Source organism: Thiomonas sp. FB-6 (assembly GCF_000377645.1).
Classification (GTDB): Bacteria; Pseudomonadota; Gammaproteobacteria; order Burkholderiales; family Burkholderiaceae_C; genus Thiomonas_A.
Genome location: NZ_KB898484.1, coordinates 1 through 57671, shown reverse-complemented (window position 1 = coordinate 57671; position 57671 = coordinate 1). Strand labels below are relative to the sequence as shown.

General features: G+C 70.2%; 46 protein-coding genes, 1 tRNA gene and 1 pseudogene (1 of these 48 running past the window's edge). 36 read left to right on the top strand and 12 right to left on the bottom strand.

Annotated elements, in window-relative coordinates:
• Nucleotides 1-142, top strand: a pseudogene (locus D466_RS25145) (phytanoyl-CoA dioxygenase family protein); its annotated part reaches 104 nt to the left of the window's first position; the annotation flags it as partial.
• Between the two features lie 64 nt (nt 143-206).
• On the opposite strand, the gene D466_RS0112145 reads toward D466_RS25145, so the two are convergent.
• From D466_RS0112145 to D466_RS0112135, 3 genes are all read right to left on the bottom strand, one after another.
• Nucleotides 207-986: a BPSS1780 family membrane protein gene (locus D466_RS0112145; protein ID WP_018913989.1), complete on the bottom strand. Its 780-nt coding sequence runs from the start codon at nt 984-986 to the stop codon at nt 207-209.
• Between the two features lie 13 nt (nt 987-999).
• Complete coding sequence (locus tag D466_RS0112140; RefSeq protein ID WP_018913988.1) at nt 1000-1962, bottom strand: homoserine kinase; 963 nt, start codon at nt 1960-1962, stop codon at nt 1000-1002.
• 75 nt (nt 1963-2037) lie between these two features.
• Nucleotides 2038-2409, bottom strand: coding sequence for a hypothetical protein (locus D466_RS0112135; protein WP_038166144.1), 372 nt, complete (start codon nt 2407-2409; stop codon nt 2038-2040).
• 60 nt (nt 2410-2469) lie between these two features.
• Here D466_RS0112135 and polA point away from each other — a divergent pair, with 60 nt between their 5' ends.
• Nucleotides 2470-5238, top strand: a complete 2769-nt coding sequence (polA, locus tag D466_RS0112130; RefSeq protein WP_018913986.1) for a DNA polymerase I — start codon at nt 2470-2472, stop codon at nt 5236-5238.
• A gap of 28 nt (nt 5239-5266) precedes the next feature.
• Here the strand turns inward: polA and D466_RS0112125 are convergent, their stop codons facing one another.
• From D466_RS0112125 to D466_RS0112110, 4 genes are all read right to left on the bottom strand, one after another.
• On the bottom strand, nt 5267-5701 hold the full coding sequence (locus D466_RS0112125; RefSeq protein ID WP_018913985.1) for a universal stress protein: 435 nt from the start codon (nt 5699-5701) through the stop codon (nt 5267-5269).
• Nucleotides 5702-5749: 48 nt separating this feature from the next.
• Complete coding sequence (locus D466_RS0112120; RefSeq protein ID WP_018913984.1) at nt 5750-6187, bottom strand: universal stress protein; 438 nt, start codon at nt 6185-6187, stop codon at nt 5750-5752.
• Between the two features lie 158 nt (nt 6188-6345).
• A complete protein-coding gene (locus D466_RS0112115) occupies nt 6346-7233 on the bottom strand; it encodes a sulfurtransferase (protein ID WP_018913983.1) in 888 nt (295 codons plus the stop codon).
• A 22-nt stretch (nt 7234-7255) separates the two neighbouring features.
• Nucleotides 7256-8386: an aromatic ring-hydroxylating dioxygenase subunit alpha gene (locus D466_RS0112110; RefSeq protein WP_018913982.1), complete on the bottom strand. Its 1131-nt coding sequence runs from the start codon at nt 8384-8386 to the stop codon at nt 7256-7258.
• A gap of 186 nt (nt 8387-8572) precedes the next feature.
• Between D466_RS0112110 and D466_RS0112105 the strand changes: the two genes are divergently transcribed.
• From D466_RS0112105 to folE2, 4 genes are all read left to right on the top strand, one after another.
• The gene (locus D466_RS0112105) at nt 8573-8821 is read left to right on the top strand and encodes an exodeoxyribonuclease VII small subunit (protein ID WP_018913981.1); all 249 of its coding nucleotides are present in this window, start codon (nt 8573-8575) and stop codon (nt 8819-8821) included.
• On the top strand, nt 8796-9755 hold the full coding sequence (locus D466_RS0112100; RefSeq protein WP_018913980.1) for a polyprenyl synthetase family protein: 960 nt from the start codon (nt 8796-8798) through the stop codon (nt 9753-9755). Before D466_RS0112105 ends, D466_RS0112100 begins: the two co-directional genes overlap by 26 nt.
• Complete coding sequence (gene dxs, locus D466_RS0112095; protein WP_018913979.1) at nt 9755-11668, top strand: 1-deoxy-D-xylulose-5-phosphate synthase; 1914 nt, start codon at nt 9755-9757, stop codon at nt 11666-11668. The genes D466_RS0112100 and dxs overlap by 1 nt, the downstream gene beginning before the upstream one ends.
• Nucleotides 11669-11805: 137 nt before the next feature.
• The gene (gene folE2 / locus D466_RS0112090; RefSeq protein WP_018913978.1) at nt 11806-12594 is read left to right on the top strand and encodes a GTP cyclohydrolase FolE2; all 789 of its coding nucleotides are present in this window, start codon (nt 11806-11808) and stop codon (nt 12592-12594) included.
• Between the two features lie 40 nt (nt 12595-12634).
• On the opposite strand, the gene D466_RS0112085 is transcribed toward folE2, so the two are convergent.
• Together D466_RS0112085 and rpsU are read right to left on the bottom strand one after the other, a co-directional pair.
• A complete protein-coding gene (locus tag D466_RS0112085; protein ID WP_018913977.1) occupies nt 12635-13087 on the bottom strand; it encodes a GatB/YqeY domain-containing protein in 453 nt (150 codons plus the stop codon).
• 106 nt (nt 13088-13193) lie between these two features.
• Nucleotides 13194-13406: a 30S ribosomal protein S21 gene (rpsU, locus tag D466_RS0112080; RefSeq protein WP_018913976.1), complete on the bottom strand. Its 213-nt coding sequence runs from the start codon at nt 13404-13406 to the stop codon at nt 13194-13196.
• Nucleotides 13407-13643: 237 nt separating this feature from the next.
• Here rpsU and tsaD point away from each other — a divergent pair, with 237 nt between their 5' ends.
• Nucleotides 13644-14723 (top strand): tRNA (adenosine(37)-N6)-threonylcarbamoyltransferase complex transferase subunit TsaD, encoded by a 1080-nt coding sequence (gene tsaD / locus D466_RS0112075; protein ID WP_018913975.1) that lies wholly within the window; start codon nt 13644-13646, stop codon nt 14721-14723.
• Here tsaD and D466_RS0112070 read toward each other — a convergent pair.
• Entirely contained in the window at nt 14720-15487 is a 768-nt protein-coding gene (locus D466_RS0112070) for a metallophosphoesterase (RefSeq protein ID WP_018913974.1), read from the bottom strand. The genes tsaD and D466_RS0112070 overlap by 4 nt on opposite strands.
• 227 nt (nt 15488-15714) lie before the next feature.
• Here D466_RS0112070 and rpsO point away from each other — a divergent pair, with 227 nt between their 5' ends.
• The 23 genes from rpsO to D466_RS0111955 all read left to right on the top strand — a co-directional run bounded on the left by rpsO (nt 15715) and on the right by D466_RS0111955 (nt 39605).
• Nucleotides 15715-15984 carry a 30S ribosomal protein S15 gene (gene rpsO / locus D466_RS0112065; RefSeq protein ID WP_018913973.1) on the top strand — a complete coding sequence of 90 codons (270 nt, stop codon included), beginning with the start codon at nt 15715-15717 and terminating at the stop codon, nt 15982-15984.
• Nucleotides 15985-16249: 265 nt separating this feature from the next.
• Complete coding sequence (gene pnp / locus D466_RS21600) at nt 16250-18367, top strand: polyribonucleotide nucleotidyltransferase (protein WP_018913972.1); 2118 nt, start codon at nt 16250-16252, stop codon at nt 18365-18367.
• A gap of 46 nt (nt 18368-18413) precedes the next feature.
• Nucleotides 18414-19406, top strand: a complete 993-nt coding sequence (locus tag D466_RS0112055; protein ID WP_018913971.1) for a zinc-binding dehydrogenase — start codon at nt 18414-18416, stop codon at nt 19404-19406.
• A 53-nt stretch (nt 19407-19459) separates the two neighbouring features.
• Nucleotides 19460-20206 (top strand): triose-phosphate isomerase, encoded by a 747-nt coding sequence (tpiA, locus tag D466_RS0112050; RefSeq protein ID WP_038166137.1) that lies wholly within the window; start codon nt 19460-19462, stop codon nt 20204-20206.
• 22 nt (nt 20207-20228) lie between these two features.
• The gene (gene secG / locus D466_RS0112045; RefSeq protein ID WP_018913969.1) at nt 20229-20642 is read left to right on the top strand and encodes a preprotein translocase subunit SecG; all 414 of its coding nucleotides are present in this window, start codon (nt 20229-20231) and stop codon (nt 20640-20642) included.
• Between the two features lie 308 nt (nt 20643-20950).
• Nucleotides 20951-21035 (top strand) — tRNA-Leu (locus D466_RS0112040).
• A 136-nt stretch (nt 21036-21171) separates the two neighbouring features.
• Nucleotides 21172-21531: an NADH-quinone oxidoreductase subunit A gene (locus D466_RS0112035; RefSeq protein ID WP_018913968.1), complete on the top strand. Its 360-nt coding sequence runs from the start codon at nt 21172-21174 to the stop codon at nt 21529-21531.
• An 86-nt stretch (nt 21532-21617) separates the two neighbouring features.
• The gene (locus D466_RS0112030) at nt 21618-22094 is read left to right on the top strand and encodes an NADH-quinone oxidoreductase subunit B family protein (protein WP_026285201.1); all 477 of its coding nucleotides are present in this window, start codon (nt 21618-21620) and stop codon (nt 22092-22094) included.
• Nucleotides 22095-22138: 44 nt separating this feature from the next.
• Nucleotides 22139-22762: an NADH-quinone oxidoreductase subunit C gene (locus tag D466_RS0112025; protein WP_018913966.1), complete on the top strand. Its 624-nt coding sequence runs from the start codon at nt 22139-22141 to the stop codon at nt 22760-22762.
• A 15-nt stretch (nt 22763-22777) separates the two neighbouring features.
• Nucleotides 22778-24031, top strand: a complete 1254-nt coding sequence (locus D466_RS0112020) for an NADH-quinone oxidoreductase subunit D (RefSeq protein WP_018913965.1) — start codon at nt 22778-22780, stop codon at nt 24029-24031.
• 6 nt (nt 24032-24037) lie between these two features.
• Nucleotides 24038-24553: an NADH-quinone oxidoreductase subunit NuoE gene (gene nuoE, locus D466_RS0112015; protein ID WP_018913964.1), complete on the top strand. Its 516-nt coding sequence runs from the start codon at nt 24038-24040 to the stop codon at nt 24551-24553.
• A complete protein-coding gene (gene nuoF, locus D466_RS0112010) occupies nt 24550-25881 on the top strand; it encodes an NADH-quinone oxidoreductase subunit NuoF (RefSeq protein ID WP_018913963.1) in 1332 nt (443 codons plus the stop codon). Before nuoE ends, nuoF begins: the two co-directional genes overlap by 4 nt.
• A gap of 47 nt (nt 25882-25928) precedes the next feature.
• Nucleotides 25929-28268 (top strand): NADH-quinone oxidoreductase subunit NuoG, encoded by a 2340-nt coding sequence (nuoG, locus tag D466_RS0112005; protein ID WP_018913962.1) that lies wholly within the window; start codon nt 25929-25931, stop codon nt 28266-28268.
• A gap of 3 nt (nt 28269-28271) precedes the next feature.
• Nucleotides 28272-29333 carry an NADH-quinone oxidoreductase subunit NuoH gene (gene nuoH / locus D466_RS0112000; RefSeq protein ID WP_018913961.1) on the top strand — a complete coding sequence of 354 codons (1062 nt, stop codon included), beginning with the start codon at nt 28272-28274 and terminating at the stop codon, nt 29331-29333.
• Between the two features lie 13 nt (nt 29334-29346).
• Entirely contained in the window at nt 29347-29835 is a 489-nt protein-coding gene (gene nuoI / locus D466_RS0111995) for an NADH-quinone oxidoreductase subunit NuoI (RefSeq protein ID WP_018913960.1), read from the top strand.
• 95 nt (nt 29836-29930) lie between these two features.
• A complete protein-coding gene (locus tag D466_RS0111990) occupies nt 29931-30599 on the top strand; it encodes an NADH-quinone oxidoreductase subunit J (RefSeq protein WP_018913959.1) in 669 nt (222 codons plus the stop codon).
• A gap of 7 nt (nt 30600-30606) precedes the next feature.
• On the top strand, nt 30607-30921 hold the full coding sequence (gene nuoK, locus D466_RS0111985; RefSeq protein WP_018913958.1) for an NADH-quinone oxidoreductase subunit NuoK: 315 nt from the start codon (nt 30607-30609) through the stop codon (nt 30919-30921).
• Between the two features lie 3 nt (nt 30922-30924).
• Entirely contained in the window at nt 30925-32964 is a 2040-nt protein-coding gene (nuoL, locus tag D466_RS0111980) for an NADH-quinone oxidoreductase subunit L (protein WP_018913957.1), read from the top strand.
• A 29-nt stretch (nt 32965-32993) separates the two neighbouring features.
• Nucleotides 32994-34478: an NADH-quinone oxidoreductase subunit M gene (locus D466_RS0111975; protein ID WP_018913956.1), complete on the top strand. Its 1485-nt coding sequence runs from the start codon at nt 32994-32996 to the stop codon at nt 34476-34478.
• 15 nt (nt 34479-34493) lie between these two features.
• Nucleotides 34494-35954, top strand: a complete 1461-nt coding sequence (gene nuoN / locus D466_RS0111970; RefSeq protein ID WP_018913955.1) for an NADH-quinone oxidoreductase subunit NuoN — start codon at nt 34494-34496, stop codon at nt 35952-35954.
• 28 nt (nt 35955-35982) lie between these two features.
• The gene (locus D466_RS0111965; protein ID WP_018913954.1) at nt 35983-36285 is read left to right on the top strand and encodes a DUF2818 family protein; all 303 of its coding nucleotides are present in this window, start codon (nt 35983-35985) and stop codon (nt 36283-36285) included.
• 14 nt (nt 36286-36299) lie between these two features.
• Entirely contained in the window at nt 36300-36887 is a 588-nt protein-coding gene (locus D466_RS0111960; RefSeq protein ID WP_018913953.1) for an NUDIX domain-containing protein, read from the top strand.
• Between the two features lie 177 nt (nt 36888-37064).
• Entirely contained in the window at nt 37065-39605 is a 2541-nt protein-coding gene (locus D466_RS0111955; protein ID WP_018913952.1) for a hypothetical protein, read from the top strand.
• Between the two features lie 212 nt (nt 39606-39817).
• Here D466_RS0111955 and D466_RS23950 read toward each other — a convergent pair whose 3' ends face one another.
• Nucleotides 39818-40201: a hypothetical protein gene (locus D466_RS23950; protein WP_156004250.1), complete on the bottom strand. Its 384-nt coding sequence runs from the start codon at nt 40199-40201 to the stop codon at nt 39818-39820.
• A gap of 47 nt (nt 40202-40248) precedes the next feature.
• Entirely contained in the window at nt 40249-40662 is a 414-nt protein-coding gene (locus tag D466_RS0111945; protein WP_156004248.1) for a hypothetical protein, read from the bottom strand.
• 499 nt (nt 40663-41161) lie between these two features.
• Here D466_RS0111945 and D466_RS21595 point away from each other — a divergent pair, with 499 nt between their 5' ends.
• The 6 genes from D466_RS21595 to D466_RS0111915 form a co-directional block, all read left to right on the top strand.
• On the top strand, nt 41162-42802 hold the full coding sequence (locus tag D466_RS21595) for a methyl-accepting chemotaxis protein (protein ID WP_018913949.1): 1641 nt from the start codon (nt 41162-41164) through the stop codon (nt 42800-42802).
• A gap of 28 nt (nt 42803-42830) precedes the next feature.
• Nucleotides 42831-43412 (top strand): chemotaxis protein CheW, encoded by a 582-nt coding sequence (locus tag D466_RS21590; RefSeq protein ID WP_018913948.1) that lies wholly within the window; start codon nt 42831-42833, stop codon nt 43410-43412.
• Between the two features lie 48 nt (nt 43413-43460).
• Nucleotides 43461-44882, top strand: coding sequence for a bifunctional diguanylate cyclase/phosphodiesterase (locus D466_RS21585; RefSeq protein WP_231385713.1), 1422 nt, complete (start codon nt 43461-43463; stop codon nt 44880-44882).
• Nucleotides 44883-44999: 117 nt separating this feature from the next.
• The gene (locus D466_RS21580; RefSeq protein ID WP_018913946.1) at nt 45000-47471 is read left to right on the top strand and encodes a DNA internalization-related competence protein ComEC/Rec2; all 2472 of its coding nucleotides are present in this window, start codon (nt 45000-45002) and stop codon (nt 47469-47471) included.
• 303 nt (nt 47472-47774) lie between these two features.
• The gene (locus tag D466_RS21575) at nt 47775-49508 is read left to right on the top strand and encodes a ShlB/FhaC/HecB family hemolysin secretion/activation protein (RefSeq protein WP_156004244.1); all 1734 of its coding nucleotides are present in this window, start codon (nt 47775-47777) and stop codon (nt 49506-49508) included.
• Nucleotides 49509-49533: 25 nt separating this feature from the next.
• The coding region (locus D466_RS0111915) for a hemagglutinin repeat-containing protein (RefSeq protein WP_018913944.1) at nt 49534-57671 on the top strand (8138 nt) is incomplete at its 3' end.

Below are 57671 nucleotides of genomic sequence, written 5' to 3'. Positions count from 1 at the left end.
CAATCGCACGGCGGAGGTTTCACGCATGGCGAACCTGCTGCAGGTATCGTCGGCCTTCGGTCGGGCCCTGGAAGTGCTGGACCGCCGGCGCATGTGCGAAGCCGTGTATCCGGCCCTGGGGGCGTTCTCAAGAAAACGCCGGGCCGCCCCAAGTTTTCTTGACCCCCACGGGGGGCGGGCTGGGCGCAGCCCGGCCCTGGGGGCGCTCAGGAGCCGTCGGCGGGCGGCTCGCCCAGCAGGCTGTGCACGCTGGCCTGGAAGGACAGCGCGAAGGGCGCGAACAGCAGCAGCCACAACGGCAGTTCCAGCAGCAGCGAGGAAGTGTCCAGGCGCAAGGCCGCCGCGGCCAGGGAGCCGAGGATCAGCGTGGCGGCGAACAGGCCCCACCATTGCGCCACGTACAGCGCGAAGGCACCGAGATTGCGGCCGACCACGACGAAACTGGTGAACAGCGCCTGCGCCACCCCCATGCCCCACCAGGCCACCAGCGGCGGCGCGAACCAGAAGGCCATGGAAACCGGCAGATAGACCAGCAGCGTGATCAATCCCGCCTGGCCCAGCGCGCCGTTGGCCACGGCACCCTTGGCCGGGTAGGCCGAGAACAGGAACAGGCGCAGCAGCGCGCCGCCGTCGGCCAGCGAGGACAGGCCCAGCGCCAGCATCAGCGCGAGCGCGTAGACCAGGCACAGCAGCAGCATCGAGCGCAGGCGCCGCGGCGGCACGCGCAGCAACTGGGCGAACACCGTCGGCCACGCCGGCTGGCCGCGCGCGATATTGCGCGCGCCCTGCATGAAGCCCAGCGTGGTGACCTGGGTGACGGCGATGGACAGTGGAATGCCCAGCAGGGGCACCAGCTGCAGCGCGGCGACCAGGCCGAAATACACCAGCACAAGCAGCAGGGCCTGCAGGGGGCGGCGCATGAGGCAGGCGAAGCCGAAGCGCACCCACAGCAGGCCCACGCGGGCCGGAACCGATCGAAGGATCATGGGATGAGGCCGTTCAGTCCAGGCCCTCGCGCAGCCGGGTCTCGAGCTGGCGCTGGCGCAGTACGCGTTCGAAGTGGGTGGGGTCGTGGGGTTGCAGCAATTGGGCGTCGCGCGGCAGGTGCAGGTCTCCCAGGCGGGAGACCCAGAAGCGCAGCGCCGCCGCGCGCAGCGCGTCGGGCAGCAACTCGCGTTCCAGCGGCTGCAGCGGGCGCACGCGCTGGTAAGCGTCGAGCAGCGCGGCGCGCCGCTCGGCGTCGAACACCCCGGTGTCGAGCTCGATGCACCAGTCGTTGAGCGCCACGGCGAGGTCGAACACCCAGGTGTCGACGCCGGCGAAGTACCAGTCGAACACGCCACTGAGCTGGTCCTGGTCGAACAGCGCGTTGTCGCGGAACAGGTCCGCGTGCACGGCGCCGCGCGGCAGCGACGCATGTTCGGGGCTGGCCGCCAGCAGCGACTGGTGGGCGAGTTCCGTCTCCAGCAGCAGGCGCTGGGCCGGCTCGATCCGCGGCGCCAGCCGCGGGGCGATGCCGCGCTGCCAGTCCAGCCCGCGCAGGTTGGGCTGCCGGGGCGCGAAATCGCGCGTGGCCAGGTGCATGCGCGCCATGCATTCGCCGATCTGCGCGCAATGCAGGGGCCGCGGGCGCAGCACGCTGCGGCCGCGCAGGCGCGTGACCAACGCCGCGGGTTTGTCCTTCAGGCGCCGCAGCGCCTGGCCGTCGCGCCCTGGCATCGGGTCGGGCACCGCGATGCCGTGCGCGGCCAGGTGGTGCATCAGCGCCAGGTAGAAGGGAAGTTGCTCGGCACCCAGGCGCTCGAACAGGGTCAGCACGTAGCGCCCGCGGGTGGTGCCGACGAAGTAGTTGGTGTTCTCGATGCCGCTGCCGATGCCTTCCAGTTCGGTCAGTTCACCGAGGTCGAATTCGCGCAGGAAGGCTTGGACCTCGGCAGGGTCAACAGGGGTGAATACGGCCATCGGCGTCGCGGGCGCGAGGTTCGGGGTTGCAGGCGGGGTGGCGGGTGCAGTGGCAATAGGGCCGCGGTTGCGGCCCTACTTGAAGGTGCCGATGTGCCATTGCATGCGCCCCTGCATGCTGCCGGGGCCCTGCGGCTGGTCGGCCTTCGGCGGCACGATGCTGTAGGGAGCGCCGCCGTGCAGCGGCTTGACCTCGATCCTGGTGGTGGCTCCGCGTACCTGCTCTTCCTCGATGCGCACCGCGCGGTCCTGCGTGACCAGGTGGCGCACCAGGGGTTCCGGGTAGCGCGACGCCGGCTGCGAGGCCGCCAGGCGCGGGGCCTGCGGCACGGCCGGCGCGGCCCCGGCGGCCAGGCAGCTTAGCGGCAGCGCGGCCAGCAGGGTGCCGGCGCCCAGCGCGCAGGCAACACGCAGGCAGCGCAAGGGAGCTTGCGGAAAGGTTCTCATGCTCTGCATTTTAGCCGCCCTGCCTGCCTGCGCCGTCGGGCTGGGACCGATAATCCGGCCATGACCCAAGATCTCGAAGCCGAGCGCATGCTGTTGCTGGTCGACGGCTCCAGCTACCTGTACCGCGCCTACCACGCGATGCCCGACCTGCGGGGCCCCAACGGAGAACCCACGGGCGCGCTGTACGGCATCACCTCGATGCTGCGCCGGCTGCGCCAGCAGTACCCTCCCGACAAGGGCTACGTGCACGCGGCCTGCGTGTTCGACGCCAAGGGCCCCACCTTCCGCAACGCCCTGTACGACCAGTACAAGGCGCACCGCCCGCCCATGCCGGAGGATCTGGCCGCGCAGGTGGAGCCCATCCGCGAGGTCGTGCGCCTGATGGGCTGGCCGCTGCTGGTGGTGCCCGGCGTGGAGGCCGACGACGTGATTGCCACGCTGGCCGCGCGCGCCAGCGCCCGTGGCATGCGCACCCTGGTGTCCACCGGAGACAAGGACCTGGCGCAACTGGTGGACGCCCACGTCACGCTGGTCAACACCATGACCAACGAAACCCTGGACGAAGCCGGCGTGCTGGCCAAGTTCGGCGTGCCGCCGCAGCGCATCGTGGACTATCTGTGCCTGATCGGAGACACCGCCGACAACGTGCCGGGGGTGCCCAAGGTCGGACCCAAGACGGCGGTGAAATGGCTGCAGCAGTACGGCAGCCTGCAGGGAATCGTCGAACACGCGGCCGACATCGGCGGCGCGGTGGGCCAGAACCTGCGCGACACCGTGGAGTGGCTGCCGCGCGCGCGCGACCTCATCACGGTGCGCGCCGACTGCGACCTGGACGGCCACGCCGGCGACCTCGACCGCGATCTGCACGCGGCCCCCGAGGACCAGCAGGCGCTGGCGCCGTTGTTCGGGCGTTATGGGCTCAAGCGCTTCCTGCATGAACTGCCCGCGCAGGCCGCGGGCGCCGCGCCCACCGCGGGGCTGGAGGCGCCGGGCGAGGCGGATCCGCCCCCGCAGCCGCTGCCGCCCGGCGAATACGAGACCGTGCTCACGCTGGAGCGCCTGCAGCACTGGATCGGGCTGATCGGGCAGGCCGAGCTGACCGCCCTGGACACCGAGACCGATTCCCTGGACCCCATGCATGCGCGCCTGGTAGGGATTTCGCTGGCGGTGAGGCCGGGGCAGGCCGCCTACATCCCGCTGGCCCACGCCTACCCGGCTTGTCCTCAGCAGTTGCCGGTCTCGCAGGTGCTGGAGCTGCTGCGCCCCTGGCTGGTGGACCCGGCGCGCCCGAAGCTGGGGCAGAACAGCAAGTACGACCGCCATGTGCTTCAGAACGCCGGCATCGTCGTGCAGGGCTACGTGCACGACACGCTGTTGCAGAGCTACGTGCTGGAGGCGCACAAGCCGCATGCGCTGGACAGCCTGATCTCGCGCCATCTCGGGCGCAGCGACACGCTGAGCTACGAGCAGGTGTGCGGCAAGGGCGCGAAGGCCATCGGCTTCGACCAGGTGGACCTGGAAACGGCCACGCGCTACAGCGGCGAGGATTCGGACCTGTGCCTGCAGGTGCACCAGCGCCTGTGGCCGCGGATCGAGGCCGACGAGGGCCTGGCGCGCATCTACGCGCTGGAACTGCGGGTCAGCGAGGTGCTGCAACGCATGGAGCGCGTGGGCGTGCTCATCGACGCGGCCGCGCTGCGCGCGCAAAGCGGGCAGATCGGCGCCCGCATGGTGGAGCTGGAGCAGCGCGCCTACGAACTGGCCGGCGGACCCTTCAACCTGGGCAGCCCGCGCCAGATCGGCGAGGTGCTGTTCGGGCGCCTGCAACTGCCGGTGCAGAAAAAGACCAGCGGCGGCGCCGCCTCCACCGACGAGGAGGTGCTGGAAAAACTCGCCGAGGACTATCCGCTTCCGCGTGTGATCCTCGACCACCGCGGGCTGTCCAAGCTGCGCAGCACCTACACCGAGAAGCTGCCGCTGATGGTGGACTCCGGCACCGGGCGCGTGCACACCAACTACGCGCAGGCGGTGGCGGTGACCGGGCGCCTGGCCTCCAACGATCCCAACCTGCAGAACATCCCGGTGCGCACCGCCGAGGGTCGGCGCATCCGCGAGGCCTTCGTGGCCCCGCCGGGCTGGCGCATCGCCTCCAGCGACTACTCGCAGATCGAGTTGCGCATCATGGCCCATCTGTCGCAGGACGAGGGCTTGCTGCGTGCCTTCGCCGCCGGCGAGGACATCCACCGCGCCACCGCCGCGGAGATCTTCGGCGTGCTCCCGGCGGAGGTGAGCAGCGACCAGCGGCGCATGGCCAAGGTGATCAACTTCGGTTTGATCTACGGCATGAGCGCCTTCGGGCTGGCGCGCAACCTGGGCCTGGAGCGCGACGCCGCGCAGGTCTACATCGGGCGCTATTTCGCGCGCTACCCGGGCGTGGCGGTGTACATGGAACGCACGCGCGAGCAGGCGACCAGCCAGGGCTACGTGAGCACGGTGTTCGGGCGGCGGCTGTGGTTGCCCGAGATCAATTCGCCCAACGGCCCGCGCCGCGCGGCCGCCCAGCGCGCGGCGATCAACGCGCCGATGCAGGGCACCGCGGCGGACCTGATCAAGATGGCCATGATCGACGTCGAGCAGGCGCTGCTGCGCGAGGGCCTGCGCGCGCGCATGGTCATGCAGGTGCACGACGAACTGGTGCTCGAGGTGCCCGACGAGGAACTCGACTGGGTGCGCGAGCAGGTGCCGGCGCTGATGGCCGGCGTGGCCCAGCTCAGCGTGCCGCTGGTCGCCGAACTCGGCACCGGCCCCAACTGGGAGGCCGCGCATTGAGGGCAAGCCGCCTTCAGGCGGCTTGCCCTCACCTCACCACGAGGACGGGGATCTTGCTGTGGGAGAGCACGCGGGCGGTCTGGCTGCCCAGCAGCGCGGAGCTGATGCCCCCGCGGCCGTGGGAGGACATGACGATCAGGTCGGCCTTCTCGCGCTCGGCCACGCTCAGCGCGCCGCGCCAGGCCAGGGTGTCTTCCTGCACCGCGGTGTTGCATTCGACGCCGGCCGCGCGGGCCGCGTCGGCCACGGCCTGCACGGCCGCCTCGGCCTGGGCCCGGATGGCCTCCTGCCAGCCCTCGATGCCGGTGGGCATGACCTCGATGGCGCCGATGTAGGGGTACAGGTCGATCACCGACACGGCGGTGATGCGCGCGCCCTGCAGCTTGGCCTGCTCGATGGCCACCGGAATCGCCCGCTGGGCGATGTCGGAGCCGTCGGTGGGAATCAGGATGTGCTTGAACATGGTTCGTCTCTCCGTTTGCGAGGCGTCAAGGCCCGGGCCGGCCGGGGATCAGCGCACCACCAGCACCGGCAGGCGCGAATGGGTCAGCAGCTTCTGGGTTTCGCTGCCCAGCAGCACGGCCTGCATGCCGCGGCGCCCGTGCGAGGCCATGACCACCAGGTCGCAGCCGCGGGACTCCGCGGCGTCGAGCAGGGCCTTCCAGGGGTGCGGATCCTCGGAGACCACGCATTCGCAGGCCAACCCGGCGGCCTTGCAGGCGTCCACCAGCGGTTGCAGCGCGGCGTCGGCCGCGCGCAGCGTGCTCGCGCGGTATTCGTCGGCGGTGATGGGCACCGCGTCGGCCAGGCCGGCGTAGGGGTAGGGGTCGGTGACGGTGGCGCCCACCAGCGGCAGGTTGCCGCACTGGCGCGCGAATTCGACGGCGGGGCCGATGGCCTTGGCCGCGGTGGCCGAGCCGTCCAGCGGGACGAGGATCTTCTTGTACATGATGGCTCCTGGCTCTTGCGCCCGACTGGGCGCCTGACCATTATGCTGCCTGCGCCGCGCGGGGCGGGCCTTGATCTGAGGCAACCTCGGCCACGCCGTTGACAAGCGGGCGCGCCCACGGGCGCTTCAGAGCTTCAAGGCTTCAGGAGTCCAGGACTTCAGGGCGTCGCGCCGCGCGCGACGGGGCGCCGCGGATCGGAGCACCACTGGCTCCACGAACCCGGGTACAGGTGCGCGCCGCCGAGCCCCGCCAGTTCCATCGCCAGCAGGTTGTGGCAGGCCGTCACGCCCGAGCCGCACTGGCTGACCACCCGGCCCGGATCGCTGCCCGCGAGCACCCGGCTCCATTGCTCGCGCAATTCCCCGGCGGGCAGGAACCGGCCGTCGGGCTGCAGGTTGTCACGGAAAAAGCGGCACACGGCGCCGGGAATGTGCCCGCCCACCGGGTCCAGGGTCTCGCCTTCGCCGGCGTAGCGTTCGGGCGAGCGTGCGTCCACCACCAGCAGGGAGGGTGCCCGCGCGTCCCGGGCCAGGACCTGGGCGAGCAGTTCGTCGACTCCGATGCTGGGCATCGCCGCCGGCGCGGCGCCGGTAAAGTCCCCGGGCGGGCGGGAGACGGCCGGGCCGGATTCGCTCGCGCCGCCGTCGGCCAGCCAGGCCTGCCAGCCCCCGTCGAGCACCGCCACCTGCGCGTGGCCGAGCCAGCGCAGCAGCCACCACAGGCGCGCGGCGTAGGGCGAGAAATTGCGGTCGTAGGCCACCACCGGCTGGCCGCGCCGCAGGCCGAGTGCGGCCAGGCGCGCCGCCAGCGCCTCGCGCGCGGGCAGCGGGTGGCGCCCGCTTCCCGGCTCCACCGGGCCGGACAGCTCGCGGTCGAGATGCATGTGCACGGCGCCCGGCACGTGGCCTTGCGCGAAGGCCGCCGCGCCGGCCTCGGGCGCGGCCAGGTCGTGGCTGCAATCGACCACGAAGGCCTCCGGCAGGCACTGGCGCAGTTGCTCCGCGCGGATCAGCGGGCTGGGGAAGGCAGGGCTGGCAGCGTTCATGGCGGGGCAGGGGGCGGAGGCTTCAGACCAGCGGCTCGGACTCGGGAAGGCCCATGCGCCCGCGCCACCACTGGTGGAAGTGGCGCATGCCGTCTTCCATGGGCGACTGGTAGGGGCCGAACTCGTCGTCGCCGCGTTGCAGCAGGGCCAGCCGTCCGGCGTCCATGCGCAGCGCGATTTCGTCGTCCTCCACGCAGGTTTCCATGTACGCGGCGCGTTCGGCCTCGATGAACTCGCGCTCGAAGGCGGCGATTTCCTCGGGGTAGTAGAACTCGACCACGTTGACGGTGCGTTGCGGGCCCTGCGGGTACAGCGCCGAGACCACCAGCACATGCGGGTACCACTCGACCATCAGGTTCGGGTACAGCGTGAGCCAGATCGCGCCATGCTCGGGCGGCACCCCCTGGCGGAACTTGAGCAACTCGTCGTGCCAGCGGGCGTAGACCTTGCTGCCGGCGCGCTTGAGGGCGTTGTTCACGCCCACGGTCTGCACGCTGAAGTGGGTGCCGAACTGCCAGCGCAGGTCGTCGCAGCTGACGAACTGGCCCAGGCCGGGGTGGAAGGGCACGACGTGGTAGTCCTCGAGGTACACCTCGATGAAGGTCTTCCAGTTGTACTCGCACTGGTGGTGCTCGACGTGGTCGAGCACGTAGCCGCTGAAATCGAGCTGCGGCGCGTTGACCATGCCGGCCAGCGCCTGGCCCACGTCGAAGCCGTTGCGCTCGAACAGCAGCCCGTTCCACGACTGCGGCGCCTCGAAGCGCTGCAGGTGCAGGCAGGGGTCGTGGTCGAAGTGCGGGGCGCCGATCAGGCGGCCCTGCAGGTCGTAGGTCCAGCGGTGCAGCGGACAGACGATGTTGCGGCCCGTCTTGCCGCGGCCGCGGAGCATCACCGCCTGCCGGTGACGGCACACGTTGGACACCAGCTCCACGCCGGAGGCCGAGCGCACCAGGGCGCGGCCTTCTCCCTCCTGGGGCAGCGCGTAGTAGTCGCCCACCTCGGGCATGGACAGTTCGTGCCCGAGATAGCGGGGGCCGGCATCGAAGATGAGCTGCTTCTCCATGGCATACAGATCGGGGTCGAAGTAAGACACCACGGAAAGCTGGGTCTTGCTCGGGGCCAGATGTACGCTGGGCAGGCTCAAATCCGACATGATGGGATCGAAATCTCCTGGAAAATCAAACGGCTGCGGGAGGGGGGATTGTAGACCGCCCGGGATTTCCAGGGGGCGGGCCGACCCGCTTCCTTCCATGGGGATAAAATCAACGCTTTCCCCAGCTGCCGCCGGCCGCGCCGCGGAACGCCCGCGGGGACGTGCCGGCGCGCCGGAACTTCCTCGATGAACGCAACCACGCGCAAGCAGCAGCCGGCCAGCTACGAACAGGCCTGCGCCGAGCTCGAGCAGCTCGTGCAGCAGCTGGAATCCGGGCAGATGAGCCTGGACGACACGCTCAAGGCCTACGCCCGCGGCTCGCAGTTGCTGCGCTACTGCCGCGAACAGCTGCAGGCGGTGGAGCAGCAGGTGCAGATTCTCGAGGGTGGCGAACTCAAGCCCTTTGCCGATGAGCGCGCACGCGAAGACGATTGAAGCCGCCTCGCCGCCGGATGCCGGAGCGGATTTCGAGGCGTGGGCGGCGCGGCGCGCCGAACGGGCACGCGCGCTGGTCGAGCGCCACACCGGCGCCTGGCTCACGCCCGGTTCTCCGCTGGGCGAGGCCATGCATTACGCGGCGGCGCTGGGCGGCAAGCGCATGCGCCCGCTGCTGGTGTGGGCCGCCGGCGAATGCCTGGGCGCCGACGAGGCCGCGCTGGACGCGGCCGCCTGCGCCACCGAGCTGGTGCACGCGTACTCGCTGGTGCACGACGACCTTCCCTGCATGGACAACGACGTGCTGCGCCGCGGCCAGCCCACCGTGCACGTGCGCTTCGGCGAGGCCATGGCCTTGCTCGCCGGCGATGCGCTGCAGACCCGTGCCTTCGAGGTGCTGACCGCGGATGCGGCGCTGGCGCCTGCGCTGCAGGCGCGCCTGTGCGGCCTGCTGGCCGGGGCTGCCGGCGCGCTGGGCATGGCGGGCGGCCAGGCGCTGGACCTGGGCGCCACCGGGCGCCGGGTCGACCTGCAGGTGCTGCGCGACATGCACGCGCGCAAGACCGGCGCGCTGCTGCGCGCCAGCGTGATGATGGGCGTGGCCTGCGCCGCCGAGCGCGAGCCGGCGCTGGCGGCCGCCTGCGAGGGCGCGCTGCGGCGCTACGCGGACGACGTCGGCCTGGCCTTCCAGGTGGTCGACGACGTGCTCGACGCCAGCATGGATTCGGCCACGCTGGGCAAGACCGCCGGCAAGGACGCCGAGCAGGGCAAGGCCACCTTCGTGGGCCTGCTCGGCGTGGAGCCGGCACGCGACTATGCGCAGCGCCTGCTGGAGCAGGCGCTGCAGGCGCTGCGCGAGCTGCCGCAGCCGGCGAGGGAGCGCTCGGCGCGCCTGGCCGAGCTGGCGCAGCGCGTCGTGGCCAGGAGCCATTGATGAACCTGTTGGACGGCATCGACGACCCGCGCGATCTGCGCCGGCTCCCGCCGGAGCAGCTTCCCGCGCTGGCGCGCGAACTGCGCCAGTTCCTGCTGGAGACCGTCGCGCGCACCGGCGGGCACCTGTCGTCCAACCTGGGCACGGTGGAACTCACGCTGGCGCTGCACTACGTGTTCGACACGCCGCACGACCGCCTGGTGTGGGACGTGGGCCACCAGACCTACGCCCACAAGATCCTCACCGGCCGCCGCGAGCGCATGGGCACGTTGCGCCAGTGGGGCGGCCTTTCCGGATTCCCGCGGCGCGACGAGTCGCCCTACGACACCTTCGGCACCGCGCATTCGTCCACGTCGATCTCGGCCGCGCTGGGTCAGGCGCTCGCGGCGCGGGCCAAGGGCGAGCGGCGCAAGGTGGTGGCGGTGATCGGCGACGGCGCGATGACCGGCGGCATGGCCTTCGAGGCCCTGAACAACGCCGGGGTCCACCCCGAGGCCGACCTGCTGATCGTGCTGAACGACAACGACATGTCGATCTCGGCGCCGGTGGGCGCGCTCAACCGCTACCTGGCGCGGCTGCTGTCCGGGCGTTTCTACGCCAGCGCGCGCGATGCCGCCAAGCAGGTGCTCAAGGCGGCGCCGCCGCCGCTGCTGGCGCTGGCGCGGCGCCTGGAGGAGCAGGCCAAGGGCCTGGTGGCGCCGGGCACGCTGTTCGAGGAATTCGGCGTCGAGTACTTCGGCCCCATCGACGGCCACGACCTGCATGCGCTGGTGCCCACGCTGCAGAACCTGCGCGAGCGCGGCGGCCCCAGGCTGCTGCACGTGGTCACGCGCAAGGGCTACGGCTACAAGCTGGCCGAGGCCGATCCCATCAAGTACCACGGCCCGGGACGCTTCGATCCCGCCGTGGGCATCAAGCCGCCGGCGGAGGCGCCGCGCCCCACCTTCGCGCAGGTGTTCGGCCACTGGCTGTGCGACATGGCGCAGGCGGATTCGCGCCTGATGGCGGTGACCCCGGCGATGTGCGAGGGCTCGGGCATGGTGGAATACGCCGCGCGCTTCGCGCAGCGCTATTTCGACGTGGGCATCGCCGAGCAGCACGCGGTGACCTTCGCCGCCGGGCTGGCCTGCGAGGGCATGCGCCCGGTCGTGGCCATCTATTCGACCTTCCTGCAGCGCGCCTACGACCAGGTCATCCACGACGTGGCGCTGCAGAAGCTGCCGGTGGTGTTCGCCATCGACCGCGCGGGCATCGTCGGCGCCGACGGCGCGACCCACACCGGCGCCTACGACATCGCGGCGCTGCGCTGCCTGCCCGGCATGGTGCTGATGGCTCCCAGCGACGAGCTGGAGTGCAGGCGCATGCTCAGCACCGCCTTCGCGCTCGACGGCCCCAGCGCGGTGCGCTACCCGCGCGGCGCCGGCATCGGCGCCGAGGTGGACCGCTCCGACCTGTCGACCCTGCCGGTGGGGCGTGCGCAGCTGCGTCGCCAGGGGCGCGCGCCGGCCGGGCGCCGGCTGGCGCTGCTGGCCTTCGGCCCGGTTCTGCACACGGCGCTGAAGGCGGCCGAGGAACTCGACGCCACGGTGGTGGACATGCGATTCATCAAGCCGCTGGACCTGGACATGCTGCAGCGCATCGCCGCCGCGCACGATGCCGTCGTGACGGTGGAGGAGGGGGCGGTGCTCGGCGGCGCCGGCTCGGCCTGCCTGGAGGAGCTCCAGCGTCTGGGCTGGCAGCTGCCGGTGCTCAACCTGGGGCTGCCCGACACCTGGCTGGAACATGGCGATCCGGCGCACGTGACGGCGGCGGCCGGCCTGGATGCCGCGGGGCTGCTGCGCAGCATCCGCGAGCGTTTCGGCCCGCTGCTGGGGCAGGCCGACGCGCCGCGCCGCGAAGCGGCGAATTCCTGAGCCGCGGCCGCTTCGGCCCGCGCCGTGCAGCTTCGGCGCGGCGCCGCGATAATCCTGAGTATTTCCACGGGTCTTCGGGGGCGTTGCTGCCTCCAGCGGCCCTCGACACAGGCCGGCGGCCGGCTGCCGGCTCGACCATGAATCAGCCCTACGAACCGATCCCCGACGTCCAGAGTTCCTTCGACCACCGCCGCCTGGCGATCCAGCGGGTGGGCATCAAGGATCTGCGCTACCCGGTGACGCTGCGCACCGCCGGCGGCGGGGTGCAGCACTCCGTGGCCTGGGTCGACGCCGACGTGGCGCTGCCGGCCGAGCGCAAGGGCACCCACATGTCGCGCTTCGTGGAGTTGCTGGAGGCCTCGGCGGATACGCCGCTGGACCACGCCAGCCTGGGCGAGATGGCGCGCGCCATGGTGCAGCGCCTGGATGCCCAGACCGGACGCCTGGCCTTTCGCTTCGTGCTGTTCATGCGCAAGCAGGCCCCGGTCAGCCGGGTGGCCAGCCGCATGGACTACGAGGCGCAGTGGATCGTGCGCGTCGACGGCGGGCACACGCAGGTCACCGCGGTGGTGCAGGTGCCGGTGAAGGCGCTGTGCCCCTGCTCGAAGGAGATCTCCGAGTACGGTGCGCACAACCAGCGCTCGCACATCACCATCCGCGCCGAGTTGCGCGAGGCGATGGCGCTGGAGGAACTGATCCGCATCGCCGAGGAAGAGGCGTCCTGCGAGATCTGGGGTCTGCTCAAGCGCCCGGACGAGAAATACGTGACCGAGCGCGCCTACGACAATCCCAAGTTCGTCGAAGACCTGGTGCGCGACGTGGCGGCGCGCGTGGGCGCGCAGCCGCGCATCGCGTCCTTCGTGGTGGAGGCGGAGAACTTCGAATCCATCCACAACCACTCGGCCTACGCCCGCATCGAGGGCTGAGCCGGGCGGGGCCTGCGGGGCCTGGGGCCCCGCGGCACGCTCACTGGCCGGACAGCAGCGCCTTCGCGCGCGCCGAGACCTGCGCCATGTCGGCGCGGCCGGCCAGCCGGGGCTTGAGCACGGGCATGAGCTTGCCCAGGTCCTGCGGGGCGCCCAGGCCGAGCTCGGCGATCGCGGCGCGGATCTCGGCGTCCAGTTCCTCGCCGCCCAGGCGGGCCGGCAGGTAGGGTTCGAGCACGGCGATTTCCGCGGTCTCGGCGGCCGCCAGGTCGGCGCGGCCGCCGGCCTCGAACTGGGTGATGGCGTCGCGGCGCTGCTTGATCATGCGCTCGATCACCGCCAGCACGGCGGCGTCGTCGAGTTCGATGCGCTCGTCCACCTCGCGCTGCTTGACGGCGGCCAGCAGCATGCGCACGGTGCCCAGGCGCGCAGTGTCCTTCGCGCGCATCGCGGCCTTCATGTCGTCCTGGATGCGGGTCTTGAGCTGGGACATGGGATCCACCAATGGAAACCGGCGCTGCCTCGCGGCGCGCCGGTTGTTTCACGTCGTGCGTCGGAGGGCGCCAGCACGGCTGCGCGCCCTGCCGGGAGAAGCTTCTTCAGTACAGGCGCTTGGGCAGCATGTGGCTGCGGATGCGCTTGTAGTGACGCTTGACCGCGGCGGCCTTCTTGCGCTTGCGCTCGGCGGTGGGCTTCTCGTAGAACTGGCGCGCGCGCAGGTCGGTCAGCAGACCGAGCTTTTCGATCGTGCGCTTGAAACGGCGCAGCGCGACGTCGAAGGGTTCGTTCTCTTTAATGCGAATCGTTGTCATTGCAGACGGGTACCTTTATTCGGGAAATGCGCCCCGCCACGGCTGGAGCCGCCAAGGGCCTTTGCGTCGCAGGCAGATCGCTCCGGGCATCGAGGCTGCTGAGGCGTACGCTTCATGCGCTTCTTCAGGCCCGGTGCGTGAGTGCAATGCGACGAAAAAACCTTTAAAGTATAACCCATCCTCCGCGTCGTGCCCAGGTGGGGGACACATTTTCCCGGGATTGCCTCCTCCGCCGCCTTGACCGACGCCGTTCTCCCCCGCGCCGCAGCGCCGCGCCTGCGCGTGCTGGGCATCGAAACCTCCTGCGACGAAACCGGCCTGGCCGTGTACGACAGCCGCGACGGGCTGCTCGGCCAGGCGCTGCATTCGCAGATCGCGTTGCACCGGGACTACGGCGGCGTGGTGCCGGAGCTGGCCTCGCGCGACCACATCGCGCGCGTGCTGCCGCTGCTCGACGACGTGCTGGACCAGGCGCGCCTGGAACTGCGCGACCTGGACGCCGTGGCCTACACGCGTGGTCCCGGCCTGGCCGGCGCGTTGCTGGTGGGCGCCGGGGTGGCCGCCGCGCTGGCCATGTCGGCCGGTCTGCCGCTGCTGGGCGTGCATCACCTGGAAGGCCACCTGTTGTCGCCCCTGCTGGCGCAGCCTGGACTGGACTTCCCCTTTGTCGCGCTGCTGGTCTCCGGCGGGCACACCATGCTGCTGCAGGCCAACGCGCTAGGCTGCTACGAACTGCTGGGCGAGACCGTCGACGACGCCGCCGGCGAGGCTTTCGACAAGTCGGCCAAGCTGCTCGGCCTGGGGTACCCGGGCGGGCCCGAGTTGGCGCGCCTGGCCGCCGGCGGGCACGCGGGGGCTTTCGATCTGCCGCGCCCGAAGCTGCATTCCGAGGATCTGGACTTTTCCTTCGCCGGCTTGAAGACGGCCGTGCTGACGCGCGTGCGCCAGCTCGGCGAGGACGCGCCGGCGCAGGCGCGCGCCGACCTGGCGGCGGCCACGCAGGAGGCGATCACCGAGGTGCTGGCGGCCAAGGCGGCCGCCGCGCTGCGGCGCAGCGGCATGCGCACGCTGGTGGTAGCCGGGGGCGTGGGCGCCAATCTGCGCCTGCGTGAAAAGCTCGACGCGGCCTGCGCCGCGCTGGGAGCCCGCGTGCACTACCCGCCGCTGCAGTGGTGTACCGACAACGGACCCATGATCGCCTACGCGGCCTGCCGGCGCCTGCAGGCCGGGCTGGCGCGCGCCAGCCGCGACTACGCCTTCGACATCCAGCCGCGCTGGGATCTTGCGGAGCTGAGCGCGGCGGACGGCGCGTCCTAGACTTCCCACACCCCCAGGGGCTGGAAGTCCTCCGCCTCGCCCTTGCTGGCGTGGCCGCGCGCATTGCACACCACGCGGGAATGTTCCGCGCGGTAGTCGTGCCGGCAGTGCAGGTGACCGTGCAGCCACAGGTCGCTGCCGCCGATCATGTCGTCGTAGGCGTTGCAGAAACTGGCCGTGGCGCCGTTGACCGGGTAGCGCGGGTCGGTACTGCGCAGGCTGGGGGCGAAATGCGTGACCACCACGGTGGCGTCCCAACGGCCCGGGTCGCTGCGCGGCAGGCGCAGCTGCTCGCGCAGCCAGTCGCGGCTGCGCAGGCCTTCCTGGCGCAGCGCATGGGCGTCCATGGGCTTGCCATGGCGCACCGAGCGCTGCACCTGCTCGATGAAATAGCGCGCGGCGCGCATGCACTGCTCGCGCCGGGCCTGGCCGAACAGGTCGAAATCGTTCCACAAGGTGGTGCCGACGAAGCGCACCTTGCGCCCGGCGGCCTCCAGCACCACGCTCTCGCGTTCGAGCATGCGGATGCCGGCGCGATCGCAGCGCAGGCGTAGCGCCGCGGTGGCGGCGTCGAAGTCGCGCTCGTCGTACTCGTGGTTGCCCGCCACGAACAGCACGGGCACCGGCCAGTCGCGGAAGCGCTCCAGGCCCTCGTGGCCGGCGTCGATGTCGCCGGCCAGCACCAGCAGGTCGGCGCCGGGGGCGGGTTGGGGGTCGAAGGCTTCGGCTTCGAGGTGCAGGTCGGAAAGCAGTTGCAGGCGCATGTGCGGCGTGGAACACCTCGGCGCGGCGCGAGGCGACGCGGGCCGGGTGAGAATGTCGGGGTCGATGTCGGCGGGCAAGACACAGTTTCGGGCTTTGCTTGCGCAGGCGCAAGGCCTGGGGAGGCACGCGGACGGGGTGCCCGCTACAAATGCGCTAAACTGTGTTTTTTTTCACGGCGCGGAATGGTTTCTTCTGCGTTCGCGAGTTCTTCTCAGGAAACTGCACCATGAGTCTGGATCAAGCCACGACGGCCAAGGTCGTCGCCGAAAACGCCCGCGCTCCCAAGGACACCGGATCCCCCGAAGTCCAGGTCGCGCTGCTCACCGCCCGCATCAACGAACTGACCGGGCACTTCAAGACCCACGCCAAGGATCACCATGGCCGCCGCGGTCTGCTGCGCATGGTCAGCCGCCGCCGCAAGCTGCTCGACTACCTGAAGGGCAAGGACGCGGACCGCTATCGCGCGCTGATCGCGAAGCTGAACCTGCGCAAGTAGTTCTGCATGAAACGAGGGGCGCCTGCTTCGCTGAGTCGAGCCAGGCGCCCTGTTGTCGTGCGCGGCGCGCGTGGCGTGCCGTGTACCCCGAGCCGGGAGGTGCTGCTGTGTCATTCCTGGGCCGCTCTGGCCGCCGCGCGCAAGGCGGCGGCACCGGGCAGAGCCGCGCAGGAATGGCATTGTGCTTCCCGACCTGCCCGCTGACGCGGGCGCAGGCGCTGGCGGCCCGAAGGGGCGCGGCGCCCGTCCAACCGGAGTGAAATCAATGTTCAACAAAGTCACCAAGAGTTTCCAGTGGGGTTCGCACACGGTCACCCTGGAAACGGGCGAGATCGCCCGGCAGGCCGGCGGCGCCGTGCTGCTGAACATGGACGATACCGTCGTGCTCGCCTCCGTGGTGGCGGCGAAGTCGGCCAAGCCGGGCCAGGACTTCTTTCCGCTGACCGTCGACTACATCGAGAAGACCTACGCCGCGGGCAAGATCCCCGGCGGTTTCTTCAAGCGTGAAGGGCGCCTGAGCGAGCACGAGACCCTGACCTCGCGGCTCATCGACCGTCCCATCCGCCCGCTGTTCCCCGAGGGCTTCTACAACGAGGTCCAGGTGGTGGCGCAGGTGCTGTCGCTCAACCCCGAGGTCGAGTCCGACATCGCCGCGCTGATTGCCGTCAGCGCCGCGCTGGCCGTCTCGGGCATTCCCTTCGACGGCCCCATCGGCGCCGCGCGCGTGGGCTACGTGGGCGGCGAGTACGTGCTCAACCCGAGCCGCGCGCAGCTGGCCGATTCGCGCCTGAACCTGGTGGTCGCCGGCACCGACGCGGCCGTGCTGATGGTCGAGTCCGAGGCCGACCAGCTGACCGAGGAAGTGATGCTGGAGGCCGTGATGTTCGGCCACCGCCAGCTGCAGACCGCCATCGACGCCATCCACGAACTGGTGCGCGAGGGCGGCAAGCCGGCCTGGGAATGGCAGGCCGCGCCGCGCGACGAGGCGCTGATCGCGCGCATCGACTCGCTGGCCGGCGAGGCGCTGCGCGCCGCCTACAAGATCACCAGCAAGCAACTGCGCACCGACGCGCTGCGCAAGGCCTACGCCGCCGTGCACGAGGCGCTGGGCGCCGACGGCGCCGAGGTCGACTCGACCAAGGTCGAGCAGATCCTGTTCGACATGGAAGCGCGCATCGTGCGCAGCCAGATCCTGGCCGGCGACCCGCGCATCGACGGGCGCGACACGCGCACCGTGCGTCCCATCGCGATCCGTACCGGGGTGCTGCCGCGCGCCCACGGCAGCGCGCTGTTCACGCGCGGCGAGACGCAGGCCATGGTCGCGGCCACGCTGGGCACCGACCAGGATTCGCAGATCATCGACGCCCTCGGCGGCGAGTACCGCGACCGCTTCCTGCTGCACTACAACATGCCTCCCTACGCCACCGGCGAGACCGGCCGCATGGGCACGCCCAAGCGCCGCGAGATCGGCCACGGCCGCCTGGCGCGCCGCGCGCTGCAGGCGGTGCTGCCGAAGAAGGAGGATTTCGCCTACACCATGCGCGTGGTCTCGGAGATCACCGAGTCCAACGGCTCCTCCTCGATGGCCTCGGTGTGCGGCGGCTGCCTCAGCCTGCTCGACGCCGGTGTGCCGTTGAAGGCCCACGTGGCCGGCATCGCCATGGGCCTGATCAAGGACGGCAACCGATTCGCCGTGCTCACCGACATCCTGGGCGACGAGGATCACCTCGGCGACATGGACTTCAAGGTGGCGGGCAGCTCCACCGGCGTGACGGCGCTGCAGATGGACATCAAGATCCAGGGCATCACCCGCGAGATCATGCAGGTGGCGCTGGCGCAGGCGCGCGAGGCGCGGCTGCACATCCTGGGCCTGATGCAGCAGGCGGTGGGCGGCGCGCGCGCCGAGGTGTCGCAGTACGCGCCGCGCCTGTACACCATGAAGATCAACCCCGAGCGCATCCGCGACGTCATCGGCAAGGGCGGCGCCGTCATTCGCGCCCTGACCGAGGAAACCGGCACGCAGATCGACATCGCCGACGACGGCATGATCACCGTGGCCTCCACCGACGCCGACCGCGCCAAGGAAGCCATGCGCCGCATCGGCGAGCTGACCGCCGAGGTCGAGATCGGCCAGATCTACGACGGCACCGTGGTCAAGCTGCTGGACTTCGGCGCGCTGGTCAACGTGCTGCCGGGGCGCGACGGGCTGCTGCACATCTCGCAGATCGCCAACGAGCGCATCGCCAAGGTCTCCGACCACCTGCAGGAAGGCCAGAAGGTGCGCGTGAAGGTCATCGAGACCGACGACAAGGGGCGCTTCCGCCTGTCGATCAAGGCGCTGCTGGGCGACGGCGGGGCGGCCCCGTCCGAGCCGCAGGCCTGAGCGGGCCCGCGCGCGCCGACCTCCCCGAGCGAAGGAGCCTGAAGCCATGAGCCAGACCATGCGGGTGGCCGAGATCACGGCACCGGGCGGGCCCGAGGTGCTGCGTTGGGCCGAGCGCCCGATGCCGCGCCCCGGCGCCGGCGAGGTGCTGTTGCGCGTGCGCGCCTTCGGCGTCAACCGTCCGGACCTGCTGCAGCGCCAGGGCTCGTACCCGCCGCCGCCGGGGGCCTCGGACATCCCGGGCCTGGAGGTCTGCGGCGAGGTGCTCGAGGGCGACTACGCGGGCACTTCGCTGCGCACCGGCCAGCGCGTGGTGGCGCTGGTCAACGGCGGCGGCTACGCGGATTACTGCGTGGTGCCGGCCGGCCAGTGCATCGAGGCGCCCGGTTCGCTGAGCGACGTCGAGGCGGCGGCGATTCCGGAAACCTTCTTCACGGTCTGGCATAACCTGTTCCAGCGCGGTGCGCTGAAGGCGGGTGAACACGTGCTGGTGCAGGGCGGTGCCAGCGGCATCGGCAGCACCGCGGTGCAACTGGCCCACGCGCTGGGTGCGCGGGTGTGGGCCACCGCGGGCAGCGCGGCCAAGTGCCAGGCCTGCGTGGAACTGGGCGCCGAGCGCGCCATCAACTACCGCGAGCAGGATTTCGCGGAAGTGGTGCGCGAGGGCACGGACAAGCGCGGCGTCGACGTGATCCTGGACATGGTGGCGGGCGACTACGTGGCCCGCGAAGTACGCAGCCTGGCCGAGGACGGGCGCCTGGTGATCGTGGCGGTGCAGGGCGGCACGGCCGCCGGCTTCGATGCTTCGCTGCTCATGCGCAGGCGCCTGCACATCACCGGCTCGACGCTGCGCCCGCGCGACGCGGCCTTCAAGAGCGCGCTGGCGCGCTCGCTGGAGCAGCAGGTGTGGCCGCTGATCGAGTCCGGGCGCGTGCGTCCGCGCATGCACGCGGTGCTGCCCGCGCAGGACATCGTGCGCGCGCACCAGATGCTCGAGGCCGGCGAACACGTGGGCAAGATCGCCCTGAGCTGGAACTGATGCACCCGGGCGGCGAGGGCCGCCTGAAGCCTTTGAACCGAGGAGACGAACGCATGCGCCGAACGATGGTCGCCGGGAACTGGAAAATGCACGGGAGCCTGCAGGCCAACCGCGAACTGCTCGACGCGCTCGTCGCCGCGCCGCGGCCGGCCTGCGAGCTGGCGGTGTGCGTGCCCTTTCCGTACCTGGCGCAGGCGCAGGCCCTGCTCGACGGCTCGGGCATCGCGCTGGGCGCGCAGGACTGCTCGATGCACGAGCAGGGCGCCTACACCGGCGAGGTGGCCGCGGGCATGTTGCGCGAGTTCGGCTGCGGCCATGTGATCGTGGGGCATTCCGAGCGCCGCGGCCTGCACGGCGAGAACGACGCCGTGGTGGCGGCGAAGGCGCAACGCGCGCTGGCCTGCGGGCTCACGCCCATCGTGTGCGTGGGGGAGACGCTGGAGCAGCGCGAGCAGGCCCAGACCGAAGCGGTGGTGGGGCTGCAGCTCGACGCCGTGCTGCACCTGCTGGGCGCGCAGGCCGAAGGCATCGTGCTGGCCTACGAGCCTGTGTGGGCCATCGGCACCGGGCGCAGCGCCAGTGCGGCGCAGGCGCAGCAGGTGCACGCCTTCCTGCGCGAGCGGGCGCGGCACCACAAGATCGACGCCGATGCGCTGCCGATGCTGTACGGCGGCAGCGTCAAGCCCGACAACGCGCGCGAACTGTTCGCGCAACCCGACATCGACGGCGGCCTGATCGGCGGCGCGTCGCTCAAGGCGGCGGATTTCCTGGCCATCGCGGCGGCCGCCGGCAGTCACTGACAAACGGTTTTCCCTGTTCACCATGACCCTCGTCCTCAACCTGATTCTCGTCGTGCAGATCCTCTCCGCCATGTCCATGGTCGGGCTGATCCTGCTGCAGCATGGCAAGGGCGCCGACATGGGCGCGTCCTTCGGCTCCGGAGCCTCGGGCAGCCTGTTCGGCGCCACCGGCTCGGCCAACTTCCTCAGCCGCAGCACCGCGGCGGCGGCGAGCATCTTTTTCGTCTGCACCCTCGCGCTGGCCTATTTCGGCACGCGCCCGGCCGACAGCGGCGGCGGCGTGATGGGCGAGTTGGCCGGCAAGACCCTGGCGCCGCAGGGCGCCCCGGCGGCCTCCAAGCCGGCGCCCGCGGGTTCGCAAGGCGGCGTGGCGCAGATTCCGGGCAGCGTGCAGGCGCCGGCGGCGGGCTCCGCTCCGGCCAAGGCCAAGCCCTGATCGGGCGCTGGATCCTGTAGCGTTTTGTTGCAATGCACAACACGCGCCTTGCCTCTTGTCAAGGGGCTCGCGTGGCGTGCTTTGCCGCAGCGCAAGCAAGGCGCTGCAAACGTTGCGTCGCAACAGCGCAGGCCTTAAGATTGACGGGTTGCGCGAATCCGGAACACGGTTTTCGCGCCGCATGCTTGGCCCATGAATACGGCGGGTGAATCCCCCTTCCTCCGGGGTGTGAAAAAACCCGCCAGCCGCGACCGGATTCGAGGGAGCGGGCAAGGTAGAAAACCCGTGGTGCTCGTTCGAGCGTCATGGCCGACGTGGTGAAATTGGTAGACACGCTATCTTGAGGGGGTAGTGGCGAAAGCTGTGCGAGTTCGAGTCTCGCCGTCGGCACCACACAGGAAGGACCCGCGTGCAGCACGCGGGCTGGCAGCCGCCGCGATGCGGCGGCGCTGATTTGCGCGAATCTGCCGGGGGGAACGCTGCGAACGCGGCCCGCCCTCGCGGCGTCAGACATGACGAGGAGGGCGTGATGTTCGTCGAGCAGTACCTGCCAGTCTTGCTGTTCATCCTGATCGGCATCGCCGTCAGCGTCGCCCCGATGGCGCTGGGGCGCTTGCTCGGGCCCTCGCGCCCCGACAGCGCCAAGAACTCCCCCTATGAATGCGGCTTCGAGGCTTTCGAGGACGCGCGCATGAAGTTCGACGTCCGCTACTACCTGGTGGCGATCCTGTTCATTCTGTTCGACCTCGAGATTGCCTTCCTGTTCCCGTGGGCCGTGGCGCTGAAGAAGATCGGTGCCGTGGGGTTCTGGGCGATGATGATCTTCCTGTCCATTCTGGTCGTGGGCTTCATCTACGAGTGGAAGAAGGGCGCGCTCGACTGGGAGTGAGCGCTCGGGTGTCTGCTCGAGCGGACCGGGGCCACGGCCCCGGGCATGCCCGGGAATGTCGGTGATGCGAGGTTTGGGGATCTGCGATGAGTATCGAAGGTGTTCTGAGCGAAGGTTTCATTACCACCACAGCTGACAAGCTGATCAACTGGACGCGCACGGGGTCGCTCTGGCCGATGACCTTCGGTCTGGCCTGTTGCGCGGTGGAGATGATGCATGCGGGGGCCGCGCGCTACGACCTGGACCGTTTCGGCATCGTGTTCCGCCCCAGCCCGCGCCAGTCGGACCTGATGATCGTGGCCGGCACGCTGTGCAACAAGATGGCCCCGGCGCTGCGCCGCGTGTACGACCAGATGCCCGAGCCGCGCTGGGTGGTCTCCATGGGCTCCTGCGCCAACGGCGGCGGCTACTACCACTACTCCTACTCGGTGGTGCGCGGCTGCGACCGCATCGTGCCGGTGGACGTCTACGTGCCGGGCTGCCCGCCCACCGCGGAGGCGCTGCTGTACGGCCTCGTGCAACTGCAGAACAAGATCCGCCGCACCAACACCATCGCCCGCTGAACGGCGTTCCCGGCGAAGGCTCCTCCTTTCAGGCCCGTTTCCCGATGTCCAGCAAACTCGAACGGCTTCAAGAAGAAATCCGGCAGCAACTGGGCGAAGCCCTGCTCGGCATGCGCGCGGATCTGGGTGAACTCACCATCGACCTGGCTGCGGCCTCCTACGTGCAGGCCTGCACGCAGCTGCGCGATGCGCCGGCGCTGCGCTTCGAGCAGCTGATGGACCTCTGCGTGGTGGACTACCAGGGCTACGGCGACGGCCTGCGCGAAGGCGCGCGTTTCGTGGTCGTTCTGCACCTGCTGTCGGTGAGCCTGAACCAGCGCGTGCGCGTGCGCGTGGGCTGCGCCGACGACGAACTGCCGGTGGTGGCGTCCATCAACCCCGTGTGGAACGCCGCCAGCTGGTACGAGCGCGAGGCCTTCGACCTGTATGGCGTGGTGTTCGAGGGGCACGAGGACCTGCGCCGCCTGCTCACCGACTACGGCTTCATCGGCCACCCCTTCCGCAAGGATTTCCCCGTCAGCGGCACGGTGGAGATGCGCTACGACCCCGAGGCCCGGCGCGTGGTGTACCAGCCGGTGAGCATCGAGCCGCGCGAGATCGTGCCGCGCGTGGTACGCGAGGCCGGCTACGGCGACCTTCCGCGCGAGCGCAACCAACCCGGCGCCTGAAATCCTGGATCCGACATGGCCGAGATCAAGAACTACACCCTGAACTTCGGGCCGCAGCACCCGTCCGCGCACGGCGTGCTGCGCCTGGTGCTCGAACTCGACGGCGAGGTCATCCAGCGCGCCGATCCGCACATCGGGCTGCTGCACCGCGCCACCGAGAAGCTGGCCGAGACCCGCACCTACATCCAGGCGCTGCCCTACATGGACCGCCTGGACTACGTCTCCATGATGTGCAACGAGCACGCCTACGTGCTGGCCATCGAGAAGCTGCTGGGCGTCGACGTGCCCATCCGCGCGCAATACATCCGCGTGATGTTCGCGGAGATCACGCGCCTGCTCAACCACCTGCTGTGGCTGGGCGCGCACGCGCTGGACTGCGGCGCCATGACCGTGTTCCTCTACGCCTTCCGCGAGCGCGAGGACCTGTTCGACGTGTACGAGGCGGCCTCCGGCGCGCGCATGCATGCCGCCTACTTCCGTCCGGGGGGCGTGTACCGCGACCTGCCGGATCGCATGCCGCAGTACCGCGAGTCCAGCGTGCGCGGCCCGCGCGAGCTCGAGGCGCGCAACGCCAACCGGAAGGGCTCGGTGCTGGACTTCATCGACGAGTTCACGCAGCGCTTCCCGAAGTACGTCGACGAGTACGAAACCCTGCTGACCGACAATCGCATCTGGAAGCAGCGCACCGTGGGCATCGGCGTGGTGTCGCCCGAGCGCGCGCTGCAGCTGGGCTTTTCCGGCCCCATGCTGCGCGGCTCCGGCTTCGCCTGGGACCTGCGCAAGCAGCAGCCCTATGACGTCTACGACCGCATGGAGTTCGACATCCCGGTCGGCAAGACGGGCGACTGCTACGACCGCTATCTGGTGCGTGTCGAGGAGATGCGCCAGTCCAACCGCATCATCCAGCAGTGCGTGAAGTGGCTGCGCGCCAACCCCGGGCCGGTGATCACCGACAACCACAAGGTGGCGCCGCCGTCGCGGGTGCAGATGAAGACCAGCATGGAGGACCTGATCCACCACTTCAAGCTGTTCTCCGAAGGCTTCCACGTGCCCGAGGGCGAGGCCTATGCCGCCGTGGAGCACCCGAAGGGCGAATTCGGCATCTACCTGGTCTCCGACGGCGCGAACAAGCCCTTCCGCCTGAAGATCCGCGCTCCCGGCTTCCCGCACCTGGCCGCGATGGACGAAATGTCCCGCGGCCACATGATCGCGGATGCCGTGGCCATCATCGGCACGATGGACATCGTGTTCGGCGAAATCGATCGGTAAACCCCCATGCTGTCAGAAACCACCCGCCAGCGCATCGACCGCGAGCTGGCCAAGTACCCGGCCGACCAGAAGCAGTCGGCGGTGATCGCGGCCTTGTCCGTCGTGCAGGCCGAACGCGGCTGGATCTCCCCTGAATCCGAGCTCGAGGTGGCCGAGTACATCGGCATGCCGCCGATCGCGGTGCACGAGGTGGTGACCTTCTACAACATGTTCAACACCCGGCCCGTGGGGCGCTTCAAGCTCAACGTGTGCACCAACCTGCCGTGCCAGCTGAGCGGTGGCGCGCAGGCCGCGCAGTACCTGAGCGAAAAGCTCGGCGTGGCGCTGGGCGAGACCACCGCCGACGGCCTGTTCACGCTGCAGGAGTGCGAATGCCTGGGCGCCTGCGGCGACGCGCCGGTGGCGCTGGTCAATGACCGCCGCATGTGCAGCTTCCTCGACCGCGAGCGCATCGACGCGCTCCTCGAGTCGCTGCGCTCGCAGGCGCGTTCGGAAGGACAAACCGGAGGACAAGCGTCATGACCTTCGCTTCGAGCGGGGCCGAAACCTGTTTCCACGGCCGCCACATCCGGCCGCAGATCCTCGCCGGCCTGGACGGCGCCAACTGGCGCCTGCAGGACTACCTCAAGCGCGACGGCTACCAGGCGCTGCGCCGCATCCTCGGCGCCGACGGCCAGCCCGGCATGAGCCCGGAGCAGGTTATCGCCGAGGTCAAGGCCTCGGCGCTGCGCGGGCGCGGCGGCGCGGGCTTCCCCACCGGGCTGAAGTGGAGCTTCATGCCGCGCCAGTTCCCGGGGGCGAAGTACCTGGTGTGCAATTCCGACGAGGGCGAGCCCGGGACCTTCAAGGACCGTGACATCCTGCGCTTCAACCCCCACATCGTGATCGAGGGCATGGCCATCGCCGCCTACGCGATGGGCATCGGCGTGGGCTACAACTACATTCACGGCGAGATCTTCGCCGACTACGAGCGCTTCGAGGAGGCGCTCGACGAGGCGCGTGCCGCCGGCTTCCTCGGCGACAACATCCTGGGCAGCGGCTTCAACTTCCAGTTGCACGCCTCGCACGGCTTCGGCGCCTACATCTGCGGCGAGGAGACGGCGCTGCTGGAGTCGCTGGAAGGCAAGAAGGGCCAGCCGCGCTTCAAGCCGCCGTTCCCGGCCAGCTTCGGCCTGTACGGCAAGCCCACGACCATCAACAACACCGAGACCTTCGCCGCGGTGCCCTGGATCATCCGCAACGGCGCCGCCGCCTACGTGGAGACCGGCAAGCCCAACAACGGCGGCACCAAGATCTACTCGGTCTCGGGCGACGTCGCGCGCCCGGGCAACTACGAGATCCCGATGGGCACGCCCTTCGCCGAACTGCTGGCCCTGGCCGGCGGGGTGCGCGGCGGGCGCGGCCTCAAGGCGGTGATCCCGGGCGGCTCCTCCGCCCCGGTGCTGCCGGCCTCGGTGATCATGGACTGCACGATGGACTACGACTCCATCTCCAAGGCCGGCTCCATGCTGGGCTCGGGCGCGGTGATCGTGCTCGACGAGTCGCGCTGCATGGTCAGGTCCCTGCAGCGCCTGTCCTACTTCTACCAGCACGAATCCTGCGGCCAGTGCACGCCCTGCCGCGAGGGCACGGGCTGGCTGTGGCGCGTGGTGCATCGCATCGAGCACGGCCAGGGCCGTCCCGAGGACCTGGACCTGCTCAATTCGGTGTCGGACAACATCGCCGGGCGCACCATCTGCGCGCTGGGCGACGCGGCGGCCATGCCGGTGAAATCCTTCGTGCGCCATTTCCACGCCGAGTTCGAGCACCACATCGAACACAAGACCTGCCTGGTTCCGGCCTACGTCTGAAGCCGCAGCCCGCCCAAGCAACGCACGCCCCGAGAGACTCTGACGTCATGGTTGAACTCGAAATCGACGGTCACAAGGTCGAAGTGCCCGAAGGCTCCATGGTGATGGACGCCACGCGCAAGCTCGACCTGTACGTGCCGCACTTCTGCTATCACCCCAAGCTGTCCATCGCGGCCAACTGCCGCATGTGCCTGGTCGACGTGGAAAAGGCGCCCAAGCCGCTGCCGGCCTGCGCCACGCCGGTCGCCCAGGGCATGATCGTGCGCACCCGCTCGGAGCGCGCGATCCAGGCGCAGAAGGGGGTGATGGAGTTCCTGCTGATCAACCATCCGCTGGACTGCCCCATCTGCGACCAGGGCGGCGAGTGCCAGCTGCAGGACCTGGCCGTGGGCTACGGGGCCTCCACCTCGCGCTATCAGGAAGAAAAGCGCGTGGTGTTCCACAAGAACGCCGGGCCGCTGGTGGGCATGGAGGAAATGACCCGCTGCATCCACTGCACCCGTTGCGTGCGATTCGGGCAGGAAGTGGGCGGCCTGATGGAACTGGGCATGGCCAACCGCGGCGAGCATTCCGAGATCACCACCTTCCTCGAGGGCTCGATCGAATCCGAGCTGTCGGGCAACATGATCGACCTGTGCCCGGTGGGCGCGCTGACCAGCAAGCCCTTCCGCTTCGAGGCCCGCCCCTGGGAACTGTCGCGCCGCGCCTCGGTGAGCCCGCACGATAGCGTGGGCGCCAACCTGATCATGCAGGTCAAGGCCAACCGCGTGGTGCGCGTGGTGCCGCAGACCAACGAGGCCGTCAACGAGTGCTGGCTGTCCGACCGCGACCGCTTCAGCTACGAGGGCCTGGCCAGCGCCGACCGCCTCACGGCGCCGATGGTGCGCGACGAGGGCGCGTGGCGCGAGGTGGACTGGCCGACCGCGCTGAGCTTCGTGGCCAACGGGCTCAAGCGCGTGGTCGAGGTCGAGGGCCCGCAGGCGCTGGGCGCGCTGGCCTCGCCGCTGTCGACCAACGAGGAGCTGTACCTGCTCGGGCGCGTGCTGCGCGGGCTGGGCAGCGAGAACATCGACACCCGGCTGCGCCGCAGCGACACGTCGCCTCAGCAGGCCGTGCCCTCGCTGGGCCTGGCGCTGGCCGAGGTGGGGCAGTTGCAGGCGGCCTTCGTGGTCGGCTCCTTCCTGCGCAAGGATCATCCGCTGCTGGCTGCGCGCCTGCGCCGCGCCGCGCGCGCCGGCACCCAGGTCAGCGTGCTGCACGCCAGCCGCGACGACGCGCTGATGTCCTTGCATGCCGCGCTGGCCGCCGCTCCCGGCGCCTGGGTGGCCGAGCTGGCCGGCGTGGCCGCCGCCGTGGCCGATGCCGCGGGCGTGCAGCGTCCGGCGGCGCTGGCCTCGATCGAGCCGGCACAGGCCGCGCGCGACGTGGCCGCCAGCCTGGTGGGCAAGCAGCGTGCCGTGGTGTGGCTGGGCAACGCCGCCGCGCAGCATCCCCAGGCTTCCACGCTGGAGACGCTGGCGCGCTGGATCGCCCAGACCGCCGGCGTGCGCTTCGGCTATACCGTGGAAGCCGGCAACACCGTCGGGGCCCACCTGATGGGCGCCGTGCCGCGCGGCGCGGGGCAGGGCGCGGCGCAGATGCTGGCCAGGACCCCCAGCGCCATGCTGCTGCTGGGCCTGGAGCCCGAGCTCGACCTGTTCGACGGCGCGGCCGCGGCCGCGGCGCTTCGGCGCAGCGCCTTCGTCGTGGCCATGAGCGCCTACCGCAACGCCGACCTGGAGCAGTACGCCCAGGTCCTGCTGCCGGTGGCGCCGTTCAGCGAGACCGCCGGCAGCCTGATCAATTGCGAAGGCCGCGTGCAGTCCTTCCAGCAGGTGGCGCCCTCGGTGGGCAGCTCGCGTCCGGCCTGGAAGGTGCTGCGCGTGCTGGCCAACCAGCTCGGCCTGCCGGGCTTCGAATTCGACACCACCGAGCAGGTACGCGAAGCCGCGCTGAAGGGCGTGGACGTGGTCGCCGCGCTGGCGCTGCCGCAGGTGCAGGTGCCGCAGGCGCTGGAACTGGGCGCGGCCGAGGCCGGCGAGGGATTCGAGCGCGTGTCCGACGTGCCGATCTACAGCAGCGACGCCATCGTGCGCCGCTCGCCGTCGCTGCAACGCACCGTGGACGGCCAGCGCGCCGCGCAGGTGGCGCTGCCGCGCGACGCCTGGGAGCGCCTGGGTCTGCAGCCCGGCGCCACCGTGCGCGTGCAGCAGGGCCAGGCCAGCGCCGAGCTGCCGGCCCGCCTGGACCCCCTGCTGGCCAGCGGCGTCGTGCGCATCGCCGCGGCCCATCCCGCGACGCAGCCGCTGGGGCCGATGTTCGGCCGCGTTTCCGTGCACAAGGTCTGAACCATGCTCGACGCCTTCACTTCCAGCGGACTCAAGCTGCTCGGCCCCTTCGCCTGGCCCCTGGTCTGGGACATCCTGCGCATCGTCCTGATCGTGCTGCCCGTGTTCATCGGGGTGGCCTACCTGACCCTGTGGGAACGCAAGGTCATCGGCTGGATCCAGGTGCGCATCGGGCCCAACCGGGTGGGACCCTTCGGGCTGCTGCAGCCCATCGCCGACGGCCTGAAGTTCATCTTCAAGGAAATCGTCATTCCCACGCGGTCCAGCCACTTCCTGTTCGTGCTCGGGCCCATCATGACCCTGACGCCGGCGCTGGTCGCGTGGTCGGTGATTCCCTTCGGACCCGAGGTCGCGCTGGTCAACGTCAACGCCGGCCTGCTGCTGCTGCTGGCGGTGACCTCCGTCGAGGTCTACGGCGTCATCATCGCCGGATGGGCCTCGAACTCCAAGTACGCCTTCCTCGGCGCGCTGCGCGCTTCGGCGCAGATGGTCAGCTACGAAATCGCCATGGGCTTCTGCATGGTGGTGGTGCTGATGGTCTCCGGCAGCCTGAACCTGACCCAGATCGTCGCCGGGCAGCAGCACGGGCGTTTCGCCTCCATGGGGCTGAACCTGCTGTCGTGGAACTGGCTGCCGCTGCTGCCGATCTTCGTGGTCTACATGATCTCGGGCATCGCCGAGACCAACCGCCACCCCTTCGACGTGGTCGAAGGCGAGTCCGAGATCGTCGCCGGGCACATGGTCGAGTACTCGGGCATGTCCTTCGCGCTGTTCTTCCTCGCCGAGTACGCGAACATGATCCTGGTGTCCTTCCTGGCCGCCGTGATGTTCCTGGGCGGCTGGGACGCGCCCTTCGCCTTCCTCGGCTTCATCCCGGGCTGGATCTGGCTGGGCCTCAAGGCCTTCGTGCTGGTCACCATGTTCCTGTGGGTGCGCGCCAGCTTCCCGCGCTACCGCTATGACCAGATCATGCGCCTGGGCTGGAAGATCTTCATTCCCGTCACGCTGGTCTGGCTGGTCCTGATCGGCGCCTGGATGCAGACCCCGTGGTCCATCTGGAACTGAACCGGAGCCAGGAATGTCCGCAGTACTCGATACCGTCAACAGTTTCTTCCTGGTCGAGCTGATCAAGGGCCTGGCCCTGACCGGCAAGTACGCGCTGCGCCGCAAGATCACGGTGCAGTACCCGGAGGAGAAGACCCCGATGTCGCCGCGTTTCCGCGGCCTGCACGCGCTGCGCCGCTACCCCAACGGGGAAGAGCGCTGCATTGCCTGCAAGCTGTGCGAGGCCGTTTGTCCGGCGCTGGCCATCACCATCGAAAGCGCGCAGCGCGAGGACGGCACCCGCCGCACCACGCGCTACGACATCGACCTGACCAAGTGCATCTTCTGCGGCTTCTGCGAGGAAAGCTGCCCGGTGGACTCGATCGTCGAAACCCACATCTTCGAATACCACGGCGAACAGCGCGGCGACCTGTACTTCACCAAGCCCATGCTGCTGGCCGTCGGCGATCGCTACGAACACGAAATCGCGCCCAACAAGGAGGCCGACGCACCCTACCGCTGAGCCGGCCGCGCCGGGCTTCGCCGCCGGCGCCGCCGCGGGGGAGTCACCGTGCCGCCCCGCGCAGCAGACCTTGCGTCGCAAACCGCTGACAAGCCATGACCATTGCCACCGCGTTGTTCTATCTGTTCTCGGCCGTGCTGCTGTTCGCGGCGTTTCGCGTGATCACCGCGCGCAACACCGTGCACGCCGCGCTGTTCCTGGTGCTGGCCTTTTTCCAGGCCTCGACCATCTGGATGATGCTGGAAGCCGAATTCCTGTCCATCGTGCTGGTGCTGGTGTACGTGGGCGCGGTGATGGTGCTGTTCCTGTTCGTCGTCATGATGCTCGACGTCAACGTGGATCAGTTGCGCCAGGGTTTCTGGCGCTTCTTCCCGGTGGCCGCGCTGTTCGGCGTGTTCATCGTGCTGGAGATGTCCGCGGTGTTCATGCAGGCCTTCCAGATCGGCGGCCAGACCGCGGCGGCACAGGTGGGAGGGCAGGTGCTCAGCCCGGCCGCGCGCGCGGCAGCGCAGATCCCGAACACCGAATTGCTGGGCCGGGTGCTGTACGGCGCCTACCTGTATCCGCTGGAGATCGCGGCGGTCATCCTGCTGGTGGCCATCATCGCCGCCATCGCGCTGACCCTGCGCAAGCGCAAGGACTCGAAGAGCCAACGCGTGTCCGAGCAGCTGCGCGTGCGCCGCGCCGACCGCGTGCGCCTGGTGCAGATCCCGGCGCATGCGCCGGCGCAGGCGGCTGCCGCCGCAACCGACAAGGGGGAGTGACAAGATCATGCTGGGATCTCTCGGTCTGGCCCATTACCTGGTGCTCAGCGCCATCCTGTTCGCGATGGCCGTCGTCGGCATCTTCCTGAACCGCCGCAACCTGATCGTGCTGCTCATGGCCATCGAGCTGATGCTCCTGGCCGTGAACATGAACTTCATCGCCTTCTCGCATTACCTGCAGGACATGGCTGGCCAGGTGTTCGTGTTCTTCATCCTGACCGTCGCGGCCGCCGAATCGGCGATCGGGCTGGCCATCCTGGTCGTCCTGTTCCGCAACCTGTCGACCATCAACGTCGACGAACTCGATTCACTCAAGGGCTGAGGCATGGCTGCCACCATCAATCCCACGCTGTTGCTCGTCATCGCGCTGGCGCCGCTGGTCGGGGCCATCGTCGCCGGGCTGTTCGGCAAGACCCTGGGGCGCGTGGTCTCGCACAGCGTGACCACGGGCTCGGTCGCGCTGTCGTGCCTGCTGTCGCTGGTCGTGCTGTGGCAGGTGCTCGGCGGCGCGCATTACAACGGCACCGTCTACACCTGGATGCAGGTCGGCTCGCTGCAGATGCAGGTGGGCTTCCTGATCGACAGCCTGACGGCGCTGATGATGGTCGTTGTCACCTTCGTGTCGATGTGCGTGCACATCTACACCATCGGCTACATGGCCGAGGACCCCGGCTACGAGCGCTTCTTCTCCTACATCAGCCTGTTCACCTTCAGCATGCTGATGCTGGTGATGAGCAACAACTTCCTGCAGTTGTTCTTCGGCTGGGAAGCGGTGGGCCTGGTCTCCTACCTGCTGATCGGTTTCTGGTACACCCGCGAGTCGGCGGTGTTCGCGAACCTCAAGGCCTTCGTGGTCAACCGCGTGGGCGACTTCGGCTTCATCCTGGGCATCGGTCTGGTGGCGGCCTACACCGGCAGCCTGAACTACACCGACGTGTTCGCCAAGGCGCCCGAGCTGGCCAAGCTGGTGTTTCCCGGCACCGACTGGATGCTGCTGACGGTGCTGTGCATCTGCCTGTTCATCGGCGCCATGGGCAAGAGCGCGCAGTTCCCGCTGCACGTCTGGCTGCCCGATTCGATGGAAGGCCCGACCCCGATCTCCGCCCTGATCCACGCGGCCACCATGGTGACGGCGGGCATCTTCATGGTCTCGCGCATGTCGCCGCTGTTCGAGCTGTCGGACACCGCGCTGTCGGTGGTCATGGTGCTGGGGGCGATCACCGCGCTGTTCATGGGTTTCCTGGGGGTGATCCAGAACGACATCAAGCGGGTCATCGCCTACTCGACCCTGTCGCAGTTGGGCTACATGACCACCGCGCTGGGTGCCTCGGCCTATCCGGTGGCCATGTTCCACCTGATGACCCACGCCTTCTTCAAGGCCCTGCTGTTCCTGGCGGCCGGCTCGGTGATCATGGGCATGCACCACGACCAGGACATCCGCCACATGGGTGGGCTGCGCAAGTACATGCCCATCACCTGGTTCACCTTCCTGATCGGCTCGCTGGCGCTGTGCGGGACCCCGCTGTTCTCGGGCTTCTACTCCAAGGACAGCATCATCGACGCCGTCTCGGCCAGCCACCTGCCGGGTGCCGGCTTCGCCAGCTTCGCGGTGACCGCGAGTGTGTTCGTCACCGCGCTGTACTCCTTCCGCCTGTATTTCCTGGTGTTCCACGGCGAGGAGCGCTTCCGCACCGCCGTGTCGCAGCACGGGCATGACGACCACGGCCACGACGATCACGCCGCGCACGGCCACGGCAGCTTCGAGCCCAAGGAGTCTCCCTGGGTCGTGACCCTGCCGCTGGTGCTGCTGGCCATTCCGTCCGCGGTGGTGGGGTGGTTCACCATCCGTCCGCTGCTGTTCGGCGGCTTTTTCCAGGGCGCCATCGTCACCGACACGGCCGCGCATCCGGCCATGGCCGACCTGGCCGAGCATTTCCACGGCCCGCTGGCCATGGCGCTGGACTCCTTCGTGCACCTTCCGCTGTGGCTGGCCATCGCCGGGGGCGTGGTCGCCTACTACGCGTACATGGTGAACCCGAAGTTCCCGGTGGCGATGGAGCGCATGTTCAAGCCGGTGTACGTGCTGCTGGACCACAAGTACTACATGGACTGGATCAACGAGCACGTGATCGCCGCTGGCGCGCGCCTGCTCGGCCGCGGCCTGTGGCAGGGCGGGGACGCCGGGATCATCGACGGCCTCCTGGTCGACGGCACGGCGCGTCTGGTCGGCATGGGGGCGGCGCTGATGCGCCGGCTGCAGACCGGTTTCATCTATTACTACGCGCTGGCGATGATCGCGGGCGTGGTCGTGTTCATGTGGATGTTCGTGCCGGGCAAGCTGCTCTCCGGCTGGTTCATCCGATAAACCCAGGGCCTGCGGCTAATCGATAACCTATGCACTCGCTACCCTTGCTGAGCCTGTCCATCTGGACGCCCATCGCCTTCGGCATCCTGATCCTGCTGATCGGGCGCGACGCCAACGCCCCGGCCATGCGCTGGCTGGCGCTGGTCGGCGCCGTCGTGTCCTTCCTCGTCACGCTGCCGGTGGTCGGCGGCTTCGACGTGGCCAAGGCGGGCATGCAGTTCGCCGAACAGGCGCGCTGGATCGAGCCCTTCAACATTCAGTATCAGCTGGGCGTGGACGGCATCTCGCTGTGGTTCGTGCCGCTGACCGCCTTCATCACGGTGATCACCGTGATCGCCGGCTGGGAGGTGATCACCGAACGCGTGGCGCTGTACATGGCCTCCTTCCTGATCCTGTCGGGGCTGATGGTCGGCGTGTTCTGCGCGGTCGACGCCATGCTGTTCTACGTGTTCTTCGAGGCCACGCTGATCCCGATGTACCTGATCATCGGCATCTGGGGCGGACAGCGCAGGGTGTACGCGGCCTTCAAGTTCTTCCTCTACACGCTGCTGGGCTCGCTGCTCATGCTGGTCGCGCTGCTGTACCTGTACAGCCAGTCCGGCGGCAGCTTCAACATCCTCGACTGGTACACGGTGCCGCTGACCCGCACCGCGCAGATCCTGCTGTTCGTGGCCTTCTTCGCCGCCTTCGCGGTGAAGATCCCGATGTGGCCGGTGCACACCTGGCTGCCCGACGCGCACGTGGAGGCGCCCACGGGCGGTTCCATCGTGCTGGCGGCCATCATGCTCAAGCTGGGCGCCTACGGTTTCGTGCGATTCGTGCTGCCCATCGTGCCCGACGCCAGCCGCGAGCTGGCGCCGCTGGTCATCACCCTGTCGGTGATCGCGGTGATCTACATCGGCCTGGTGGCGATGGTGCAGACCGACATGAAAAAGCTGGTGGCCTACTCGTCGATCGCCCACATGGGCTTCGTCACCCTGGGCTTTTTCCTGTTCTCCAACCTGGGCGTCGAAGGCGGCCTGGTGCAGATGATCTCCCACGGCTTCGTGTCGGGGGCCATGTTCATGGGCATCGGCGTGCTCTACGACCGCATGCACACCCGGGCCATCGCCGACTACGGCGGAGTGACCACCAAGATGCCGCATTTCGCCGCCTTCGCCGTGCTGTTCGCCATGGCCAACGCCGGCCTGCCGGGCACCAGCGGCTTCGTCGGAGAGTGGATGGTGATCCTGGCCGCCGTGCGCGAGAACTTCTGGCTGGGCCTGCTGGCGGCCACCACGCTGGTGCTGGCCGCCGGCTACACGCTTTGGATGGTCAAGCGCGTGTTCTTCGGCCCGGTGCGCAACGAGCACGTGGAGGCGCTGCGCGACATCGGCGCGCGCGAATTCCTGATCCTGGCGCTGCTGGCCGCGGGGACCCTGTGGTTCGGCCTGTATCCCAAGTTCTTCACCGATCCGATGCAAAGCAGCGTCGCCCAGCTGCTTCAGCACGTGGCGGCCTCGAAACTGCAGTAAGGCGCGAAGCACATCATGAACTGGATTGCGGTCTATCCCGAGATTTTCCTGCTGGTCATGGCCTGCCTGGTCATGCTCGCCGACGTGTTCTTCCGCGACCCCCAGCACCGCGCCGCCTACGCGCTGAGCGTGCTCTGCCTGGTGCTGCTGGTGGTGCTGTGCGGCGCACTGTACGCCGACGGCGGGCGCATGCTGGCCATGCAGCGCATGGTCTGGTACGACCCCATGGCCAACCTGCTCAAGATGTTCGCCGCAGTGGCCACGCTGTTCTCGCTGGTCTACGGCCAGCGCTACGCACTGGACCGCGGCATGTGGGGCGGCGAGCTCATGTCCCTGGCGCTGTTCTCGCTGCTCGGCCAGTTCATCATGATCTCGGCCAGCAACCTGCTGATGGTGTACCTGGGCCTGGAACTGATGTCGCTGTCGCTGTACGCGCTGGTGGCCCTGCGCCGTGATTCGGCGGTGGCCACCGAGGCGGCCATGAAGTACTTCGTGCTGGGCGCGCTGGCCTCGGGCTTCCTGCTCTACGGCATGAGCATGATCTACGGCGCCACCGGCTCGCTGGACCTGAGCGTGATCTTCCAGTCCACCAGCCTGGAACCGCTGAACCGCGCCGCGCTGGTCCTGGGCGTGGTGTTCATCGTCGCCGGCGTGGCCTTCAAGTTCGGCGCCGCGCCCTTCCACATGTGGCTGCCCGACGTCTACCAGGGCGCGCCCACCGTGGTCGTGCTGCTGGTGGCCGCCGCGCCGAAGCTGGCCGCTTTCGCGATGGCCATCCGCCTGCTGGTGCTGGGCCTGTTCCCGCTGGCCGTGGACTGGCAGCAGATGCTCATGGTGCTGGCCGTGCTCTCGCTGGTGGTGGGCAATTTCGCCGCCATCGCGCAGACCAACCTCAAGCGCATGCTGGCCTACTCGACCATCTCGCAGATCGGCTTCGTGCTGCTGGGCCTGATGTCGGGCATGGTCAACGGCAACGGCATGTCCTCGTCGCAGGCCTACGGCGCCGCGGTGTTCTACATGCTGGTGTACGTGCTCAGCACCCTGGGCACCTTCGGCATCATCATGTTCCTGGCCCACGAGGGTTTCGAGGCCGAGGAACTGCGCGACTTCGCCGGCCTGGGCAAGACCCACCCCTGGCTGGCCGGCATCATGGCCTTCCTGATGTTCTCGCTGGCCGGCATTCCGCCTTTCGCCGGTTTCTACGCCAAGTTCGTGGTGCTGCAGTCCCTGCTGGCCACCGGCAGGGTGTGGCTGGTCGTGCTGGCCGTGCTGCTGTCGGTGATTGGCGCCTTCTACTACCTGCGCCTGGTGAAGCTCATGTATTTCGACGCGCCGACTCGCGAGCACAAGGTGCGCGCCTCCGGCTCGGCCTGGGCGCTGATGTCGCTCAACGGGCTGGCCGTGCTGGCCCTGGGCATCGTGCCGGGCGGCCTGATGACCCTGTGCTACCAGGCCATCACCAACACCCTGCGCTGAAGTCTCGCGCCGCAACCGGAGAGTCCGCATGCAAACGTCCGCCGTCTGGCTGGTGCTGGTGATGGCGCTGTTCGGCGCCAACGCCCCCTTCATGTCCGACCGCATGTTCCTGGTCGTGCCGCTGAAGGCGCACAAGACCTGGTGGCAGCGCGTGGCCGAGATCCTGATGCTGTACTTCGCGGTCGGCGGGCTTTCGCTGGCGCTGGAGCAGCGCCTGGGCCAGATCTACCCGCAGCACTGGCAGTTCTACGCGGTGTCGCTCGCCATGTTCGTGGTGCTGGCCTTCCCCGGCTTCGTGATGCGCTACCTGGTGCGCCGCGCGCCCGCTTGAAGCAACCCGCGGCAATGGCCCCGAGCGAGCCTCCCGAGCACGACGGCCTGCGCGAGACGCCGGTGGCCACCCAGCCGGTGTTCGAGGGGCGCTTCCTGCGCATCTGGCGCGACACCGTGCGCCTGCCCGACGGCGCGGTGGCCGAGCGCGAGTACATCAAGCACTCCGGCGCGGTCATGGTGATCCCGCTGCTGGACAACGGCCGTGTGCTCATGGAGCGCCAGTGGCGCACGCCGATGCGCCGGGTGATGACCGAATTCCCGGCCGGCAAGCTCGACGCCGGCGAGGCCTGGCAGGCCTGCGCAGCGCGCGAATTACGCGAGGAGACCGGCTACAGCGCGCGCGAATGGGCCTACATCGGCACCATCAACAACGCCATTTCCTACTCCGACGAGGCCATCCACCTGGCCTTCGCGCGCGGGCTCAGCCCTGGCCCGCGCCAGCTCGACCAGCACGAGTTCCTCGAGGTCTTCGAGGCCGCGCCCGAACAGTTGCTGGACTGGGTGCACTCCGGCGCGATCACCGACGTGAAGACCGTGATCGGCGTGTTCTGGCTCGAAAAGCTGCTCAGCGGAAGCTGGGATCTCGACTGGCGTTCCTGAGCACCCTCGCGCCGCGCGTGAAGCCTCCGGCAAGGCCCCGATAGTCCTTCGTCAAAGCCGCGCAGCCCCGTTCCGCGCGGCCCCGTGGCGCCCTTAGCATGCGGCACCACGAGCGCGGCGAACGCGCCATCCATCCTGGGGGATTCGGTTCCGTGCACGCACGGAAGGGAGTTCACCATGACGTTCAGCACAAGGCTCGGCGCGAGCCTGTCGAAGCTGGCGCGCGCCGTGACCGCGGGCGTGGCGCTGGCCTGCTCCAAGCTGGCCGCGGCCGGCGTGTTCCTGATCCCCGTGCTGCCACTGGTGGGCGCCGGGATCCTGGTGGTCGCGGGCGCGGTCTTCGTGTACCGTGTGATCGAGCCCAGGATCCCCGGACTGGATCCGGCGATCGAGTTCGCGCCGCGCCGACCCGACGGCAGCATCGGCCCCGGGACCCATGTGACCCTGGGCAAGCAGGGCGAGAACGATCCTCGCCTGGCACCCTTCGAGGGCCTGCCGCCGCCCGGATCCTCGCAGCCCGCTCCCGGCGTCGCCTCCGCGCCGCTGCGCGCGACCCCGGCGGCCTCCGGGCCCGCGGGCGGCTCCAAGGCTTCCCTGGGCACCTTCGGCACCCCCTATGAGCAGGCGGCGGCGCTGGGCTCGATGATGCACTGGGACCGCAGGACCTACGCGAACGAAGGCTGGCCGGTGCTGAACTTCTGCCGGGCCGGCGTGACCTCGCTGAGCTGCCAGCACAACGACTTCTGGTTGCGCAACGACGCGCCGGTGGCGCTGCACGACGTCAGCCTGTGCATCGGCCAGCCGATGCAAGGCGTGTACCGCCTGGCCGGAGCCGCCGCGGACGGATGCCTGCACACCGACATCGCCGCCGGCGGCGACCTGCACCTGGACATCATCCAGGAGCAATTCCCGCCCGACTATCCCGATCCGGCGAAGCTCAGGCTGGAGTGGTTCCTGCCTTCGTGGAAACCGCGGACCCTGCTGGGTTGGCTGAGGATTCCCCTGCTGCGCCCGCAGACCTTTTTCCCCTTGCCGTCGCCGACCGAGGACGACGAACGGCATGACATCGCGGTGCAGGCGCGGCGCGTGAACCTGCTGGCCAAGCTGGTGGTCTTCACATACCACGGATCGGCGAACTCCTCGCTGCAGGTGCACGACATCCAGCTCAAGGATCCGCAAAAAGCTCTGCGCATCATCCCGGCCAAGAAAGCGCCGGCGGCCTTCGCCAAGTACAAGTTGCGCGAATGCAGCGCGTCCGGCGGGGATTCGACCAGGCAGGTAGGGGTGCTGTACTCGGGGCAGTCCTGCGCGGTGCTGGTCTCGGGCAAGGACACCCGCGATCCCGCGTACCGCCAGGCGGCGGGCAACCGGATCGACGGCCAGCTCGACGCCAGCTTTCTCCAAAGAACGTCCAAGAGCGCCGTGGCCATCCCGGAGATCAAGACCGCGGAGATCGTCATTCAGCACCTGACGGTCGTCGGCGGAGACTTCACCCGCGCGGGGCCGTCCCCGGCTTTTCCGACCGCGGCCACGCACCTGGTACTGCTCGCGGGCGACGCGATGCACCCGGCTCCGGGCCTGCTGCTCGCGCAAGACAGTACGGTGGATTCAATCTCCGCATCCCCGGACGGCACGCGCCTGTGGATCGGCGGAACGCTCACGCCCATCGCGGGCGCGCTGCCGGGACAGGTGGCGCCGACGGCCTACCTCGCGACCTCGAACGGAGAGAACTGGAACTACTGGTTCCCGGAGGTGGGGCCGGACGGCCCGGTACTGGCCCTGGCCCCCAGCGGCGGTCGCCTGTTCGTCGGAGGCCAATTCCAGCACGTGGACGGCCAATTGGCGCCGGGGATCGACTCCATCGCCCATCCCGACGATGAGCCCTTCCTGCCCGGCGCGCATTCCGACTGGGCGCCCCTGGGCTCGGGCCTCGTGTCCAGCGACGCCCAGGGTCAGCAGCAGCCGGGCGTCGTGCGCAGCCTGTACGCCGCGCCCGGCGGCTTCATCGTCGCGGGCGGGCATTTCCGGTTCGCGCCGCCCCCCGTGGATGGTCCAGGGGCGGGGAACCCGCTGCTGGCAGCGCACGTGGAGAACGTCGCGGTCTGGAACGCCAACGCCCAGGCGTGGCAAAGCGTCGGCGGGGTGATCCCGAGCCTCGGCCAGGAAGCGCAAACTGCTCGGGTCAACGCCGTCGCCGGCTACGACGGCTGCCTGATGGTCGGTGGCCGCTTCGCGCAGGCCGGGCGCTTCGAATTTCCTGGCTCCTACGCAGTGCACGCCAGTACCTGGGCCCGGCTCGATCCGCAGGCCTTGCAGCAGGGCCTTCACGCTTGGCGCGCGGAGGTCGAGGGACTGCACGGCCAGGTGGACAGCTTTTTCATGACCGCCAACGGGATCTACGCTGGGGGAAGCTTCGTGGGGCCGGACGGCCAGCGCCGCGCGCTGCTGCTCGAGCACGACGGCGTGCTCTCTGGGCTGGATCAGGATCTATTCATCCAGGGAACGAACCAGGCGACAGGGGCGGGCTCCGAGGTCCTGGCCATGAGCCAGGATGGCATCGACCTGTGCGTGGGCGGAAGTTTCACGGAAACCGCCGATGGCCTGCTCGCGGAGAACCTGGCCTGCAGATCGCTGCTCGACGATCAGGACCGCTTTCCGGCCCAGGGGGTCGATGCCACGGTGCGCAGCCTGGCCACCTTCTGGGAAATCGAGCTGTGATGCCGCTCAGACCGGGCCGCGATGGCGATGGGCAGCGGCGGCCCATTGGAGTATGTTCCACCGCCATGCCTCGCAACATGTCATGCATTGTTACGATCTTGCGAGTGACAAGGCGCGTTCCGCCCCGCTGAATCGGCAGCCGGGCTGCGCGCTCGTGGCGTTTCGCTTTCCGGCTGGTCAAACGAAGGTGCCGGACGGTCATTGATGGCGATTCAACCGGTCCATACGATGTGAAAATGGAGGATGTTCGCCGTATCCGCAGGCAGCGCCTCAGGCGCATACTCGACGAGCAATTTCCGGGGCGAGGCGGACAGGCTTTGCTCGCGCAGGTTCTCGACCGCCAGACCGGCTACGTTTCCCGCTGCCTGAACGGGGAGAAACCCATCGGCGAGGTTTTCGCCCGGCATGTCGAACAGGCGCTGCATCTGCCGCGCTACTGGCTCGACGGAGATTTGCCCGAGGCGCGTCCGGTCCATCCGCGCCACGCCGCGTTGCTGGAGCGCTTCGACGCGCTTACCCCGGGCCAGCAACTCGAGTTCCTGGACCTGCTCGAGCGAGTGCGCAGGCGCAACGAGGAAATCTTCCAGCACCTGCAACTCAGATCCCCGCCGGCGGGCGGAGAGGGCGAAGCGGCCGCTTGAGTTCAAGGCCGCGGCGCATGGGCGCGGTCCGCGCGCGCCGTGGCGCCAGGCTCCGCGGCCTGCCGTAGCCGTTGTTCCAACTGCCAGCAAAAGCCCGAGAACAAAGCCCTCTGGATTCGCGTCTGCGCATGCACCGGCGGCAGTCCGAGCATGTGCTCGATGAGCATCGCGAGTCCGTAGGGACCGTCGCTTTGCGAACAGCGTTTCCAGAACCGGCGTCCGAGGGCTTCGCCGACGGGAAATGCCCGTGAATACGTGGTGCTTCCCTCCGGATCCGCCACGGGATCGTTTTCCAGGTATTCGAGGGTGCGGTCCACCATCGCCCGCAGGGATTCGTCGCCATCCAGGGGTAGCGCATGGCCTGAGGACCCGGAATACAGGGTTTCCGGCGATTCCTGTCGTGACTTGCCCGACATGCTGACCTCCCACTCAAGAGCGCCGCTGCACGCGAAGGCAAGAGTTCTTCGGCGTGTGCCGCATGCAGGGTCCAAGAATAATCCAGCGGCCCATGATTCGCTCGGTGCGTCATGGCTTGTTGCGGTTGCCGCGGGCCAGCACGGGCGCGGTTTGCGGCGCGCCCGAACCCGCCGCACCCGTTTCGCGCCTCCGTTTTGTAACACATTGCGCACATTCCCCTGGCAAAGGCCCCCTGGAACCTGAGAAAGCGTTCCGAACGGTCATGATTTGCGGTGCCTGGGGCGCTGCGGAAGACTCCATTTTCGGATCCTGGAATTCCAGAAAAATCCCCCGCGACGGGTTCCGTCAAGTCATGATTCGGCAGTATCAACGGGTTACGAATTTTCTGTTTGTGATAACCCGTGACATGCAAAATCATTGCGGTCATCGGTGGCTGCGAAGCCGTCCTGCCGCGCTCGCGGCCTTTCCTGCCTTGTTCTCTTTCCCGGGATCCTGAGCATGTTCAAGAATTTGCGTATCGGCGTCCGGCTGGGCCTGGGCTTCGGCCTGCTCGTGGCGCTGCTGGTCGTGCTCGCGGCGGTGTCGCTGGCGAGCATGAACTCCATGAAAAAGGCCACCGACGAGGCCACCAAGGTCGCGTGGCCCGAGGCGCACAAGGTCAGCGAGGTCAAGACCGACATCACCCAGATGGCCGTGGACTGCCGTGACCTGCTGCTGAGCAAGGACCCGGCCGAGGAGCAGCGCATCGCCACCCAGTTGCGCGACACCGAGCAGGCCAGCCACGAGGTGCTTCGCAAGCTCGCCGCCGAGGTGCGCAGCAGCAAGAGCAAGGACCTGCTGGGGCGCACCGACGAGGGGCTGAGCAGCTTCGGCCGCGCGCTTTCGGTGTGCGCGAACGCGCAGACAAGCGGCGGCGGCGACGCGCTGGGCATTTTTCGCAAGCAGGTGCGCCCGACCGAGCGCGCGGTGCAGGGGGACCTGCATGACCTGGACCAGGATTTCGTCGGCCACTTCGGCCAGGCCACCCAGGACGCCGATGATTCCTATGCCGCGGCGCGCGGCGCGGCGGCGGCCACCGGAGCGGTGGCGCTGGTGCTGGCGCTGGTGCTGGGCATCTGGATCACCCGTTCCATCACCGGTCCGCTGCGCCAGGCGGTGGGCGTGGCCCAGCGCGTGGCCGAGGGCGACCTGACGGTCAGCGTGCAGGCCGCCTCGCGCGACGAGACCGGCCAGTTGCTGGCCGCGCTGGCCGACATGGTGCAGCGCCTGACCTCCACGCTGAGCATGGTGCGCTCGGCCGCGGACAATCTCTCCGCCGCATCCACGCAGGTCTCGTCCACCTCGCAGAGCCTGTCCCAGGCCACCACCGAACAGGCGGCCTCGGTGGAGGAGACCTCGGCCACGCTGGAGCAGGCGGCAGCCTCGATCAAGCAGAACTCGGAGAACGCCAAGGTCACCGACTCCATCGCCCAGCAGGCCGCGGCGCAGGCCGGCGAGGGCGGCCAGGCGGTGGAGCGCACGGTGCAGGCCATGCGCGACATTGCCGAGCGCATCTCCCTGGTCGACGACATCGCCTACCAGACCAACATGCTGGCGCTCAACGCCGCCATCGAGGCGGCCCGCGCGGCCGAGCACGGCAAGGGCTTCGCGGTGGTGGCCGCCGAGGTGCGCAAGCTGGCCGAGCGCAGCCAGGTGGCCGCGAAGGAAATCGGCGACCTCGCCTCCGGCTCGCTCCAGCAGGCCGAGCGCGCGGGCCAGGTGCTGGGTGAAATGGTGCCGTCCATCGCCCGTACCTCTTCGCTGGTACAGGAGATCGCGGCGGCCTCGGACGAACAGTCCAGCGGCATGCAGCAGATCAACGTGGCGGTCAGCCAGCTCAACGGCGTGACCCAGCAGAACGCCTCGGCTTCCGAGGAACTCGCCGCCACCGCCGAGGAGATGAACGCACAGGCCCAGCAATTGCTGGAGAGCGTCAGCCGCTTCAAGCTGGCCGGCGAGCGCGGCGAGTCCACCGCCGCGCATCGGGTGCCTCCGGCACGGGACCGCACGCAGCGCGCCCAGCCGCGCCAGGCGGCTTTCGCGGGGCAGTCCCCCCAGGCCGCGCCGGCCGGATCGGGCGAGTCCTTCGTCAAGTTCTGAGGCACCCGCACGCCACCCGGAGACCCTCATGGCCCAAGACCTCACCGTCCACGCCGGCGCGGCGCGAGCCGCCGCCGACGGCCAGTACCTGACCTTCAGCCTCGGCGCGGCGCAGCCTTCCGAATCCGCGCCGACGCAGGCGCAGGCCGATCGCGGCGAGTACGGCCTGCCCATCCTGAGCGTGCGGGAGATCATTTCCTACGTGCGCCCCACGGCCCTGCCGGGCAGCGCGCCGGACCTGCGCGGCACCATCAACCTGCGTGGCAGCGCGGTGCCGGTGATCGACCTGGGCCAGCGCCTGGGCCTGGGCGTCACGCAGGTGCGCGCGCGCACCTGCATCGTCGTGGTCGAGGTGCCCGGCGGGGAGGGCACGCAATGCGTGGGCTTTCTCGCCGATGCGGTCAACGAGGTCATCGACGTGGAAGCCGCCCAGCTGCGCCCGGTGCCCACGCTGCAACGCGCGGCGACGGCATCCGGCATCGTCTCCAGCCTGGCCCAGCGCGGTGACGGCGGCTTCGTGGCCCTGCTCGCGGCTCGCGCGCTGCTCGCGCCGGACGAGGCCTGCGCACCGGCCGGCTCGCCCGCGCTGGCCCTGCAGGTCGACGCCTGAGATCCGGAGCCGGCGCGTTCGACCAGCGGGACGGAACTCTTGACCGTCGTGCTGCTACCGTCGCTGCTGGCACGGCTCGGCCTGACCGCGCTGGCGGCGGTGCTGGCGCTGGGCTGGCTGCTGTACCCCGGCTTCGCCGAACTGCGCAGCAGCCGCAGCAAGCTGCGCTGGCTGGCACGCCATGATGCGCTCACCGGCCTGCCCAACCGCCAGCAGTTGGTGGAACTGCTGCGCGCAGCCTTGCAGCGCGCGCGCGCCGGCGGGGGCATGCTGGCCGTGCTGTTTCTGGACCTGGACCGTTTCAAGACGGTCAACGAGTCCCTCGGCCACGAAGCCGGCGACCGGCTGCTGATGGACGTGTCCGCGCGCCTGCGCTCGGCGCTGGGCCCGGGCGACACCCTGGCCCGCCTGGGGGGCGACGATTTCGTGGTGCTGCTCGACCTGCTGGCCGACGCCGCCGCGGCCTCGCGCGTGGCCGAGCGCCTGCTGCATGCGTTGCGCGCGCCCTTCCCGATGGGAGAGCATGTCGTCTACACCGGCGCGACCGTGGGCATCGCGCTTTCCCCTGGCGACGGCAGCGACGTCGATCGCCTGCTGGGACGCGCCGATGCGGCGCTGTTCCAGGCCAAGCAGGCGTCGCCCGGAAGCTGGCGCTTTTTCAGCGACGGCGACCCCCGCCTGCTGGATGAGCGCCTGGAGCTGGAAAGCGCGCTGCGCGGCGCGCTGCAGGCCGGGCAGTTCGAACTCCACTACCAGCCCAAGGTGGACGTGCGCAGCGGGCACCTGAGCGGCGCCGAGGCGCTGTTGCGCTGGCACCGTCCCGGACAGGGGACGGTGCCGCCCGGGGTGTTCGTTCCCCTGCTGGAGGACATGGGCCTGATCGCCGCGGTGGGCGAGTGGGTGATCGGCGCCGTGTGCGCCCAGCAGGCGCGCTGGCGCGCGCAGGGCCTGGAGCCGGTCTCCGTGGCCGTGAACTGCTCGGCGCGGCAATTCCAGGGATGCTCGCTGGCCGAGCAGGTGGCGCGCGCGCTGCGCGCCCATGGCCTGCCGGGGCGGCTGCTGGAGATCGAGGTCACCGAGAGCGTGCTCATGCAAAAGCCCGACAGCGTCGGCGAGGTCATGCGCTCCCTGCAGGACATGGGCGTGGAATCGTCCATCGACGACTTCGGCACCGGCTACTCCTCGCTGGCCTACCTCAAGCGCCTGCCCGTGCGCACCCTGAAAATCGACCGCGCCTTTCTTCTCAGCCTGCCCGACGACGCCGAGGACGCCGCCATCGTGCAGGCCGTGCTCGCGCTGGCGCGCGCGCTGGGGCGCAAGGTGGTGGCCGAGGGCGTCGAGCGCGCCGGGCAACTGGACTTCCTGCGCCGGCACGGCTGCGACGAATACCAGGGCTACCTGTGCGCGCCGGCGCTGGCTCCCGCCGAATTCGCCCGCATGCTGCAGGCCCGGCGCACGGCCGGCGCGTAGCCGGCCGCACCGGCCGCCTCCTGCCCGGCCGCGGCCTCACTGCCGCGGCCCGATTCCCCCGCGCACGCGCGGGCGCCCGCCGCGCAGCACAATCGCCCCGCGCCGTGGATGCCCTCGATGCCCCTGCTGGCCCTTGCGATGCTCGTCGGATGCTGGCTGCACCTGCGCCAGGCCGGCCTGTGGCCGCAAGCTGCCTACGGCGCGATGGTGCTGGCTGCCTCGGCCTCGCTGGCGGGGCTGGCGTGGCTGCGACTGCAGTTTCCCGCCGGCGCCACCAGGCTGCGCGCCACGCGCGCCGTGCTCACGGCCTGCGCCGCGGCCGAACTGGTGTTCGGCCTCGCCGGCTGGCGCGCGGTGCCGCGCCTGCACGAGCGCCTGGCGCCCGCGCTGTGGGGCGCCAGCCTGCAGGTGGAGGGCGTGGTGCAGGGCCTGCCCAGCCGCGACGCTTCCGGCGCGCGCTTCGAGTTCGCGCCGCTGCCGGGGCAGCCTGGGCTGCCGCCGCGCCTGCAGGTGTCGTGGAGCGCCGCCGGCGGCCAGGCGCCGCCGCGCCTGCGCGCCGGCCAGGCCTGGAGCCTGCCGCTGCGCCTGCGCCCGGCGCAGGGCCTGGCCAACCCCGGCGGCGCCGACGCCGAGTTGCGCTGGCTGCGCCAGGGCGTGGGCGGCCTGGCCAGCCTGCGCCACGCCCGCGACGCCGAGCCCGCGCGGCGTCGCCCCGAACTCGACCGCGCCTCGCCATGGCAGCGCCTGCAGGCGCTGCGCGAGGGCCTGCGCGCGCGCCTGGAGCGCGCGCTGGCCGGCCACCCCCGCGCGGGCACGCTGGCCGCGCTGGCGCTGGGCGACCAGAGCGCCATCGGCGAGCAGGAATGGCAGCTGTACCGCGCCACCGGCGTGGCCCACCTGATGGCCATCTCCGGCCTGCACGTGACCATGCAGGCCTGGCTGGCGGGGGCCCTGGCCGGTGCACTCTGGCGCCGCCTGCGCTGGCGCGGGCTGCCCTTGCCGCTGTGGCTGGCCGCGCCCTGGCCGGTCGGTGCGGCACGCGCGCTGGCCGCGCTGGCCTATGCCGCGCTCGCCGGCCTCGGGGTGCCGGCGCAGCGCGCGCTGCTGATGCTGGCGGTGGCGCTGGGGCTGCGCCTGTGCGCGCGGCGCCTGGCCTGGTCGCAGGTGCTGGCCGCGGCGCTGTGTGCGGTGCTGCTGTGGGACCCCTGGGCGGTGGCGCAGCCGGGGGCCTGGCTGTCCTTCGGCGCCGTCGCCGCGCTGCTGCTGGCCGAGCCGCGGGCTGCGGCGAGGCCACACGCGCAGGCGGGCCCGCGCTGGCGCCGGGCCTGGCAGCGCCTGCGCGCCGCCGCGCGTGCCCAGTGGGCCGTGAGCCTGGCGCTGGCGCCGCTGAGCCTGGTGTTTTTCCAGCAGGTCTCGCTGGTGGCGCCGCTGGCCAACGCGCTGGCCATTCCCGCCGTCACGCTGGGCGTGCTGCCGCTGGCGGTCGGCGGCTTCGTGCTGCCCCCGCCCCTCGACGCGCTGGCCTGGCGCCTGGCCGCGGCGCTGCAGGACGCGGTGCTGGTCCCGCTGGGACGCATGGCATCGTGGCCGCTGGCGCAGTGGCAAGGCGCAGCGCCCGCGGCGCCCGCGCTGGCGCTGGCCTTGCCCGCGGTGCTGGCGCTGGTGCTGCCCTGGCCCTGGCGCCTGCGCCTGCCGGGGCTGGCCGTGCTGGCCCTGCTGCTGCTGGCGCCGGCGCCGCGCCCGCCTTCCGGGCATCTGCAGGCCTGGATGGCCGACGTGGGGCAGGGCAGCGCCATCGTGCTGCGCACCCGGCGCCACACCCTGGTGTTCGACACCGGTCCCCCGCTGGGCCGGGGCCGGGACGCCGGCTCGGCCGTGCTGCTGCCGCTGTTGCGTCAACTGGGTGAGCGCCAGCTCGACCTGGTCGTGCTCAGCCACGCCGATGCCGACCACATCGGCGGCGCCGGCTCGCTGGCCCGCGCCTACCCCGGCACGGCGGCCGCCGGCTCGGTCGCGCCCGAGCGTCTGCGTGCGCTGGGCTTCGGCTCCGCCAGCCGCTGCCTGGCCGGCCGGGCCTGGAGCTGGGACGGCGTGCGTTTCGAGTGGCTGCACCCCGGGCCGGGCAGCCTGCTGCGCGAGGACAACGCCGGTTCCTGCGTGCTGCGCGCCGCGTCCGCCCACGGTTCCGTGCTGCTCGCGGGGGACCTGGAACGGCCCCAGGAGCTCGCCCTGCTGCGCCAGCCGCGGGAATCCGGCCCGCGTGCCGAACTGCGTGCCGACCTGCTGGTGGCCGGCCACCACGGCAGCCGAGGCTCCAGCAGCGAGGCGTTCCTGCGCGCCGTGGCGCCGCGCGCGGTCGCGGTGCAGGCGGGCCTGCTCAACCGCTATGGCCACCCGCATCCCGAGTTCCTGGCCCGCCTGCGCGCCCAGGGCCTGTGCCCCGGACGCACCGACCTGCAGGGTGCGCTGCTCTGGGACGATCGCCAGCCCTGGCGCCTGCTCGGGTGGCGCGCGCAGCCACCACGATACTGGCGCTCGCCGGCCGAATCCTGCACGACCTCTCAGCAGGAAAGCCCGATTGTTCCATGATTTCGAATCGATTCCTAAGTACATAATCAGCTGCGAATAACACACGCGGCATCCGACCCGCCTCGATAATCCTCGTGGGCGCGGTCGCATGGGTACAACACCCTGCATGTTCGCAAAAACAACTACCGCACGAACTCCTGCAGAATTCGTGGCTTCCGTCACGCCTGTCGGATCTGCTTGCAAATCCGTATCGATTCCGCGCATTCGGAAAACCGGCATTGCCTAGCATGGGCGCTGCGCCGGCAGTGCGTAATCCCGGCGGGATCCTTGCCGCATGGATTTCGTTTCCCCCAGAGCCCATCCTTGTTCCCCGCATCCCGACGCGCCGCGTGGCTCCTCACGGTCACCGCCCTGTATCCCCTCGTGGCCCACGCCCAGACCCCGCCAGCCGATGCCGCCGCGCAGGGGCTGCTGCGCCAGCAGCAGCGCCAGCGCCAGGCACAGGCCCTGCTGGGCTCCGGGCCGGACCAGTTGCGCGCCGGTGCCGCAGCGCCACCGGACCTGCGCCACCTTCCTCGCGAAGCACCCTGTTTCGTGCTGTCCTCGATTCGCCTGCGTGGCGCCCGCGCCCGGCGCCTGTCATGGCTGACGCAGGACCTGCGCCCGGTGCTCGGGCAATGCGTGGGCGTGCAGGGCCTGGACCGCATCGCCACCGCGCTGGACGCCCATCTCGTGGCGCTGGGCTACGCCACCAGCCGCGTGAGCTTCGCGCCCCAGAACCTGCGCCGCGGAGTGCTGCGCATCCACCTCGACGTGGGCACCATCGCGGCCATCCACATGGAGGATGCCCAGGGCCGCCCGGACACCGCCTGGGGCACCTGGCGCAACGCCTTTCCCACCGGCGCCGGCGACATCCTGAACCTCCGCGACCTGGAGCAGGGCATCGAGCAGATGGACCGCCTGCAAAGCCAGGCCGTGCACACCAATCTCGTGCCAGGGCCGGCTCCGAACACCAGCGTGGTGGTGATCCAGCGCCTAAGTCCACACGCGGCCCCGCCGCTCGGGCGCCTGCACGGAGGCGTCACGCTGGACAACTCCGGCAGCCGCTTGCTGGGCCGCCCGGAGCTGTCCATGGCGCTGTCCTACGACAACCCGCTGGGCCTCAACGACATCGTCTCGGCCAGCGTCAACACCAACGTCGAGAACCCCGACCCCGCGCACCGCTCGCAAAGCGCCGCTCTGAGCTACAGCATTCCCTGGGGCTACACCCTGCTCAGCCTGAGCGCGCAGTACCTGCGCTTCGCGCAAATGGTGCAGGGCACCAGCGTGCAGTTCCTCTCCAGCGGCGTGACCCGCACCCAGCAAGCGCGCCTGGACGCGACCGTCTGGCGCACCGCCTCCACCAAGATTGGAGTTTTCGGCGCGCTGCTGGCGCGCCAGAGCAAGGCCTGGCTCGACGACGTGGAACTCGTCGTGCAGCGCCGCCGCACCGTCGACCTCGACGCCGGCGTGGACTTCACCACCGCGCTGCCCGGCGCCGGCAGGGTCTCCGGCTCGCTGGACTACCGCCAGGGCCTGGCCGGCCTGGGCGCCCAGGCCGAGCTGCCCACCGCCGCGCAAGGGGGCTTGACCGTGCGCCCGCGCATCACCTCGGCCAGCCTGTCCTGGACCCAGCCCTTCGAGGCCGCCGGCGGGCGTTGGCAGTACGCGCTGAGCCTGCGCGGCCAGACCACGCCCGACACCCTGGTCACCGAGGACCTGTTCGTCATCGGCGACCGCAGCACCGTGCGCGGCTTCGACGGCAACGCCGTGCTCGAGGCCGAGAACGGCTACGTGCTGCGCAACGACCTGGCGCGCCAGGTGCAGCTGCTGCCGGGCTGGAGCACGGCGGCCTACCTGGGGCTCGATCTCGGGCGGGTGTGGGGCCCGAGCGCCGCGAACCTCGCCGGCACGCGCCTGGCCGGAGCCGCGCTGGGCCTGAAGGGCCAGCACGGGCACCTGCAGTTCGACCTGGCGCTGGCCACCCCGCTGGAGCAGCCCGCGGCGCTGCACAGCCAGGCGCTCAACCTGTATGCCTCGGCCACCGTGGCCTTCTGAAACCCCAAGCCGCGCCGAGCCTGCCATGACGCCCTGTTTCGCCACCCTCAAGCGCCGAATTCTCACGGTCACGTTGGCGCTGTTCCTCGGGCAGCAGTGGCTGGGCAGCGCCGAGGCCGTGGCCGCGGGCATCGTGCCGGCGGCGAATGCCCCGGCCGCCAATCATCCGCTGACCGACACCGCGCGCAACGGCGTGCCCATCGTCGACATCGCCCCGCCCAGCGCCGCGGGGGTGTCGAACAACCAGTACAGCCAGTTCAACGCCGCCAGCAACGGCGCCATCCTCAACAACAGTGCCGGCAACGTGCAGACCCAGCTCGGGGGCTGGATCTCCGGCAACCCGCTGCTGGGCTCCACCCCGGCCAAGGTGATCCTCAACCAGGTCACCTCGGGCAAGCCCTCGCAGCTGCTGGGCGCGCTGGAAGTGGCGGGCCAGGCCGCCGACGTGGTGGTCGCCAACCCCGCCGGCATCGCCTGCAACGGCTGCAGTTTCATCAACACCCCCCATGCCACCCTCACCACCGGCACCCCCGAGTTCGACGCCGGCGGGAACCTGCGCGGATTCCACGTCACCCAGGGCGTGATCGACGTGGGCGCGGCCGGCCTGGACGCCCAGCAAGCCGAGAGGCTGGACCTGGACGCGCGCGGCCTGACGGCCGAAGGCGGCATCTGGGCGCACCAGCTGGGGGTGGTCGCCGGCGCGGCCGACGTGCCCTACGGCAGCACCCAGGCCAGCGCCCAGGCCGGCGCGGGCAACGCGCCCGAGTTCGCGGTCGACGTCGCGGCGCTGGGCGGCATGTACGCCGACACCATCGACCTGGTCGCCACCGACGCCGGGCTCGGGGTCAACAGCCAGGGGCGCCTGGCCGCGCTGCAGGGCAACCTGCGCCTGGCCGCCAACGGCAAGCTCAGCCTGGCCGACACCTCGGCCGCGGGCCCGCTGCAGCTGTCGGGTACCCACGTGGACCTGAGCGGCATCACGGCCAGCACCGGCGCTTCGGTGCAGGTGGACGCCACGGGAGCCCTGGACAACAGCGGCCAGGTGGATGCGGCCAGCGGCCTGAGCCTGCAGGCCGCAAGCGTGACCAACACCGGCACCCTGGTCCAACGCGATACGGCGCAGCCGCTGTCCCTCGCAACGCCCGGATCCCTCGACAACTCCGGCACCCTCGCCAGCGCGGGAGGCCTCAGCGCCCAGGCCGGCTCCATCGCCGACACCGGCGGCGCCTGGAGCGCCCAGGGCGATCTGAGCCTGCAGGCGGCGGGGAGCCAGAGCCTCTCGGACACGATCCTGCAGGCCGGCGGGAACATCACCCTGGCCGCCACCGCGGGCGACCTGCGGACCACGGGCGCGCAAATCACCGGCAATGGCAACCTGAGCGCCAGCGCAAGCGGCCTGCTCGCCAACGCCGGCGGCACCTGGCAGAGCGCGGGCAACGCCGCGCTGCAAGGCGCCTCCATCACCAACAGCGGTACCGTGCAGGCCGGCGGCACGTTGCAGGCCACGGCTGCCAACGCGCTGAACAACGCCGGCGGCACGCTCGAATCCACCGGCGACCTCGGCGCCTCGGGCGCCAGCCTCACCAACGACGGCGGGACCCTGGCCAGCGGCGCGGCCACGACGCTGAGCGCCCTGCAAGGCCTGAGCAACCAGGGCGGCACGATCTCCGGAGCGTCTTCACTGAGCGTCGACGCCGCAGCGGCTGCGCTCAAAAACGCCTCCGGCACCCTGGTGTCGGGCGGCGCGGCCACGATCAGCGCCGGCGCCCTGACCAACGACGGCGGCAGCCTCGTCGCGGCCACGACCCTGCAGGCCACCACCGGCGCGCTCGGCAACGCGGCCGGCCTGATCGAGTCCGGCGGCAACCTGTCGCTGGACACCCAGGGCGCAGCGCTGTCCAACACCGCAAGCGGCACCACCGGGAGCAACACGGGCGGCATCCTCTCGGGCGGCACCCTCAGCCTGCGCTCGGGCGCCCTCAGCAACACCACCGGCGTGATCGCAAGCCAGGGCGACCAGAGCCTGAGCGTCGCCGGCGACCTGGACAACGCCGGCGGCAGCATCGCCACCCAGGGCACGCTTGCCGTCACCACCCCCGGCACGCTCACCAACACGGGCGGCACCCTCGCCGCGCTCGGGACGGCAAGCCTGAACGCCGGCACCCTGGACAACAGTGCCGGCGGGCAGATCTCCGCCCAGGACCTCACGCTCACCGCGGGCTCCATCGGCAACCGCGCCGGCACGCTGCAGGCGGGGCAGGACGCAACCCTCACTACCTCCAGCCTGGACAACACCTCGGGCACGCTCAGCGCCCAGCGCCAACTGGCCGCGAGTGCCACGACCCTGGCCAACAGCGGGGGCACCCTGGTGGGCAATGCCGGGGTGAACCTGACGACCAGCAGCTCCAGCTTCGGGGGCACGATCAACTCCGCCGGCGCCGTGAACCTCACGGTGAACGGCGCCTACGTCAACACCGGCACGGTCTCCACCCAGGGCGACCTGAACGTGCAGGCGCAAAGCCTGAGCAACGCCGCGGGCGCCACGCTGGCCTCCGGCGGCAACCTCGGTGTCACCACGAGCGCAGACCTCAGCAACGCCGGTACCTTGGATGCCGCGGGCTCGGCCACCCTGGCCGCGGGCGGCACCCTGAGCAACTCCGGGCTGATCGACAGCGGCGCCACAACCTCACTCACGGCCCCGACCCTGGACAACACCGGGCGCATCTACGGCGGCACCGTGGGCATCACCGCCGCCAGCCTGAGCAACTCCGGCGGTGCGGTGATCGCCTCCCGCGCGGACATGACCATCGCGGCGGACAGCGTGTCCAACACGGGCGGCTCCACGCTTCTGGCGCTGGGCAGCCTGCGCATCGCAGGCGCCTTCGACCCCGGCACCGGCGCCGCCACGCGCGCCACCGCCAGCCTGCTCAACGCTTCCTCCACGATCCAGGCCGGCGGCAACCTGGCCATCGACGCGGCCTCCGTCACCAACCGCAACGACCACCTGGTGCTGGGCGCGAGCACGAGCACGCAGGCCTTGACCGACACCGTGGTGAAGGTGCAGGGCACGTCTCCGGCCACCGCGCTGCTCGACGCTTCCACGCTGGGCTACGTGCCGCACGGCAACCCGGTCGACGGCGGGCGCGCGTACTGGGTGCTGCCCAGCTCGCAGTACCCCTTTGCCGTGTTCGGCGCCGCGCCGCTCACGCAGGAGATCGTCCCGGACTGCAGCGGCGTGTCCGCCGACGGGCTCGGAAGTTGCACCTACACCTACACCTACGCCGTCACGGACCCCATCTGGCAGAAGTTCGGCGTGACGCCCCCGCCTCAGGCGCCGACCCCACCGGCAGGCGCTCCGAGCTACAGCGGCAGCGACGCGCAGGGCAACCCGACGGTCGTGAGCTGCGCCGATCCCTCCACGGGCCAGGACATCCTCACCGGCGCCTGCGGCACCTACTGGCAGCAGGAGAACGTCTACCAGTCGCCTGCCGTACAGGCCCAGGTGCAGCAAGCTCAGACCGGCCTGGACCAGGCCATCACCGCCTTCAACGCCGACCAGAGCAGCCGCATCATCTCGCAATACGTCGAGTACCACGTCGACAGCCAGACCACGGTCACGCCCAGCGTCGTGTCCACCGATCCGGCCAGGATCCTCGCCGGCGGCAACCTCACGGTGACCGGCGGCGCGGCCGGCTCGCTGCTCAATGCCGACAGCGCGATCGTCGCCGGGGGCAGCCTCGACATCGCCACCGGCGAGCTGAACAACCAGTCCACCACGGCCACGCAGACCCAGACTCAGACGGGCGCCATCGAGGCATGGACCAAGCAATCCGGCGGGTTGTTCTCTTCCGATCACTTGGTTTGCAACGGAGTCAACTACCCGCCCTGCGGCGCGGGCGCGCTCTACACCACTCAGTCGAGCAGCACGGTCGACCTGAACACCGTCACCGTGGTCTCCGGCGGCAACCCCGGCACCGGCAGTGCGCCGGCGGCAGCACCCGTCACCCCCAGCAGCGTGGTGGCCGCGGGCGTGGCCGCTCCGCAGCCCGTCGCCATCCATGCTCCGCCGGCCTTGCAGCAGGTGAGCGTGCCCGGCATGAACGGCGGCTCTGCCCTGGTGGTCAGTACCTCGCCGCCTTCACTCGATCTGCCGGCCAATCAGCTGTTCCAGGTCGATGCCGCCCCCAACGCCCCCTACGTGGTGGAGACCGACCCGGCCTTCACCAACCAGCGCAACTTCCTCAGCTCCGACTACTACCTGCAGCAGCTGGCCATCGACCCCGCCCAGTGGCAGCTGCGCTACGGCGACGGCTTCGCCGAGCAGCAGTTGGTGCAGAACCAGATCCTGGCGCTCACCGGGCGCGACATCCTGGCCGACTACACCTCCACCCAGGCCGAGTACCAGGCGCTGATGAACGCTGGCGTGGCCTATGCCAAGGCCTACGGCATCGCCCCCGGGGTCAGCCTGAGCGCGGCGCAGATGGCGCGGATCACCACCGACATGGTGCTGCTGACCACGCAGGCGGTGACCCTGCCCGACGGGACGACCGAGCAGGTGCTGGTGCCCCAGGTGTACCTGGCCCATCCGCAGGGCCAGGACCTCACCCAAGGCGGCGCGCTGATCGCCGGCGGCACCGTGACCCTGACCACGGCGCAGGACCTCGCCAACAGCGGCACGATCAGCGGCTCCAGCGTGAGCGCCAGCGCGGGCCAGGACCTGGTCAACCGCGGCACCATCGCCGGGCAGCAGGTCCTGCTGTCGGCCAGCAACGACCTGCAGGACCTGTCGGGGCTGGTGCAGGGCACCAGCGACACCAGTTCCTTGAGCCTGCTGGCCGGGCGCGACCTGCTGCTGCAGACCCAGGCCATCCCGGTGGCCGACGTAGCCAGCACGAACACCGGCACCACCAGCCTGGGCCACGTGGCCACGGTGCAAGGCGGCAGCATCACGCTGCAGGCCGCGCGCGACCTGGTGGCCCAGGGCGCGCAGGTGGCCTCCGCGGGGGATCTCACGGCGCTGGCGGGCCGCAACCTGAACGTCGGCGCGACCACCACCACCTACCAGTTCGCCACCAGCAGCCAGGCGGGCGACACCCTGGCGATCCAGCAAAGCGGCAGCACCCAGCACGGCAGCACGCTGAGCGCCGGGGGCAACGCCACGCTGGTGGCGCAGGGCGGGGACCTGACGGTGCAGGCCAGCCAGGTGGCCGCCGGCCACGACGCTGTGCTCAGCGGCCACAACGTGAGCATCGCCGCGGGCGTGAACAGTGCCAGCGACGCCACGCAGCTGCAGTGGAGCGCGGGTCACGCCACGCTTGCCGACAGCAGCCAGGGCGCGGCCGGCGCGGGGGTGAGCGCAGGCAACAACTTGAGCGTGCAGGCCGTGGGCAACGGCCAGGCGGGCAGTGGCGATCTCACCGTGACGGGGGCGAGCCTGAGTGCCCAGAACGGCCAGGCGACGCTGCAGGCGGCGCACGATCTGAACGTGGGCACGCTGGCGTTGTCGCAGAGCAGCAGCGCGCAGGTGCACAGCGAGAGCCATGGATTCCTGTCCCACGGCAGCGTCACCAGCGATACGAGCAGCGCCAGCACCACCCAGCAGGGCAGCACGGTGTCGGGCAACACGGTGGCGATGGACGCTGGGCACGACCTGGGCGTGAGCGGCTCGAACGTCGCCGGCACCGGCAACGTGGCGCTGCAGGCGGGCCACGACGTCACCATCACGGCCGCCACCAACACCGCCAGCAGCAGTTCCTACTACGAAGCCGATCAGAGCGGCTTGTTCTCCAGCGGCATGGGCCTCACCCTCGGCCACAGCCGCCAGACCGACCAGACCAACGGCAGCGGCACGACCCAAAGCAGCAGCCGCAGCCTGGTGGGCAGCACCAAGGGCAACCTCAGCATCACCGCCGGCAACGCCGCCACGGTCAGCGGCAGCGACCTGGTCGCGGGCATCTCGAACGGGCAGGCAGCCGCGGGCCCCGGCAGCGGCAACCTGAGCATCGACGCCAAGGCCATCACCATTGACCCGGGGGCCGACCAGCAGCAATCCTCCGAGCACCAGACCTTCAGCCAGAGCGGCCTGAGCGTGAGCCTGGGCGGGGCAGTGGTCAACGCGCAGCAGAGCATCGACCAGGTGGCGCAGGCCGCGCAGAGCACCTCCGACGCGCGGGTGAAGGCGCTGGCGGGCGCGACAGCCGGACTGGCCGCCTACAACGCCACGCAGGCCGTGGGCAACGACGCCGTGTCGCTGAGCGTGACGGTGGGCTCCAGTCACAGCGACAGCACCAGCGCCAGCAGCAGCCTCACGCACAACGGCAGCACCCTGAACGCGGCCGGCAACGTCGATCTGAACGCCCATGGCGGCGCTCAGGCCTCCAACCTCACGATCACCGGCAGCCAGGTGAAGGCCGGCGGCAACGTCAACCTCTCGGCCGACAACGCCGTGACCCTGCAGGCCGCGCAGGACACGACGAGCAGCCAGAGCGCAAGCCACGGCTCCAGCAGCGCCGTGGGGTTGGGCATCTCGGCGGGCTCCTCCGGTTGGGCCGCGGGGGTCACCGCCAGCGCGAGTTCGCCCAGGAGCCAGGGCCATGGCAGCAGCCTGAGCCAGCAGAACACCACGCTCAGCGCCGGGCAGAGCCTGGCGATCCATTCCGGAGGCGACACCACGCTGGCCGGGGCCGTGGCCTCGGGGCGGCAGGTGACGGCCGACGTGGGCGGCAATCTGAACATCACCAGCCTGCAGGACACGGCCAGCAGCCACAGCAGCGGGCAGAGCGTGGGCGCCAGCGTGACGGCGGGCGTGGGCTTCTCGGGCAGCGCCAGCGCGAGCTCGCAGCACCTCGACGCCAGCTACGCCAGCGTGCAGCAGCAGTCGGGGCTGGAGGCGGGCGACGGCGGCTTCCAGGTGAAGGTGAAGGGCAACACGGGGCTGACGGGCGGCGTGATCGAGAGCAGCCAGGCGGCGGTGGACCAAGGCAAGAACCGCCTGATCACCGGCACCCTCACCGCGGCAAGCGTTGCCAACCGCGGCAGCTACAGCGGGCAGAGCCTCGGGGTGAGTGCCGGCCTGAGCGCCGGGCCGGGGCAGTCGGGCCAGGCCAGCACCAACGGCGGTGCGCCGCAGCCCACGTCCGGGCCGAACCACGAGGCCAGCTTCGGTAACAGCGCCGACGTGGGCCTGCCCACGACGATCGGCGCCTCGGGCAGCGCCAGCAGCGCGACGCCAAGCGGCATCAGCGGCGGGACGATCACCATCACCAACGCCCAGGCACAGCAGCAGCTGAGCGGGCAGACGACGCAGCAGGCGGTGGCCGGCACCAACCGGAACGTGAGCACGGGCACGAACACGGCCAACGCCATCGCCAACCCGTACAACGCCAGCCAGGTGCAGGCGGCCTTCACGGTGACGCAGGCCTTCACGCAGCAGGTGGGGCAGTTCCTGGCGACCAAGGCGGCGCAGGCCGATGCGGCCCAGAAGGCGCTGGACCAAGCCAAGGCGGACCCCAAGGCCACGCCGCAGCAGGTGGCGCAGGCGCAGCAGCAGGCCGATGCGACGGCCTTGTGGGCGCCGGGGGGAGCGTACAACCGGATCCTGACGGCCTTCACGGCGGCGGCCGGGGGCAACGCGACGGGCGGGGCCACGCAGCTGGTGCAGGCGGCGGCCGTAGGCTACCTGCAGGGGCTGGGCGCGCAGCAGGTCAAGGCGCTGGCCGATGGCTTCGAAAGCGCAGGCCAGCCCAACGCGACGAGCGAGGCGGTGCGCACGGCGCTGCAGGCGCTGGTGGGCTGCGCGGGGGCGCAGGCGGCCACGGGAAGTTGCAGCGCGGGCGCCATGGGGGCGGCGGCCAGCGTGGTGCTCAACGACGCGCTGGACGCGGCGCAGGGCGTCTCGGGCGAGAGCCTCAGTCCCTCGGACAAGCAGAACCGGCAGAACCTGGTGGGATCTCTGGTGGCGGGCATCGCGGCGCAGGCCGGGGTCAACGCCAACGCGGCCAGCGGCTCGGCGCAGGTGGAGACGGGGAACAACGCGCTGTCGCTCACCCAGATGGCCCAGGCGATCCGCAAGACCGCCGGCTGCCTGAACACGATGGACATGGGTTGCGTGCGGCAGACGGTGGACGCGGCGCGCAAGCTCGATCAGGCGCAAAGCGACGCGGT

Excerpts from the sequence above, each read along its gene's own strand:
- D466_RS0112145 (WP_018913989.1), bottom strand. The coding sequence starts at position 986 with ATGATCCTTCGATCGGTTCCGGCCCGCGTGGGCCTGCTGTGGGTGCGC.
- D466_RS0112140 (WP_018913988.1), bottom strand. The coding sequence starts at position 1,962 with ATGGCCGTATTCACCCCTGTTGACCCTGCCGAGGTCCAAGCCTTCCTG.
- D466_RS0112135 (WP_038166144.1), bottom strand. The coding sequence starts at position 2,409 with ATGAGAACCTTTCCGCAAGCTCCCTTGCGCTGCCTGCGTGTTGCCTGC.
- polA (WP_018913986.1), top strand. The coding sequence starts at position 2,470 with ATGACCCAAGATCTCGAAGCCGAGCGCATGCTGTTGCTGGTCGACGGC.
- D466_RS0112125 (WP_018913985.1), bottom strand. The coding sequence starts at position 5,701 with ATGTTCAAGCACATCCTGATTCCCACCGACGGCTCCGACATCGCCCAG.
- D466_RS0112120 (WP_018913984.1), bottom strand. The coding sequence starts at position 6,187 with ATGTACAAGAAGATCCTCGTCCCGCTGGACGGCTCGGCCACCGCGGCC.
- D466_RS0112115 (WP_018913983.1), bottom strand. The coding sequence starts at position 7,233 with ATGAACGCTGCCAGCCCTGCCTTCCCCAGCCCGCTGATCCGCGCGGAG.
- D466_RS0112110 (WP_018913982.1), bottom strand. The coding sequence starts at position 8,386 with ATGTCGGATTTGAGCCTGCCCAGCGTACATCTGGCCCCGAGCAAGACC.
- D466_RS0112105 (WP_018913981.1), top strand. The coding sequence starts at position 8,573 with ATGAACGCAACCACGCGCAAGCAGCAGCCGGCCAGCTACGAACAGGCC.
- D466_RS0112100 (WP_018913980.1), top strand. The coding sequence starts at position 8,796 with ATGAGCGCGCACGCGAAGACGATTGAAGCCGCCTCGCCGCCGGATGCC.
- dxs (WP_018913979.1), top strand. The coding sequence starts at position 9,755 with ATGAACCTGTTGGACGGCATCGACGACCCGCGCGATCTGCGCCGGCTC.
- folE2 (WP_018913978.1), top strand. The coding sequence starts at position 11,806 with ATGAATCAGCCCTACGAACCGATCCCCGACGTCCAGAGTTCCTTCGAC.
- D466_RS0112085 (WP_018913977.1), bottom strand. The coding sequence starts at position 13,087 with ATGTCCCAGCTCAAGACCCGCATCCAGGACGACATGAAGGCCGCGATG.
- rpsU (WP_018913976.1), bottom strand. The coding sequence starts at position 13,406 with ATGACAACGATTCGCATTAAAGAGAACGAACCCTTCGACGTCGCGCTG.
- D466_RS0112070 (WP_018913974.1), bottom strand. The coding sequence starts at position 15,487 with ATGCGCCTGCAACTGCTTTCCGACCTGCACCTCGAAGCCGAAGCCTTC.
- rpsO (WP_018913973.1), top strand. The coding sequence starts at position 15,715 with ATGAGTCTGGATCAAGCCACGACGGCCAAGGTCGTCGCCGAAAACGCC.
- pnp (WP_018913972.1), top strand. The coding sequence starts at position 16,250 with ATGTTCAACAAAGTCACCAAGAGTTTCCAGTGGGGTTCGCACACGGTC.
- D466_RS0112055 (WP_018913971.1), top strand. The coding sequence starts at position 18,414 with ATGAGCCAGACCATGCGGGTGGCCGAGATCACGGCACCGGGCGGGCCC.
- tpiA (WP_038166137.1), top strand. The coding sequence starts at position 19,460 with ATGCGCCGAACGATGGTCGCCGGGAACTGGAAAATGCACGGGAGCCTG.
- secG (WP_018913969.1), top strand. The coding sequence starts at position 20,229 with ATGACCCTCGTCCTCAACCTGATTCTCGTCGTGCAGATCCTCTCCGCC.
- D466_RS0112035 (WP_018913968.1), top strand. The coding sequence starts at position 21,172 with ATGTTCGTCGAGCAGTACCTGCCAGTCTTGCTGTTCATCCTGATCGGC.
- D466_RS0112030 (WP_026285201.1), top strand. The coding sequence starts at position 21,618 with ATGAGTATCGAAGGTGTTCTGAGCGAAGGTTTCATTACCACCACAGCT.
- D466_RS0112025 (WP_018913966.1), top strand. The coding sequence starts at position 22,139 with ATGTCCAGCAAACTCGAACGGCTTCAAGAAGAAATCCGGCAGCAACTG.
- D466_RS0112020 (WP_018913965.1), top strand. The coding sequence starts at position 22,778 with ATGGCCGAGATCAAGAACTACACCCTGAACTTCGGGCCGCAGCACCCG.
- nuoE (WP_018913964.1), top strand. The coding sequence starts at position 24,038 with ATGCTGTCAGAAACCACCCGCCAGCGCATCGACCGCGAGCTGGCCAAG.
- nuoF (WP_018913963.1), top strand. The coding sequence starts at position 24,550 with ATGACCTTCGCTTCGAGCGGGGCCGAAACCTGTTTCCACGGCCGCCAC.
- nuoG (WP_018913962.1), top strand. The coding sequence starts at position 25,929 with ATGGTTGAACTCGAAATCGACGGTCACAAGGTCGAAGTGCCCGAAGGC.
- nuoH (WP_018913961.1), top strand. The coding sequence starts at position 28,272 with ATGCTCGACGCCTTCACTTCCAGCGGACTCAAGCTGCTCGGCCCCTTC.
- nuoI (WP_018913960.1), top strand. The coding sequence starts at position 29,347 with ATGTCCGCAGTACTCGATACCGTCAACAGTTTCTTCCTGGTCGAGCTG.
- D466_RS0111990 (WP_018913959.1), top strand. The coding sequence starts at position 29,931 with ATGACCATTGCCACCGCGTTGTTCTATCTGTTCTCGGCCGTGCTGCTG.
- nuoK (WP_018913958.1), top strand. The coding sequence starts at position 30,607 with ATGCTGGGATCTCTCGGTCTGGCCCATTACCTGGTGCTCAGCGCCATC.
- nuoL (WP_018913957.1), top strand. The coding sequence starts at position 30,925 with ATGGCTGCCACCATCAATCCCACGCTGTTGCTCGTCATCGCGCTGGCG.
- D466_RS0111975 (WP_018913956.1), top strand. The coding sequence starts at position 32,994 with ATGCACTCGCTACCCTTGCTGAGCCTGTCCATCTGGACGCCCATCGCC.
- nuoN (WP_018913955.1), top strand. The coding sequence starts at position 34,494 with ATGAACTGGATTGCGGTCTATCCCGAGATTTTCCTGCTGGTCATGGCC.
- D466_RS0111965 (WP_018913954.1), top strand. The coding sequence starts at position 35,983 with ATGCAAACGTCCGCCGTCTGGCTGGTGCTGGTGATGGCGCTGTTCGGC.
- D466_RS0111960 (WP_018913953.1), top strand. The coding sequence starts at position 36,300 with ATGGCCCCGAGCGAGCCTCCCGAGCACGACGGCCTGCGCGAGACGCCG.
- D466_RS0111955 (WP_018913952.1), top strand. The coding sequence starts at position 37,065 with ATGACGTTCAGCACAAGGCTCGGCGCGAGCCTGTCGAAGCTGGCGCGC.
- D466_RS0111945 (WP_156004248.1), bottom strand. The coding sequence starts at position 40,662 with ATGTCGGGCAAGTCACGACAGGAATCGCCGGAAACCCTGTATTCCGGG.
- D466_RS21595 (WP_018913949.1), top strand. The coding sequence starts at position 41,162 with ATGTTCAAGAATTTGCGTATCGGCGTCCGGCTGGGCCTGGGCTTCGGC.
- D466_RS21590 (WP_018913948.1), top strand. The coding sequence starts at position 42,831 with ATGGCCCAAGACCTCACCGTCCACGCCGGCGCGGCGCGAGCCGCCGCC.
- D466_RS21580 (WP_018913946.1), top strand. The coding sequence starts at position 45,000 with ATGCCCCTGCTGGCCCTTGCGATGCTCGTCGGATGCTGGCTGCACCTG.